Here is a 47698-nt window from a genome sequence, read left to right as displayed (position 1 = left end):
GGGTCGGTCCGGCTGAACCTGTGGTTCTCTCCCCGTGCTTTTCTTTCGCACGGGGGCCACGGGTGCCAGTCGGCACCCGGCCTTCCCTGCGCCCTCTGTTTCAAGAGAGGGCCACATCGATCAGCACAGCTCGGACAGATCCTGTCGCGAGGCCGTTGATGCTTGCCCGCCTGATGAACGCGAACCTTGCCTCACTCCGGCATCATCTCGCCGGAGCCGCCGAACTCGGCCGGAAAATCCTTCAGCTTCGGCAGGCCGTCCTTGATCGGCAGAACGCTCTCCGCGTAGTTCACGTGGACGCCGGGCGTGAACTTCAAGGTCGGAATCGTCGCGGCATAGACGTCGATCATGCCGAGCGGCGGATGATCGGTCATCAGATGCCCGCCGCACTTGGTGCAGTATTTGCGGTGGCTCATGTCGGTCTTGTGATAGGTGCCGATCGCCTCCGCGCCCTTGGTGACGCGGACATTCGTAGGCTTCCACAAGGTGAAGGCATTGACGGGCCCGGCCGACCACGAGCGGCAGGACGAGCAGTGGCAATAGCCCATCGCCTCCGGCTCGCCATCGGCCTCGAGCTCGACCGTGCCGCAGAAGCATTTGCCCTGATAGAGCGTCATGGCGGTGTTCTCCCTAGGTGGTGTTTTTGGATGTTGGATGGACATGCTGACACAGCTAGGCGGCGAAAGGGAATCCCTCAAATGCGGCTCGCTGCAGGGAACATCTGGTGCAACGCAGCGGTCCCGTCCATGATCCGCGGCACGGAATGTTGCGCAATCGCAAATTGGATGCATGGCCCCATACGTGCCGCGCCGCTTGCTCCGGAACCCGCTGTGCCGTTAGCTCAGGCCATAACAACGATCGAGGGAGCTGACGCCGCGATGGGACCGCTTGCGGGCATCAAGGTCATCGACATGACCACCGTGCTGATGGGGCCGTATGCCGCCCAGACGCTCGGCGACTACGGCGCCGATGTCATCAAGGTGGAATCGCCGGACGGCGACGTCACCCGCAAGATCGGCCCGTGGCGCCATCCCGGCATGGGGCCGGTGACCCTCAACACCAATCGCAGCAAGCGCGTGATCTGCCTCGACCTCAAGAAGCCGGCCGGCCGCGATGCCGTGCTGCGCATGGTCAAGGATGCCGACGTCCTGCTCTACAACATCCGCCCGCAGGCGATGACGCGGCTGAACCTGAGCTATGAGGTCGTCTCGGCGCTCAATCCACGACTGGTCTATGCCGGCGTCTATGGCTTCGGCCAGGGCGGACCCTATGCGGCGAAACCGGCCTATGACGATTTGATCCAGGGCGGGGCGGCGCTGTCGCATTTGATGGCGGTGGCCGGCGACGGCACGCCGCGCTATGTGCCGAACGCCCTGGTCGACCGCATCGTCGGCCTGACGGCTGTCGGCGCGATCTGCGCCAGCCTCGTGCATCGCGACCGCACCGGCCGCGGCCAGCGGCTGGACGTGCCGATGTTCGAGACCATGTCGGCTTTCATCATGGGTGATCACATGGGCGGGCTCACCTATGAGCCGCCGCTGGACAAAGGTGGCTACGCGCGGCACCTGTCGCAGGACCGCAGGCCCTATAAGACGGCTGATGGCTACATCTGCGTCATCGTCTACAACGACAAGCAATGGGACGCGTTCTTCGAGGCGTCCGGCCGCACCGACCTGCGCGCCGATGACCGCTTCAACAGCTTTGCGCGTCGCGCCACCAACATCGATGTCGTCTATGCCGAGCTGGCGCGCATCTTTCAGACCCGCACCACCGCCGAGTGGACCGAGCTGCTGAACGAAGCCGATATCCCGGTCATGCCGATGCACGATCTCGAAAGCCTGCTGCACGATCCGCATCTCGTCGCGACCGATTTCTTTCCCATCGTCGAGCATCCGACCGAAGGCCCGATCCGCACCACGCGCGTGTCCGCGACGTGGTCCGAGACCAAGGCCGAGCCGCAGCTTCTGGCGGGACGGCCGAACGAGCATGGTGACGAGATCCTGCGCGAGCTCGGTTTCTCTGCCGACGAGATCGCCGCGATGATCCGCGACGGCGCGACCACGCCGTCGCCTGCCAAGGAGTGAGCGCATGGATTTCGCACTCTCGGCCAATCAGGAATCGATCCGCGATGCGGTAGCGAAAATCTGCGCGCGCTTCGACGACGCGTATTGGCTGAAGAAGGACAAGGAGGGCGGCTTCCCGGCCGACTTCCACAAGGCGCTGGCCGACGCCGGCTGGCTCGGCATCTGCATTCCGGAGGAGTATAGCGGCTCCGGTCTCGGCATCCTCGATGCCGCGATCATGATGCGCACGATCGCGGAATCGGGCGCGGGCATGTCCGGCGCCTCGGCGATCCACATGAACGTGTTCGGGCTCAACCCAGTCGTCGTGTTCGGCACCAAGGAGCAGTGCGCGCGAATGCTGCCGGGCATCGTCGATGGCCGCGAGAAGGCGTGCTTCGCGGTGACCGAGCCGAACACGGGGCTGAACACCACGCAGCTGAAGACCCGCGCGGTGCGGAAGGGGGACCGCTATATCGTCAACGGCCAGAAGGTGTGGATCTCGACCGCCCAGGTCGCCGAAAAAATCCTGCTGCTGGCGCGGACCACGCCGCTGGAGGAGGTGAAGCGCCCGACCCATGGGCTCAGCCTGTTCTACACGGATTTCGATCGCAGCCGTATCAAGGTGCACGAGATCGACAAGATGGGCCGCAAGCCGGTCGACTCCAACGAGCTGTTCTTCGAGGATTTCGAGATTCCGGTGGACGATCGCCTGGGCGAGGAGGGGCGGGGCTTCGACTACATCCTGCACGGCATGAATCCCGAGCGCATCCTGATCGCGGCGGAGGCCGTCGGACTCGGGCACTTGGCGCTGTCGCGCGCCTCGGCCTATGCGCGGACGCGCAACGTGTTCAATCGGCCGATCGGCCAGAACCAGGGCATCCAGCACCCCCTCGCCAAGAACTGGATGGAGTTGGAGGCGGCCTGGCTGATGGTGCTGCAGGCCGGTTGGCAATACGACCAGGGCATGGCCTGCGGTCCCGCCGCCAACGCCGCGAAATATCTCGCGGCGGAAGCAGGCTTCCACGCCTGTGAGCAGGCGGTGATGACCCATGGCGGCTTCGGCTACGCGCGCGAATATCACGTCGAACGCTACCTGCGCGAATCCCTGATCCCGCGCATCGCGCCGATCAGTCCGCAATTGATCTTGTCGTTTGTCGCCGAGAAAGTCCTCGGCATGCCGAAATCGTATTGAGATGAATTGCACTGAGATGACGAAGTTGTTTGTAAGGCACCTACAACGCCGGCATTCCCTCCCTCCTTGTGGGGGCAGGGCTATCGCATATGAAGACGCGGGGCTGTCGCCACGAACAACCCTGGCAGAGAGTTTCTCCGTCATGCCCGGGCTTGTCCCGGGCATCCACGTGGTTCTCAGCGTGCTGAACGACGTGGATGGCCGGGACAAGCCCGGCCATGACGACTTGGAGGCAGACGAGCGCATCTCTTGGAGAGCCATATGCGATAGCCCCCCTTGTGGCGGAGGGGCAGGGAGGGGGGTACCCCACGAAGACTATTTGTGTGGCCACCCCCACCCCCGACCCCTCCCCGCAAGGGGGAGGGGAGCGCAGCGGCGCTCGCGGCTGGCTGCGCGATGCGCCGGAATGACGGCGGAGTGAGCCGACGATGACCTACATCACCGGCACCGGCCTCACCTCGTTCGGCCGTCACGACGGCCGCTCGTCGCTCGACCTGATGAGCATGGCGGCGCAGCTCGCGCTGGACGATGCCGAGCTGACGCGGCGCGAAATCGACGGCATCCTGTGCGGCTATTCGACGGTGTCGCCGCACATCATGCTCGCCACCGTGTTCGCCGAGCATTTCGGCCTCACGCCGTCCTATGCCCATGCCGTGCAGGTCGGAGGTGCGACGGGGATGGCGATGGTGATGCTGGCGCATCATCTCGTCGAGGCCGGCGTCGTCAGGAACATGCTCGTCGTCGCCGGCGAGAACCGCCTCACTGGCCAAAGCCGCGACGCCTCGATCCAGGCGCTGGCGCAGGTCGGCCATCCCGACTACGAGCTGCCGCTGGGCCCGACGATCCCCGCCTATTATGGCCTGGTCGCCTCGCGCTACATGCACGAATACGGCGTCACCGAGCAGGACCTCGCCGAGTTCGCCGTGCTGATGCGCAGGCACGCGCTCGATCATCCCGGCGCGCAATTCCATGAGTCGATCACCACAGCCGACGTCATGGCGTCGAAGCCGGTGGCAAAACCGCTGAAGCTGCTCGACTGCTGCCCTGTCTCCGACGGCGGTGCAGCCGTCATCGTCAGCCGCGAGCCGACCGGCACGACGGCGGTGCGCGTGCGCGGCTGCGCCCAGGCGCACACGCATCAACACGTCACCGCTGCGCCGGCTCTGAGCGAACTCGGCGCCGAGATCGCGATCAAGAAAGCCAGGGCGGTCGCAGGCGTTGCGATCGCCGACGTCGACTATGCCGCCGTCTATGACAGCTTCACCATCACGCTCTGCATGCTGCTCGAAGATCTCGGACTTGCCGGCCGCGGCGAGGCTGCGGCGCGGGTGCGGGGCGGCCATTTCAGCCGTGACGGTGCCGTGCCGCTCAACACCCATGGTGGCCTCCTGAGCTACGGCCATTGCGGCGTCGGCGGCGCCATGGCGCATCTCAACGAGGCGCATCTGCAGATGACGGGGCGGGCGGGCCGGCGCCAGGTGCGCAACGCCGCGCTGACCTTGCTGCACGGCGACGGCGGCGTGCTGTCGTCGCATGTCAGCATGTTCTGGGAGCGGGAGCGATGAGCGAATCAGCCGACTGGACCAAGGGCGTGGCCGCGATCAGCTACCAGCGCTGCGCGTGTTGCGCTCATGTGCAGTATTTCCGCCGCGACTTCTGCGCGGCCTGCGGCTCGCTTGCGCTGACCGACCACGCTGCGGGCGGGGAGGGCACCGTCTACGCGACATCATTGGTCTGTCGCGCGGCGACGCCGGAGACGCGCGCGCATGTGCCCTACAACATCGTGCTGGTGGATATGCGCGAAGGCTTTCGGATGATGGCCCATGGCGACCATGATCTCGCGATCGGCGACACGGTCAACGCGCGCTTCGTCAGCTTCGCCGGCGTAACGGTGCCTTATTTCGGAAAAGCGCCATGACGGCGGATCGCACGTCAGGACTCACAAAGGCCGACCGCGGGCGGCCGAGGCGGGACGATACGCACAACACATTCGTCCCGACCCGGATCGCCGCGCGATTGACGCAATACTCTACGCTACGCTTACTAACTCAAACGCAACTCAACTCGGTCGTTCGCATGAGCAATCGAGCTCACATTCCCACCTACGGGCGATGAAGAAACTGCGACGCAGAACCTCCAGACAGCCCTTCATCGCCCGTAGAACAGGACGCTGGCGATGACGATCATCGACGTCACGGCCAGCATGTGCGCGAGTGCCTCCGATGTTGCCCTCTTAGTGGCTTCCTTCATGCCGTTTCCTCCCTGGACTGGACACGACTTTCCGTTGCGCAAATACACACGCGACGGCGGCTGGAATTTTACTCGGAACACCCCATTGCGATGTCCGCTTCGCGAGTCCCCACTCGGCGTTCATCGACGGTTCAGAACATCGTCGGGTAATGCGGCGCGAATTGGGCTCGCTTATGGTTGTCCTGCGACCGACTCCCGGTAACGTTTAGGCGAGCCCGTACAATTACGAGTGATGAGAAATATCGACTGAAGGCTATTAGCTGCTGTGAATTGCAACCTTAAGTATTTCAGCGCGCCGGCGACATGCAACAGCCCGATGACGGTCTCAATCGGCTGCGAGCAGATTGAGCCGCGCGTTGGCGATCGTCAGACGCTCCGCAAGCAGCTGTGCGAGATTGCGCATGATGCGCTCGCCCGCATGCGGATGCCGCGTACGGAAGCGCTCGAAATCGTCGAGCGCGATCTCGAAGGCGGTGGCCGAGAAATCGGCTGTCACGTCTGCGGATCGCACGGGCTCGAGCAGCGCCATCTCACCGAAGCATTGGCCGGCCGTCAGCGTCGCCAGACGGATGCCGTCCCGCAGGGTGACGTGAACGACGCCGGAGCGCAGGAAGAACAGCGACTGTGCCGCATCTCCCGCAGCGAGGATACGCTCGCTCTGCTGATAGTGGCGGATCGTCGCCAGCGCCGCGAGCTCGCGGCGCTCGTCGCCGGAGAGGCCGGCGAGCAGCGGCTGCTCGGCGAGCTCCGTGGTCTCGAGAAAGTCGATCGCGCCGCCGTAGCGATAGACGATCTGGTCTTCGGCCCATTCGATGGCGGTGTCCAAAAGATAGAAGTCACGCACGTTCCGGATGTCGCCGGTGCGCGCGGTGATCTCCTGCCAGTCCGAAGAGGTCCTGCGGATGCCGGAGAGCACCACGGTGACGTGGAAGTCCGCCAGTTCGTGAAACAGCTCGGCCAGCAGGCGCAGTCCCGCCGGCGTCATCGCAGTGACGCGGTGGAGGTCGAAGATCACGAATTGCGGGCGCTCGCTCGCCGCAAGTTGGCGCGAGACGTAGTCGACATTGGAGAGCGACAGCGTGCCGACCAGCTCGAGCACGCGGACGGCGTTCGGATGCGCCGCCAGGATGTCGCGCTCCTGCGCGCGGCGGCTGCGCCGCGAGGGATTGGCGCCGATGTCGTAGTCGGCGATGATCGTGGTGCGCGCGTCGTCGGAGCGGTTCAGCATGTGCAGGCCGTAATGCGCCGACAGTGCCTCGCACACCTTGATGCCGCGCACGCTGTTGCCGTGTCCGTCGAGCCGCGGCGAGTAGCTGCCGAGGCCGAGCCGGGCCGGCAGGCTCGCCAGGATGCCGCCGCCGACGCCGCTCTTGGCGGGGATGCCGACGCGGTAGATCCATTCGCCGGCGAAGTCATACATGCCCGAGGACGTCATCACCGACAGCGTGCGCGACACCGCATAGGGCGTCACGACCTGCTCGCCGGTCACGGGATTGACGCCGCGATTGGCCAGGGTCGCCGCCATGACCGCGCAATCGCGCGCGGTGACCAGCACGGCGCATTGCCGGAAGTAGACGGCGAGCACGTCGTCGACAGGCTCGCTGATGACGTTGGACGTGCGCAGCAGATAAGCGATGGCGCGGTTGCGATCGCCGGTCGCGGCTTCCGAGGCGAACACGGCGTCATCGACGTCGAGCTTGCGGCCGGCGAAGCGGCCGAGCGCGTCGCGGATGGCCTCGAACGCGTCGGCATGCCGGGCCTTGCGCACCAGGCCGCTGCAGGCGATCGCGCCGGCGTTGACCATCGCATTGAACGGATGATTCTCGGCATTGAGCCGGATCGAGTTGAAGGGATCGCCGGACGGCTCGACGCCGATGACCCGCTCAACCTCGTCGGAGCCGAGGATGTCCAGCGCCAGCGCGAACACGAAGGGCTTCGACATCGACTGGATCGTGAACGGCACGCGGCTGTCGCCGACCTCGTAGACATGGCCGTCGAGCGTGGCGAGGCTGATGCCGAAACGCGCCGGATCCGCCTTGCCCAACTCGGGGATGTAGTTGGCGACCGCGCCGTCATGATCAGGCCAGAAGTCGGCGTGGCACGCCGAGAGGAAGCGCTGCAACGGCGGCATCGCGGCGGACGCCCAATGCTGCGGATTGCGGTGGGGGCGCGGAGTGTCGGTGGTCATGAGGGGCTCGGCGGGGACACGGTTGGCGTGCCGGTTATGTCGCAGCGGCGTTGGGGCAGCCAGCCCACACTTGGGGCAGCGCTGGTCAAATGTTGCCGTTGCCCAGCGATTGAGCGGCGTGGCGGGAGGACCGGGAGCGACTTGCGGCCATGTCTGCGGCAGGCCGCCGTGGGTCCATGCGGTGCCGCAACACCGTCCCCGAGCGCGCCATCTGGCATGCCATTCCGAATTGCGCTGAGAGGTCGAGTCTTGTGCCAACACGCTGAAGAACGGTGGGTTTTAGAAACGCTCTTGTGTTGTGGGGGCAAAAGGCCTGGGTTAGCTTGTTCTGTAAGCGGAATTTAATTCCGCATCATGGAATTGAGTGGAACGCGCATGGGACGACGGTCTGAGCGATTGAGCAGGGTGGGCATGCTGCCCGGGGATCTCGCCGGTGAGGGCGAGGTCATTCAGGTGGTGTCGCGGGCGTTCGATGTGCTTCGCTGTTTCGAGGGGCACGATTCGCGGCTCGGCAATCTCGAGATTTCCAACCGCTGCGGCCTGCCGCGGTCGACGGTGTCGCGGCTGACGCACACGCTGACGCGGATGGGCCAGCTGGTCTATCTGCCGCGCGATCAGAAGTACCGCATCGGTCCGAGCGCCGTCGCGATGAGCACGTCGATGACGCGGGGCTTGCAGCTGCGCAACCTGATCCGCCAGCGCCTGCAGGATGTCGCCGAGCAATTGCCGGGCACGGTCGGCTTCGTCATCCCCGATCAGTTTCATCTGGTCTATCTGGAGTTCGGCCGCGCCGCGAACGCGCTGGGCCTGCATGAGACCACCGGCAGCCGCATCTCGATGGCCTCGACGGCCGCGGGGCACGCCTATGTCGCGGCGCTCGAGCCGGAGGTCGGCGACGCGCTGCTCGCCGAGATGGAGCGCGAGATGCCGGATGCGGCGAATCTCTTGCGGCCGCGGCTGGAGCACAACAGGCAGTTTCTGAAGGAGCACGGCTACGTGGTCGCCTGTGGCCTGTGGAGCCCGCATATCAACGGCCTCGCGCTGCCGGTGTGGTCGCCGCAGTACCAGACCAATGTCGTGCTCACGATCGGCCTGTTGTCGGCGATGTATGACGAGCAACGGCTGCACGACGAGGTGGCGCAGCCGATGCGCGAGCTCGGCCGCAACATCGCAGCCCTGCTGCAGGGCGCGGAAGCCGATGTCTTCAACAGCCGGATGGAGAGGAAGCCGCTCCCTGTGACCGCGAAGACCAATCATAAGAACAAGACCATCACCGGGGCAGGGGGAACGAATGAGTTGGCAGCCGGAGCTCGAGGAATTGGCCCGGCGCGAGGCCTTCGCGCGGGAGATGGGCGGGCCTGACAAGGTCAAGCGTCAGCACGACCACGGCCGCCTCACCGTTCGCGAGCGCATCGACGGCGTCGTCGATCCCGGCAGCTTTCACGAGATCGGCGCCGTCGCCGGTCTCGGCGAGTATGACGAGCAGGGCGAGCTCACCCATGTGACGCCCGCGAACTGCGTGTTCGGCCGCGCGCGCGTCGACGGCCGCACCGTCGTGGTTGTCGGCGACGATTTCACCGTTCGCGGCGGCTCGGCCGATGCGTCGATCGCGGCCAAGCCGCTGATGGCGGAGGAGATGGCGCACGACTTCCGTCTGCCCATCATCCGCATCATCGAGGGCTCCGGCGGCGGCGGCTCGGTCAAGACCATCGAGACCAAGGGCGCGGCGAATCTGCCCGGCGGCATCGGCGGCAATCGCTGGTACCGCTACACGACGGAGAACATGTCGCTGGTGCCGGTCGTCGGCCTCGGGCTCGGCTCGGTCGCGGGGCTCGGTGCGGCGCGGCTCGCGGCGAGCCACTATTCGGTGATGACACGGCAGTCGGCGATGTTCGTCGCCGGACCGCCGGTGGTGAAGCGGCTCGGCCAGGACCTCGGCAAGATGGAGCTCGGCGGCGCCGATATCCAGACCAAGGCCGGCGGCGTCGACCATGCCGTCGACACCGAGGCCGAGGCGTTCGCCTGCGCGCGGCGCTTCCTCTCCTACCTTCCATCGTCGGTCTATGAGCTGCCGCCGACCTTGCCCTGCACCGACGATCCGCAGCGCAGCGACGAGCAGCTGATCAGCGCCGTGCCGCGGGATCGCCGTCGCGTCTACAAGATGCGCCCGATCATCGAGTCCGTCGTCGACAGCGGCTCGTTCTTCGAAGTCGCGCAGAACTACGGCCGTCCGCTCATCGTCGGCTTGGCGCGGCTTGAGGGCCGCGCTGTGATGGTGCTGGCGAGCGATCCCTATCACTTCGGTGGCTCGTGGACCGCGGATGCCTGCCAGAAGGTGATCCGCTGGGTCGACTTCGCCGAGACCTTCCATCTGCCGATCGTCTATCTGATGGACTGCCCCGGCTTCATGGTCGGGCTGGACGCGGAGAAGGCTGCGACCATCCGTCACGGCGTGCGCGCGATGGCGGCGGTCAACCAGTCGACGGTGCCGTGGTGCACGGTGATCGTGCGCAACAATTTCGGCGTCGCCGGCGTCGTGCATCAGCCGGCGGACCGGTTCTCGATGCGCTACGCCTGGCCGTCCGCCCATTGGGGCTCGCTGCCGCTCGAAGGCGGCATCGAGGCGGCGTATCGCGCCGAGATCGATGCCGCGCCGGATCCGAAGGCCAAGCTGAAGGAGATCGAGGAGCGGCTGACCAAGCTGCGCTCGCCGTTCCGCTCGGCCGAGAAGTTCTGGGTCGAGGAGATCATCGACCCGCGCAAGACGCGTTCGCTGTTGTGCGAATTCGCCCGTCTGGCCGAGCCGTTGCGCACGCCGGGCCCACCGACCGCGATGACGACGCGGCCGTGACGAATGTTACGCAGCGGCAGGCTTGGCCTGCCGCGAGATCGCCAGCGCGAGCAGCGCGGCGATGATGCAGAGCGCGCCGGCCATGAAGAACGCCGGCAGATAGCTCTGCAACAACGTGCGCGACAGTCCCGCGCCGAACGCCGCGGTGCCGGCGCCGAGCTGGTGTCCGGCGAACACCCAGCCGAATACCAAATTGGCGCGCTCCGGCCCGAACCGCTGCGCCGTCAGCCGCACCGTCGGCGGCACGGTCGCGATCCAGTCGAGGCCGTAGAACATCGCGAACAGCGACAGGCCATAGAACGAGAAGTCGGTGAACGGGAGGAACAGCAGCGAGAGACCACGCAGGCCGTAGTACCAGAACAACAGCCAGCGATTGTCGTAGCGGTCCGACAGCCACCCCGACACGATCGTGCCGACGAAGTCGAACATGCCCATGGCGGCGAGCAGGCTCGCGGCCTGCACCTGAGGGATGCCGAAGTCGAGGCACATCGGAATCAGATGCACCTGGACGAGGCCATTGGTCGAGGCGCCGCAGATGAAGAAGGTCGCGAACAGCATCCAGAACACCGGCACCCGCACCGCATCGTGCAACGTCCCGAGCGCGGCAGTGAGGATTGACGTGGTGACCGGCGGCGGGGCCGCGATCGGCTCGGCGCCGGTGTCGCCGAAGGGACGCAGGCCGAGGTCGCTCGGCCGGTCGCGCATCAAGAGCAGCACGGCCGTCGCTGAGACGCCGAGCGCGATGCAGACGAGCGCGAGCGCCGTGCGCCAGCCGAGCCGCTCGGTGAGGCTCGCCAGTAGCGGCAGGAACACGAGCTGTCCGGTGGCGACGCTGGCGGTGAGAATACCGACGACGAGGCCTCGGCGCGCCACGAACCAGCGCGTGGCGATGGTCGCGCCGAGCACCAGCGCGGTCATGCCGGTGCCGAGGCCGATCACGACGCCCCACAGCAGCACGAGGTGCCAGACCTGGCTCATCGCGAGCGAAGCAAGGAGCGCCGAGACCACGATCAGCTGAGCCAGCAGCGTGATGTTGCGCAGGCCATAGCGGTTGAGCAGCGCGGCGGCGAACGGCGCCATCAGCCCGAACAGCACGAACCGGATCGACAGCGCCGACGAAATCTCTGCGGTGCTCCAGCCGAATTCCTGCTGCAACGGCACGATGAATACGCCGGGCGCCCCGACAGTGCCGGCGGAGACCAGCGCCGTGAAGAACGTCACGGCGACCATCACCCAGCCATAGTGGATGTTGCGCTGTGCGAGCGCTGCTGCGAGCTGATTGGAGATCATGCTGGTCCCGTGAGGTTAGGAAGCGGCGCCATTCTGGCAGACTGCGCGGATGACATAAATGGCAAAGGTCCCTCGTTTCCGGACATCACGGCCGCTCGACCGCAATCGCCGTCGCCTCGCCGCCGCCGATGCACAGCGCGGCGACGCCGCGCTTCAGGCCGCGGGCCTGCATCGCATGCAGCAGCGTCACGATCAGCCGCGCGCCGGTGGCGCCGATGGGGTGGCCGAGCGCACAGGCGCCGCCATTGACGTTCAGCCTGTCACGGGGAATGCCGAGGTCGCGTTGCGCGGCCATGGCGACGACGGCGAAGGCCTCGTTGATCTCGAACAGGTCGACGTCCTCGACCCGCCAGCCGACCTTGTCGAGCAGCTTCCGGATCGCCGGAATCGGCGCTGTCGTGAACCACTGCGGCTCCTGGCTGTGTGTCGCGTGTCCCTTGATCTCGGCCATGATCGGCAGCTCGTCGCGCTCGGCGCGTGATCGCCTCGCAAGCACGAGGGCGGCAGCGCCGTCGGCATTGGCGGAGGAGGCCGCTGGCGTGATGGTGCCGTCTTTGCGGAACGCAGGCTTCAGCGCGGGGATCTTGGCCGGATCGACCTTCAGCGGATGCTCGTCCCTGGTGATCACGCGAGGCCCCGACTTTTCAGTCAGCGGGATTGGCGCGATCTCTGCTTCGAATGCGCCGCTCTCGACCGACTGGCGGGCGCGAGTCAGCGTTTCCACCGCATAGGCGTCCTGGTCGGCGCGAGTGAACTGATACGCTTCCGCCGTGGCCTCGCCGAAATCGCCCATCGAGCGCCCGGTATCGTACGCATCCTCCAGCCCGTCCAGCATCATGTGGTCGAGGATACGATCGTGCCCGGCGCGGTAGCCGCCGCGCGCCTTGACGAGCAGATAGGGAGCATTGCTCATGCTCTCCATGCCGCCGGACACCACGATGTCGGCGGAGCCGGCCCGGATGATGTCGTGCGCCAGCATCGTCGCCTTCATCCCGGAGCCGCAGACCTTGTTGATCGTGGTGGCGCCGGTCGCATCAGGCAGACCCGCGCCGCGCGCGGCCTGTCGAGCCGGGGCCTGGCCCTGACCGGCCGGCAGCACATTGCCCATGAATACTTCCCCGACCGTATCAGGCGACACGGCCGCCCGTTCGAGCGCCGACTTGATGACGTGAGCGCCAAGCTCATGCGCGCGGAGTGGCGACAATTCGCCCATGAAGCGGCCGAGCGGGGTGCGGGCGGCGGACAGGATCACGACGGAATCTGACGAGGCCATGACGGACTCCCTGAATGAATATGATGCTCATCATATAATGGCGGCCCGAAAATGCAAATCGGCGATCCCGCGGAACTTGTGGTGAATACGTCGGCGAGATTTGCCGGAGGCTGCAGTCGGAAACTTGGCGAAAATTGCGCTCTAGCGCTTGCGATCGATGAAGTGCTGCATCAGCCGCTTGGGCTCGTCGGTCAGGAACGATCGCCCGAAGGCGCCGATCGACACCTCGATCGACTCCTTCAGCGGCAGGTCCTCCCATTGCCGCAGCAGGCCCTTCTGCGCCCGCAGTGCTTCGGGTCCGCAGGCGAGCAGCGATGCAATGACCGTCTCGACCGCGTTATCGAGTTCTCCTTCGGCCGCAACCGAATCGACGAGGCCCCAGGCGAGCGCGGTCGGGGCGTCGATCGTCTCGGCCGTCATCAGCAGCCAGCGCGTGCGGCCCCAGCCGATCAGTCGCGGCAGCAGCGCGGCATGAATGACCGAGGGAATGCCGACGCGCACCTCCGGCATGCCGAACTTCGCGTCATGCGCGGCGACGCGGATGTCACAGGCTGCCGCGACTTCCAGGCCACCGCCGAGGCACCAACCAGGCATCCGCGCAATCACGGGCACCGGGAAATTCCGTACCGCTTCACACAGTCCGGCCAGCCTCGCGATGAACGTCTCCGCGGAGGCTTGATCGAGCTTCGCCATCTCCTTGATGTCCGCGCCGCCGATCATGCTCTTCTCACTTTCGCCAGCCAGGACGAGCGCACGAATGCTGTCGTCAGATGCGAGCGATTGCAGTCCGGCTTGTATGCCAAGGATGGCCGCTGAGCCGATAATGTTCAGCGAGCCGGCATTGCAGATCGTGAGCCGGACCACGCTGCGGGCGTCGCGACTCACGCCGCAGTGAAAATTGAGCATATCCATGGCCGGCCTCGTCTGGGGTGTGGGGCGTGACAGTCGCGGGAATAAATCAGGCCAGCGAAGTTGATTTAGATCAACTCGAATTCATCAAATAGCTGCAGCGACGAGGGCGCAGAGCTGCTATTGTATGACCTCGGACATTCAATAGGACGGCAATGCGCTACTCTCCGGAACACAAGGCGGAAACCCACGCGCGAATCGTGCGCAAGGCGTCGGTGCGGCTGCGGGAGAAGGGCGCTCACGGCGTCGGTGTCGCCGACCTGATGAAGGAGGCCGGGCTCACGCATGGCGGCTTCTACGCCCACTTTGAATCGCGCGACGCGCTGGTCGTCGAGGCGTTCGGCTATGCGATCGATCGTTCGGTGGAGCGCTGGCGCAAGCTCTTGGACGAATTGCCGCCGCAAAAGCGGCTCGCCGCGATCGTCGACGGCTATCTGTCGACCGAACATCGGGATGATCCCGGCCATGGCTGCGCGGTTCCCGCTCTCGGGGCGGAAATCGCGCGCGAGAGCGCCAAGACTCGCAAAGCCTTCGCAGCGAAGCTGGAAGAGCTGATCGACCTGTTCGCCGATTACATCGCCGATGTGCCGCGCAAGACCGCACGCAAGCGGGCCTCCGCGATGCTCGCCACCCTGATGGGGACCATCGTCATGGCCCGCATCACCGGCAGCGGCGAACTGTCCGAGGAGATCCTGAACTCCGGTCGCGAGGTGGCGCTGGCGGTTGCCCATGGTGACGGGCCGGCGGGGAAGACCTCGGCGCGGGCGCCCGTCAAAAGGCCGGTGAAAAAGGTGGCCGGCGCCAAGCGCTGAGCCTTCGGACGACGAGCGCGATGGACGGCCTGCCGCGGGAGCGAAGGGGCGGCAATTTCGCAGCGCCGGTCAGCGCTTAGACCCTTCCCAAACGCCGCAAAGACTGCAAGATGCCGGCCAAATCGGCACTGCTTACCCCTGCGGAGGATACCCCATGCGTTCGATCGGTCATTTCATTGGCGGCAAAGAGGTCAAAGGTACGTCCGGACGGACGGCCGATGTCTTCGAGCCGATGACCGGTGATGTCCAGGCCAAGGTCGCGCTGGCCTCGCGCGCCGAGCTTCGCGCGGCTGTTGAGAACGCCAAGGCCGCGCAGCCGGCCTGGGCCGCGACGAATCCGCAGCGCCGCGCGCGCGTCATGATGAAGTTTTTGGAACTCGCCCAGCGCGACTACGACCAGCTGGCGGAGCTGCTCGCCCGCGAGCACGGCAAGACCGTCCCGGATGCCAAGGGCGACATCCAGCGCGGCCTCGAAGTGGTCGAGTTCGCCTGCGGCATTCCGCATCTGATGAAGGGCGAATACACGGAAGGCGCCGGCCCCGGTATCGACATCTATTCGATGCGCCAGCCGCTCGGTGTCGTTGCCGGCATCACGCCGTTCAATTTCCCGGCGATGATTCCGATGTGGAAGTTCGCGCCGGCCATTGCTTGCGGCAACGCCTTCATCCTGAAGCCCAGCGAGCGCGATCCGGGCGTGCCGATGAAGCTCGCCGAGCTGATGATCGAGGCCGGCCTGCCGGCGGGCATTCTCAACGTCGTCAACGGCGACAAGGAGGCGGTCGACGCCATCCTCGAGGATCCCGATATCATGGCGGTGGGCTTTGTCGGTTCGTCGCCGATCGCGCAGTATATCTATGAGCGCGCGGCCGCGCACGGCAAGCGCTGCCAGTGCTTCGGCGGCGCCAAGAACCACGCCATCATAATGCCCGACGCCGATCTCGACCAGGCGGTCGACGCGCTGATCGGCGCCGGCTACGGTTCGGCCGGCGAGCGGTGCATGGCTGTCTCGGTCGCGGTGCCCGTCGGCAAGACCACGGCGGACCGGCTAATGGAGAAGCTGATCCCGCGAGTCGAGTCCCTGAAGATCGGCACCTCGGTCGATCCGGCGGCCGATTTCGGCCCGTTGGTGACCCGTGAAGCGGTCGAGCGCGTGAAAAACTACGTCGACATCGGCGTCAAGGAAGGCGCGACGCTCGCCGTCGACGGCCGCGGCTTCAAGATGCAGGGCTACGAGAACGGCTTCTACATGGGCGGCTGTCTGTTCGACAACGTCACCAAGGACATGCGGATCTACAAGGAAGAGATCTTCGGTCCCGTTCTGTCGGTCGTTCGGGCCAAGGATTACGCCGAGGCGCTGGCGCTGCCGTCGGATCATGACTACGGCAACGGCGTTGCGATCTTCACCCGCGACGGCGACGCCGCGCGTGACTTCGCCGCCAAGGTCAATGTCGGCATGGTCGGCATCAACGTGCCGATCCCGGTGCCGATCGCCTACTACACCTTCGGCGGCTGGAAGAAGTCCGGCTTCGGCGATCTCAATCAGCACGGCCCGGATTCGATCCGCTTCTACACCAAGACCAAGACCGTCACCTCGCGCTGGCCGTCCGGCGTCAAGGAAGGCGCGGAATTCTCGATCCCGCTCATGAAGTAAGACTCGACGGGAGCCCGGAAAGGCTCCCGTTTCGTCATTGCGAGCGAAGCGAAGCAATCCAGGGCTGCGCGCGTGACTCTGGATTGCGTCGTCGCTTCGCTCCTCGCAATGACGGAGGTTGAGGACACGCCGAACACCAACGAACAAAAATCAGGAAACGCGGAGAACGAATGCAGTTCGCTCTCGATGAGGATCAGATCGCGGTGCGCGAGATGGCGCGCGCCTTCGCAGCCGAGAAGATCGCCCCGCATGCGCTGCGCTGGGACGAGGAGAAGCATTTCCCTGTCGACGTGATGCGCGAGGCCGCAAGCCTCGGCATGGGCGGCATCTACATCCGCGACGACGTCGGCGGCTCGGGTCTGTCCCGCCTCGATGCCGCGCTGATTTTCGAGGCGTTGGCGACGGGGTGCCCGACGGTTTCGGCCTTCATCTCCATCCACAACATGGCGTCGTGGATGATCGACACCTTCGGTACCGAGGCGCAGCGGCAAGCCTATCTGCCGAAGCTCTGCACCATGGATATCATCGCGAGCTACTGTCTGACCGAGCCGGGCGCCGGCTCGGATGCGGCGGCGCTGCGCACCCGCGCGGTGCGCGATGGCGACGACTACGTGCTCAACGGCCAGAAGCAGTTCATCTCCGGCGCCGGCGCCACCGACATTCTCGTCGCCATGGTGCGGACGGGCGCCGATGGTCCCGGCGGCATCTCCACGCTCGTGATCGACGCCAAGACGCCCGGCGTGTCGTTCGGCGCCAATGAGCGCAAGATGGGCTGGAATGCGCAGCCGACCCGCGCCGTGATCTTCGAGAATGCGCGCGTGCCCGTGGCCAACCGCTTGGGCGAAGAGGGTATCGGCTTCAAGATCGCGATGGCCGGGCTCGACGGAGGCCGTCTCAACATCGCGGCGTGCTCGCTCGGCGGCGCGCAAGCCGCACTCGACAAGACGCTGGCCTATACGAAAGAGCGCAAGGCGTTCGGCAAGCGGCTGGACGAATTCCAGGCGCTGCAATTCCGGATCGCCGACATGGCGATCGAGCTGGAGGCCGCGCGCACCTTCCTGTGGCGCGCGGCGGCGGCGCTGGATCGCAAGGATCCGGATGCCACGATGCTGTGCGCGATGGCCAAGCGCTTCGGCACCGATGTGGGCTTCGAGGTCGCCAACCAGGCGCTGCAGCTGCATGGCGGCTATGGCTACCTCAGCGAATACGGCATCGAGAAGATCGTGCGCGATCTGCGCGTGCACCAGATCCTCGAAGGCACCAACGAGATCATGCGCCTGATCGTGTCGCGCAAGCTGATCGAGGGCGCGCGATGAGCGACGTCGAAGGTGACCTGATCGTTCGCCGCGAGGGCTCGGCCGGCATCATCCGGCTGAATCGGCCCAAGGCGATCAATGCGATGACCTTGGAGATGTCGATGGGCATCGACGCGGCGCTCGATCAGTTCGAGGCGGATCCCGCCGTCGCGGTGGTCGTGCTCGAAGGCGCGGGCGAGCGCGGGCTCTGTGCCGGCGGCGACATTCGCGGGCTTTATGAGAGCTCAAAGGTGAATGGCGACCTGGGAAAAGTGTTCTGGCGCCAGGAATACATCATGAATGCGCGCATTGCCGCATTCCCCAAGCCTTACGTCGCCTACATGGACGGCCTGGTGATGGGCGGCGGTGTCGGCCTGTCGGCGCATGGGCGGCACCGCATCGTCACCGAGAAGACCAAGCTCGCGATGCCCGAGGTCGGCCTTGGATTCTTTCCTGATGTCGGCGGCACCTGGCTGCTGTCGCGCGCGCCGGGCGAACTCGGCGCCTATTTCGGCTTGACCGGGCAGACGATGAACGGGCCGGATGCGATCCACGCGCGCTTTGCGGACGCCGTGGTGCCGACCGAAAAGTGGCCGGCGCTGCGCGAGGTCCTGACCAAGGTCAGGCCGGGGACACTGTCGGTCGAGATCGACAGCCTCATCGCAGGCTTCGCCACTGGGGAGACCGCCGGGCCGGTGGCCGCGCAGCAGGCCAAGATCGACGCTTGGTTCGCTCACGACAGCATGCACGACATCTTTGCTTCGCTGGACGCCGATGGCTCCGAGGCGGCGCTCGCGACCCTGAAGACGCTGAAGGAGAAGTCACCGCGCGGCATGGTGGTGACCCTGAAGCTGCTGCGGCTGGCGCGCGGTTCGACGTCGTTGGAGGACTGCCTGGTGCGCGAGTATCGCGCAGCCCTGGAAGTGTTCCGGAGCGATGATTTCCGCGAGGGTGTCCGCGCCGCGATCATCGACAAGGATCGTAACCCGAAATGGTCGCCGCCGGATGTCGATCAGGTGACGCCGGAGATATTGGCGCCGTATCTCGCGGAGATCGGTGCCGACGAGCTGACATTTCCGCAAGCGAGATAATCATCAGGTCGAGGGAGAGAACGAACCATGGCTACGATCGCATTCATCGGCCTCGGCAACATGGGTGGTCCGATGGCCGCCAACCTCGTCAAGGCCGGCCACACGGTGGTCGCGTTCGATCTGGTGGAGGCCTCGCGCACGCAGGCCAAGGCTGATGGCGCGGAGATCGCGGACAGCGCCGTTGCGGCGGTCAAGGGCGCCGACGCGGTCGTCACCATGCTGCCGGCCGGCAAGCATGTGCTGGCGGTCTGGAATGAGATCGTGCCTGTGATGAGCAAGGGCACGTTGGTCATCGACTCCTCCACCATCGACGTCGAGAGCGCACGATCAGCGCATGCGCTCGCCGCCAAGCACGGCATCAACGCCGTCGACGCACCCGTGTCGGGCGGCACGGGCGGCGCGAAGGCCGCGACGCTCACCTTCATGTGCGGCGGCGAGGAGGGGGCGTTCGCGGCGGCCAAGCCGATCCTGGAAAAGATGGGCAAGAAGATCGTCCATTGCGGCGGGGCAGGCGCCGGGCAGGCGGCCAAGATCTGCAACAACATGATCCTGGGCATTTCGATGATCGCGGTCGGCGAGGCCTTTGCGTTGGGCGAGAAGCTCGGCCTGTCGCATCAGGCGCTGTTCGACGTCGCCTCGACCTCGTCGGGGCAGTGCTGGTCGCTGACGTCGTATTGCCCGGTGCCCGGGCCGGTGCCGGCCTCGCCTGCCAACAACGACTACAAGCCGGGCTTTGCGACCGCGCTGATGCTGAAGGATCTCACGCTGTCGCAGGACGCGGCCAAGGCGGCCGGCGCCGCGACGCCGCTCGGCCAGCACGCGCAGGAAATCTATAAGGCGTTCGAGGCGGCCGGCCATGGCGGCGTCGACTTTTCGGGGATCATTCAGCACGTCCGCAAGCTCGCCGGGACCACCTGATGACGACATTCAAGGACGCACGCGCGTTTCTGCTGGCGCATCGCACCGACTACGATGCCGCGGTGAAGGGCTTTCGCTGGCCCGATCCGGTGCCGTTCAACTGGGCGCTCGACTGGTTCGATGCCGAGCTCGCGTCCGATCCGGACAGCCGCGAGCGCACCGCGCTGTGGATCTTCGATGCGGCGCAGGATCGCCAGACGAAACTGTCCTTTGCCGCGCTGTCGCGGCGCTCGAACCAGGTCGCCAACTTCCTGCGCGCGCAGGGACTGAAGCGCGGCGATCATCTGCTGCTGCTGCTCGGCAATGTCGTGCCGCTGTGGGAGACGATGCTGGCGGCGATGAAGCTCGGGGTCGTGGTGATCCCCGCGACGACGTTGCTGACCATCGACGAACTGCGTGACCGGCTGGAGCGCGGCCGCGCGAAGGCCGTCGTCGCCGCGCAGGATCAGGTGGCGAAGTTCGCCGACCTCGGCGCGGATGATCTGGTCCGCATCGTCGTGGGGACGACGACATCAGCCGGTTGGCTGCCGTTCGAGCAGGCCGCCGACGCTGCCGAGGCGTTCACGCCGGATGGTCCGACGCAGCCTGATGATCCGATGCTGCTGTATTTCACGTCCGGCACGACGGCCAAGCCGAAGCTGGTGCGGCACAGCCATCGCAGCTACCCGGTCGGTCATCTCTCGACGATGTACTGGCTCGGCCTGCAGCCGGGCGACGTGCATCTCAACATCTCCTCGCCGGGCTGGGCCAAGCACGCCTGGAGCTGCTTCTTCTCACCGTGGAATGCGGGCGCCACCGTCTTCGTCGTCAACCAGCCGCGCTTCGACGCCAAGGGGCTGCTCGCGATCGTCAAGCGGTGTGGCGTGACGACATTGTGCGCGCCGCCGACCGTGTGGCGGCTGTTCATCCAGGAGCATCTCGCCGACTTCAAGGTGTCCTTGCGCGAGGCATGCGGCGCCGGCGAGCCGTTGAATCCCGAGGTGATCGATCAGGTCCGTGCCGCCTGGGGGCTCACCATTCGCGATGGCTACGGCCAGACGGAGACCGCTGCGATCTGCGGCAACTCGCCGGGGCAGAAACTGAAGATCGGCTCGATGGGCCGGCCGTTGCCGGGCTATCGCGTCGAGGTCGCCGACATCGATGGCAATCCGGCGAGCGAGGGTGAGATCACGCTGGCGCTGTCGGGCGAGCGTCCCGCCGGTCTGATGCAGGGTTATCAGGGCGACGACGGCAAGCTGTCCGGCGCCGATGGCGCGCGCTATCGCACCGGCGACGTCGTGTTCCAGGACGAAGAGGGCTATCTCACTTTCGTCGGCCGCTCCGACGATGTGTTCAAGTCGTCAGACTATCGCATTTCGCCGTTCGAGTTGGAGAGCGTGCTGCTGGAGCACGAGGCCGTGGCCGAGGCCGCGGTGGTGCCGAGCCCCGATCCGATCCGGCTTGCGATCCCCAAAGCCTATGTTTTGCTGACATCGGGCGCGGAGCGCTCGCGCGCGACCGCGTTGTCGATCTTCGAGCATCTCGCCGCGCGACTCGCGCCGTTCAAGCGCATCCGCCGGCTCGAGCTGGTCAGCGAGCTGCCGAAGACGATCTCCGGCAAGATCCGCCGCGTGCAGCTGCGCCGGCTGGAGCATGACGACAACCGCACGGATCATCTGCGCGGCACGGAGTTCAAGGAAGAGGATTTTCCGGAGCTGAAGATCAGACCGTCCGGGCACGAGGTGTAGGGAACGCATGAACAAGATCTGGAAGAAGCCGCCGATATCGCTGGAAGCCTATCAGGCCATGGTCGGCCAGGAGATCGGCGTATCGTCATGGCACGTGCTCGATCAGCAGCGGATCGATACCTATGCCGATGTGATCGAGGATCATCAGTTCATCCATGTCGATCCCGAGCAGGCCAAGGCGACGCCGTTCGGCACCACGATCGCGCACGGCTTTCTCACCATGTCGCTGCTGTCGGTGATGTCCTACGAGGTCATGCCCGCGATCGAGGGCACGGCGATGGGCGTCAATTACGGCTTCGACAAGCTGCGCTTCATCTCGCCGGTGAAATCCGGCAAGCGCGTGCGCGGCCGCTTCGTGCTGGCGGAAGCCACGCTGCGCAAGCCGAAGGAGTTGCAGTCGCGCACCCATGTCACGGTCGAGATCGAGGGCGAGGACAAGCCCGCTTTGGTCGCCGACTGGATCGGGCTGATTTATCTGAGCTAACCGCACCTCATCCTCCTCTCGTCATCACCGGGCTTGACCCGGCGATCCATCCCACTGATCGAAAGTGATGGATGCCCGGGTCAAGCCCGGGCATGACGACCTAACTGATAGGACAAACATCATGGCAATCAGATTCGACGGACGCGTCGCCATCGTCACCGGCGCAGGCAATGGTCTCGGGCGTGCGCATGCGCTGGGGCTGGCAAGCCGCGGCGCCAAGGTCGTCGTCAACGATTTCGGCGGCGCGCGCGACGGCACCGGCGGCTCGATGACCGCGGCGGAGACCGTGGTCGAGGAAATCCGGAAAGCCGGCGGCACCGCGATGGCTGACGGTGCCGACGTATCGAACTTCGAGCAGATCACCGCGATGGTCGAGCGCGCCACCAAGGAGTGGGGCAGCGTCGACATCATGTGCGCCAATGCCGGCATCCTCAGAGACAAGTCGTTCGGCAAGATGGAAGTGGCCGATTTCGCCAAGGTGCTCGACGTGCATCTGGTCGGCAGCTTCTACTGCTGCAAGGCGGTGTGGAACGGCATGCGCGAGCGCAACTACGGCCGCATCGTGCTGACGACGTCGTCCTCCGGCCTGTTCGGCAATTTCGGCCAGGCCAATTACGGCGCGGCGAAAACCGGCATGGTCGGCCTGATGAACGTGCTGGCGGAGGAGGGCCGCAAGACCAACATCCGCGTCAACATCATCTCGCCGACCGCGGCCACCCGCATGACCGAGGAACTGCTGCCGCCGCAGGCGCTGCAGCTGATGAAGCCGGAATCGATTACGCCCGCGGTCGAGTATCTGCTGAGCGAGGACGCGCCGACCCGCACCATCATGGGCGCCGGCGCGGGCTCGTTCGCGGTGATCAGGATCCTCGAGAGCGAGGGCATCAACCTGCCGCCGGAGGAGTGGACGCCGGACGCGATCGCGGCGCATTTCGCCGAGATCAGCGACATGTCCAAGGCACGCGCGCTGCAGGGCGCGTTCGAGCAGACGCAGAAATATGTCGGTCAGGCCGCGGCGCGCTTGGGGATCAAGCTGTAAAGCACAGTCGGCATCCCACCCTCCGCCGTCATGGCCGGGCTTGACCCGGCCATCCACGCCTTTGGCACCACCGGCGTGGACAGGCGTGGATGCCCGGGTCAAGCCCGGGCATGACGACCTTTGGTTTGGTGGGCCGGGCGGCCTAAACTGACAACATGTCTTCTAAACGCATTGCAGTTATTGGAGCAGGCCCGGCCGGGCTGATGGCCGCGGAGGTGCTGGCCGAAGGCGGAGCCGCGGTCACCGTCTACGACGCGATGCCATCGGCAGCGCGCAAGTTTCTGATGGCTGGACGCGGCGGGCTCAATCTGACGCATAGCGAGGAGTTGCCGGCGTTCCTCGCGCGCTATCGCGAAGCCGCACCGTGGCTGGCACCAGCCGTCACCGCGTTCTCACCGCAACACCTGCGCGACTGGTGCGAGGCGTTGGGCGAGCCGACCTTCGTTGGCTCTTCCGGCCGGGTGTTTCCGGTCGCGATGAAAGCCTCGCCGCTGCTGCGGGCCTGGCTGCGCCGGCTCGATGGGCAGGGTGTCCGCGTCGAGCCGCGGCATCGCTGGACCGGCTGGGACGATCAGGGCCATCTCATCTTTGCAACGCCAAACGGTACGCACACCGTGGTAACCGATGCTACCGTCCTCGCGCTTGGCGGCGCCAGCTGGCCGCGGCTCGGCTCCGACGGCGGCTGGGTGCCGATTCTCGCAGCAAAAGGCATCGCGATCGCGCCGCTGCGGCCCGCCAATTGCGGCTTCATTGTCGGCTGGTCGGACCTCTTCCGCGACCGCTTCGAGGGCCAGCCGCTGAAAGGCATCGCGCTGTCCTTCGGCGAGCGCAGCGTGCGCGGTGAAGCCGTGATCACGCGCGACGGCATCGAGGGAGGCGCGGTCTACGCGCTGTCGGCCGAATTGCGCGAGGCCATCGCGCTGAATGGCGAGGCGACGCTGCACGTCGCGCTGCGGCCCGATGTCGATGCCGCTGATCTGGTCAGGAGGCTATCGGCTCCGCGTGGAAAACAGTCGTTCTCGAATGTGTTGCGCAAGGCGCTGCAACTCTCTCCGGTCGCAATCGGACTCTTGCAGGAGGTCGCAAAGACGCAAGGGCAGTCGTTGTCTTCGCTGCCGCCCGATCGTCTCGCTGCGCTCGTCAACGCCGTCCCGATCAAGCTGACGGGCACCGCCGGGCTGGCGCGCGCCATTTCCAGCGCCGGCGGCATCGCGCGCGACGAGCTCGATTCCAATTTCATGCTGCGCCGACTGGCCGGCGTATTCGCTGCGGGCGAAATGCTGGATTGGGAGGCCCCGACCGGCGGCTATCTGCTGCAAGCGTCGTTTGCGACCGGTGTGGCTGCGGGGAAGGGCGTGTTGAAGTGGCTGAAGGGGACCGGGCCGTCATGACCGATCTGCTGCTCGAGTCCTGGTTTGTGGTCACCGAAGATCATGTGCGGACGAGATTCGAGGCCGAGCTGGCCCGCGAAATTGCTCGCGGTCATGCACTGGCAAATCTATCCGGTAGCATCATCGCAAAGCGTGACGATTGCGATGATGTCCTCGTTGCATTGAGCGACGGCCGCGTGGCCGTGGTGCACCTCTCGTGGTCCGGCCGTCGTGAAGCCGACCCTCGGTGGCCGAGAACCGTGATCTACGACTCGCTCGACGATTGGCGTATGTCTCTCGACCGACTGTGATTTCGGAAGGAGCCAGCCTCGAATTCCGCCGTCATTGCGAGCGAAGCGAAGCAATCCAGGGCGACGCGTGCCGCTCTGGATTGCTTCGTCGCTTCGCTCCTCGCAATGACGACGGAGAGAGAGGGGCCTACCGCAGCTTGCCTCGTGCCGCGACCGGCAGCGTGCCCAGGATCTCCTCCCCGCGGACCATCACGACCTCGTCCATCATGTTGACGACGACGCAGACGTGGTTCGGGACGATGCGGACGACGTCGCCGACATTGGGGCGGGTGTTGCTGCGGGAGAGGTCGAGGAAGCCGTGCTCCTCGGCGAAGCGGGCGATCTTGGCTTCCGGATGCTCCAGGATCAGGCCGTGGCCGTCGAGGCCGCCGGTGTCGGTGGTCAATGTCTTGGAGCCGGCGTCGAGGATGCCGCGTTCGGGCGCGGCGCGGCTGACGACGGTGGAGTAGATGTGCAGCGCGCAGTCGTCCCAGCCGGCGACGCCGGCGGCGACCTGCATGCGGTCGTTGTAGATGTAGGTGCCCGGGCGATGCTCGGTGGCGCCCTTGAGCTTGCCCAGGTTCTTCAGGTTCGGCGAGCCGCCGGTCGAGACGATGCTGGCCTCCAGCCCCTCCGCGCGGACGCCTGCCAGCGCCTCGTCGTAGAAGCGCTGTGCGTCCTCCCAGCCGGACTCGGTCGGGTACAGCATGAAGCCCGCGAAGCGCAGGCCTTCGCTGGCCTTGATCTGGCGCGCGAGCTGGATCGCCTGGGCAGGTGTCTCGACGCCGGCGCGCTTGCGCCCCGTGTCGCATTCGACCACGACCGAGAGCGTGCGGCCCGACTGCTTCGCCGCCTGCGGCAGGCCGGCGATGACGGTCGCGTTATCGGCGGCGACGGTCATGTCGGCCTTCGCCTGCAGCGCGGCGAGGCGGGCCATCTTCTCCTCGCCGATCAGATTGTAGCTGATCAGGATGTCGGCGATGCCCGCGTCCGCCATGATCTCGGCCTCGCCGATCTTCTGGCAGGTGATGCCCTGTGCGCCCGCCTCGATCTGCAGCTTGGCCAGAACAGGACTCTTGTGCGTCTTGATGTGCGGCCGGTTGGCGACGCCCGCCGCGGCGCATTGCGCCTGGATACGCGCGATGTTGCGCTCGACCTTGTCCATGTCGATGACGGCGCAGGGCGTGCCGTACTCCCGGGCGATCTTGGCGGCGAGCGGGGTGGTCATGTCGTAGGCTCCATCATCGACGGTGGGAAAGCTTGTCCCATCAAACGTAGGGTGGGCAAAGCGAAGCGTGCCCACCGTCTTCTGTTGCGCAAGGATTCGGTGGGCACGGCGCTTGCGCGCCTTTGCCCACCCTACGGCAGCGTCACGCGCCCTCGATCTCCTCGCGCAGGACTTCGAGCTCGAGCCAGCGGTCTTCGGCGGCGGTGAGCTCGGCCTGCGCGGTGGCGAGTGCGAGAGAGGCGGCGTCGAATTTTTTGCGATCCTTCGAATAGAGCGCGGGGTCGTCGAGCAGCTTCTGCTGTTTCGCGATCTCGGACTGCAGCTTCTTGATCGTCTTCGGCAACGTCTCCAGCGCGTGCTTCTCGTTGAAGGACATCTTGCGCTTCGGCGTGCTCGAAGGCGCCGCAGCAGGCTTCGCTGCCTTCTTGTCATCAGCCGCTGCCGCGGCCGCAGCCGCATGCTCGCGCTTCAGGTCGGCGCCACGCTGGACCAGCATGTCGCTATAGCCGCCGGCATATTCCTGCCATTTGCCGTTGCCCTCGGGCACGATCACCGAGGTGACGACGCGGTCGAGGAAGTCGCGGTCGTGGCTGATCAGGATGACCGTGCCCTCGTAGTCGCCGAGCATGTCCTCGAGCACGTCCAAGGTCTCCAGGTCGAGATCGTTGGTCGGCTCGTCCAGCACCAGCAGGTTCGACGGCTTGGCCAGCGCGCGCGCCAGCATCAGCCGGCCGCGCTCGCCGCCGGAGAGCACTTCGAGCGGCGTCCGCATCTGCTCACGCGAAAACAGGAAGTCCTCCATGTAGCCGACGACGTGCTTCGGCTTGCCGGCCACCATGACGTGATCGCCGCGGCCGCCGGTCAGCGCCTCCGCGAGCGTGGTGCGGGGATCGAGACTCTCGCGATGCTGGTCGAGCGTCGCGGTCTCCAGATTGACACCGAGGCGGATGCTGCCGCTGTCAGGCTCGCTGCCGCCGGTGAGCAGGTTGACCAGCGTGGTCTTGCCGGCGCCGTTGGGGCCGACGATGCCGATACGGTCGCCACGCTGGATGCGGATGGAGAAATTGTCGACGATCTTGCGATCGCCGTAGCTCTTCGTCGCACCCTTGGCCTCGATCACCAGCTTACCGGACTTGTCAGCCTCGGCGGCGGCAAGATTGGCGCTGCCCGCCGTGCCGCGATAGTCGCGGCGCTGCTGGCGCAGCGCATGCAGATTGGCGAGCCGCTTGACGTTGCGCTTGCGCCGCCCCGACACGCCGTGGCGCAGCCAGTGTTCCTCGTTGACGATCTTGCGGTTGAGCTTGTGCTGCTCGCGCTCTTCCTCGGCCAGAACCTCGTCGCGCCACGCCTCGAAGCCGGCGAAGCCGCGGTCGATCTGCTTGATCTGGCCGCGGTCGAGCCAGGCGGTGGCGCGCGACAGGTTGGTCAGGAAGCGGCGGTCATGGCTGATCAGCACCAGCGCGCAGCGGCGGCCGTCGAGCTCGTTCTCCAGCCACTCGATGGTGGTGAGATCGAGATGGTTGGTCGGCTCGTCCAGCAGCAGGATATCGGGATTGGGTGCGAGCACGCGCGCCAGCGCCGCACGGCGTGCCTCGCCGCCGGAGACATGTGCGGGATCCTCCTCGCCAGACAGCCCGAGCTGCTCGACCAGATAGCGCGCCTGATAGTGATCGTCGCCCGGTCCAAGCCCAGCCTCGACGTAGGACAGGGTCGTGGCATGGCCGGAGAAATCCGGCTCCTGCGGCAGATAGCGCACGGTGGCGCCCGGCTGCACGAAGCGCGTGCCGCTGTCGCAATCGACGAGGCCGGCGGCGATCTTGAGCAGCGTCGACTTGCCGGAGCCGTTGCGGCCGATCAGGCAGACGCGCTCGCCGGGCGAGACGGAGAGCTCCACGCCTTGCAGCAGGGCCGTGCCGCCGAAGGTCAGGCGGATGTCTTTCAATTGGATGAGAGGCGGCGCCATAATGCTAACTCTGTTGCTGGACCCGCGCGGCGCGTTGGCGCTGCACGCGGCGGATCGTGGTGTCGAGGGTGGAGAGGAAGGTGGAGCGGTCGCGCGGCGTAAACGAGCGCGGGCCGCCGGTGACTTCGCCGGACGAGCGCAGGTCCGTCATCAGGTTGCGCACCGCGAGCGTCATGCCGATCGACTCCTCCGTGAACGGCTTGCCGTTCGGCGCGATCACGGCGCTGCCCGCCTTGACGCAGCGGCTCGCCAGCGGAATGTCCGCGGTGATGACGATGTCGTCTGCGGTGGTGCGTTCGGCGATCCAGTCGTCCGCGGCATCCATGCCGCTGCCGGCCGCGATGCGCGTGATCAGCGGATCGTCCGGCACGCGGATGAAGCCGCCGGCGACGACGACCACCGGCAGGCCGTGCCGGATCGCGACGCGGTAGATCTCGTCCTTCACCGGGCAGGCGTCGGCGTCGACATAGATGGTGGTCGGGGCGGTTTGGAGCGTCATCGGGCCTTCATTCGGGATGGCCGGTTGGTACTCCATCACGGTGCGAATTGCGAGCCAAACGCGGACCTTGCCAGGGGCTTTCCGGCCGGTACCATCGCCGGAAAAGGGTCAAAGGGAGGCAAGGATGACGGGCGACATTGCGCCTTATGCGGTCGAGGCGTTCAACACGGCCAAGCAGTCCGAGAACAAGATGCACGACGACAGCGTTGCCCGCCGCTTCGGCTTCGCCGGCGGGCTCGTGCCGGGTGTCGAGGTGCTGGCCTATATGCTGCACCAGCCGGTCGCGCGCTGGGGGCGGGCGTTCCTGGAGCGTGGGCTGATCGAGGCGCGGTTCATCAAGCCGGTCTATGACGGGGAGATCGCGGAGGTCAGGGCGAACGGGGAGGGCGATGGCCTTGCGCTGGAGGTGCTGAGCCAGGGGCAACTCTGCGCCACGGGTTCCGCATCATTGCCGACGACGGTCCCCAATGTGCTTCTGTCCGAGTACCGCGACGTTCCGCTGGCGGCCGTGCGACCGCCGGTCGGCGCAGACTCGTTCGCGCTCGGCAGCTGGCTCGGCACGGCGCCGCGCGCCTGGCCGGGGCAGGCGGCCACGATGTACCTCGATGAGATCCGCGAGCGCGATCCACGCTATGCCGCCGAACGGCTCGGCCATCCCGGCATGCTGCAGCGGGTGATGAACCGGCTGCTGGTCGACAATGTCGTGCTCGGCCCGTGGATTCACGTCGGCAGCCGGATGCAACTTCTGGCGGTGATCGCCGATACCGACGAGATCACGGCGCGAGGCCGCGTGGTTGCCAACTACGAGAAGAAGGGCCACCGCTTCGTCGAGATCGATGCGCTGGTGGTCGCAAACGGTACGCGGCCGCTCGCGCACTGCCACCACGTCGCGATCTATCAACCGCGCGCGCAGGCGGCGGTGTAGCGCTTGAAGGCGAAAGAGGTAGGCTGTCCCCAATCAGTCAGTCGTCATGGCCGGGCTTGTCCCGGGCATCCACGTCGCGGGTCACCTGCTGCTCGTGGATGGCCGGGTCAAGCCCGGCCATGACGGAGGAGAGAGCGGGGCACTAACTCATCGTAGCGCTAACGCGCTTCTCATGCCGCCGTCTTCGCCTTGCCGTCCTGGATCGCGCGCCAGATCTTCTCCGCCGTCAGCGGCATGTCCAGATGCTTCACGCCGTAGTCCGACAGCGCGTCGATGACAGCGTTGATCACACTCGCCATCGAGCCCGCGCAGCCGGCTTCGCCGCAGCCCTTGGTGCCCAGCGGATTGCTCTTGGCCGGCACCGGGTGGTTGTCGACCGTCATCATCGGCACGTCGGAGGCACGCGGCAGCGCGTAGTCCATCAGCGAGCCGGTGATCGGCTGGCCGCTCTCGTCGTAGCGCAGGTGCTCCATCATCGCCTGGCCGATGCCCTGGGCGACGCCGCCGTGCAGCTGGCCGGCGACGATCATCGGGTTGATCACGGTGCCGAAGTCGTTGATCGCGGTGTAGCCGACGATCTGCGCGACGCCGGTGTCCGGCTCGATCTCGACCTCGCAGACATGGCAGCCGTTCGGGAAGGTCGACTCCGTCGCCGTCGAATTGTGATCCACGTCGAGCGAGGCCGGCACACCGTCGGGCATCTTGCCCTCGCGCATGCGCCGCGCCAGCTCCATGATGTCGATGCTGCGGTCGGTGCCGGCGATGGTGAACTGGCCGGCTGAGAACTCGATGTCGGCCTCGGACGCCTCCAGCAGATGGGCAGCCGCCTGCTTGCCCTTGGCGATGACGAGCTGCGAGGACTCGACGATCGCCTGCCCAGTCGCGGTGATCGAGCGCGAGCCGCCGGTGCCGTTGCCGAAGCGGACGAGATCGGAATCGCTCTGCTCCAGCCGGATCTTGTCGAAGGGCACGCCGAGCTGCTCCGACAGCACCTGTGAGAACGGCGTCGCATGGCCCTGGCCGTAGTCGAGCGTGCCGGTCGTGAGCGTCACGCCGCCGTCGGCATCGAAAGTGATTTTGCCCAGCTCTCCGCTCGGCGGCGCGGTCACTTCCAGATACGAGCCGACGGCGATGCCGCGCAGCTTGCCGGCCTTGCGGCTCTCGCGCTTGCGCTTGGCGAAGCCCGCATAGTCGGAAACCTCCAGCGCCTTCTCGAACACCGCGGCGAAGTCGCCGGAATCATAGGTGACGCCGGAGGCCGCCGGGAACGGCATCTGGCTCGGCTTGATGAAGTTGCGCTTGCGGATGGTGAGGCGATCGATCCCCATCTCGCGTGCGGCGGTGTCGATCAGCCGCTCCATGAAGTAGTTGGCCTCGGGCCGGCCGGCGCCGCGATAAGCGCCCATCAGGGTGACGTTGGTCAGCACGGTCTTGATGTCGACGCCGAGCAGCGGCGTCTTGTAGACGCTGGCGAGGTTCTTGCCGGTGTTGAGCGACAGCGGCAGCGGCGCCACGCCCATGATGTAGGCGCCGAGATTGCCGTAGCCGGAGAGTCTCACCGCAAGGAACTTGCCGTCGGCGTCGAGCGCCAGCTCGCCATGGATGATCTGGTCGCGGCCCTGGCTGTCGGAAAGAAAGGCGGTGGTGCGCTCGTCGCGCCACTTCACCGGCTTCCCCAGCGCCTTGGCGGCGTGCAGGATGCAGACATATTCGGGATAGGAGACGTTCTTCATCCCGAAGGACCCACCGACATTGGTGGTGACGATGCGGACCTTCTCCGGCGCGACGTTGAGGATCTTGGCCAGCGTCGCCTTGTTGCCGGACACGCCCTGCGTCGGCACCTGCAGGGTGAAGCGCTCGGTCTTGCCGTCAAAGGCGGCCAGCGCCACGCGCGGCTCCATCGACACCACGGCGACGCGGGTGTTCACGATGTCGAGCTTGGTCACGTGCGCGGCCTTGGCGAAGGCCTCGTCGATCTTGGCCGTGTCGCCGTAATGGTAATCGAGCGCGACGTTGTTCGGGATGTGGTCGTAGAGCTGCGGCGCGCCGGGCTTGGTCGCGTCTTCGGCGTTGGTGACAGCGGGCAGGGGCTCAATGTCGACCTCCACCGCCTCGGCCGCATCGCGGGCCTGGGCGGCGGTCTCGGCCACCACGAAGGCGACGGGATCGCCGACGAAGCGCACCTTGTCCGTGACCAGCGCCGGGCGGTTGGTCTGCAGCAGCGGCGAGCCGTCCCGGCCCTTCAGCGGCAGGCCGCAGGTGAACGGGCCATAGGCGGCCGCAGCGAGGTCGGCGCCGGTCCACACGCCGAGCACGCCCGGCATCGCCTTGGCGGCTGACGTGTCGATGCCCTTGATGATGCCGTGGGCGTGGCTGGAGCGGACGATCCAGGCATGCGCCTGGCCGGGCAGGTTGAAATCGTCGGTATATTTGCCGTGGCCGCGCACCAGCGTGTCGTCCTCCTTGCGCCGGACCGGCTGCCCGACGCCGAATTTCTGCAGCGCGATCGCGTTTTCGAGGGAGGCCGGGGCGGTGTGATCTTGCATGGAAGGGGATCCGGAGAGCTGGATGGAGCGCAAAAACGGGCTGTTCCCAGATAGTGCAGGGCCCGCGGCCGGACAACGGTTGATTAGGAATGGTGCATCACGCCTGACGGAGGGGCTGTTGCGCCGGCGCTATGCACTGATAAAGTCTCGGGAAAGAGAACTTCCATCTGGGCCGGTTCGGCCAGCGGAAAGACATTTGAATGATCAATGACACGCGGCTGCGGGAGAGTCCGACGCCGCGCGGGAACCTGGAGCCCGGCTTGCATCCGGGTCTGGACGTCGCGACACCGGCCTGCGCCAGCCATGGCAGCAGCGTGTATGCGGCGCTGGACCTCGGAACCAACAATTGCCGGCTCCTGATCGCCTGTCCGTCAGGCGACAGTTTTCGCGTGGTCGACTCGTTCTCGCGCATTGTCCGGCTGGGCGAGGGCATCTCGACCACCGGCTGCATCAGCGACGCGGCGATGGATCGGGCCATCGCGGCGCTCTCCATCTGCCGGGACAAGATCCAGTCGAAGAAGGCGCGCCGTTTGCGCCTGATCGCGACCGAGGCCTGCCGCGCGGCAGCCAATGCCGAGGGGTTCCGGACCCGGGTTGCGGCCGAGACCGGCATCCAGCTCGAGGTGATCGACCGCGAGACCGAGGCGGCGCTCGCCGTGAAGGGCTGCGCGCCGCTGCTCGACCCAGGCGGCCGCGGGGCGATCCTGTTCGACATCGGCGGCGGCTCCAGCGAGCTGGTGCGGATCGAGCGTGATCCGTCCGACCGCAATGCCGAGCCGCGGATCAAGGCCTGGATGTCGATCCCGCTCGGGGTCGTGACCTTGGCGGAGCGCTTCGGCGGCCGCGACGTGACGCCGGAGATCTATGCCGCCATGGTCGAGGCCGTGGCCGAGCATGTCGGACCTTTTGCAGCCGATAACGGCGGCGACCTCTCCGGCATGCATCTGCTCGGCACCTCCGGCACCGTGACGACGCTGGCGGGCATTCATCTCAATCTCGCGCGTTACGATCGCCGACGGGTCGACGGCATCTGGATCAACGATGCCGACATCACGACGACGATCGGCAAGCTGCTGGCGATGAGCTACCAGGAGCGCGCCGAGAACAACTGCATCAGCATCGACCGCGCCGATCTCGTGCTGGCCGGCTGCGCCATTCTCGACGCCATCCGTGACGCCTTCCCGCTGCCTCGGCTGCGCGTGGCCGATCGCGGCCTGCGTGAAGGCATGCTGGTCGAGATGATGCGCGAGGACGGCGCGCTGAGGACGGCGTAGCAAAGTAACAAGGGACGTCATTCCGGGGCGCGCCAGACGAAACAGCGAAGCTGTTGCGGCTGGTGCGAACCCGGAATCTCGTTCCGTAACTTCTGGATTCCGGGTCCCGCCCTGACGGGCGGTCCCGGAACGACTTCCGAGATCAAGATGGCAAAAGACACCACCGGCCGCATGCATGTGCAGGTCAAGACCGGGGGCAAGCGCAAGCTGTCCTCGAAACTCTGGCTGGAGCGGCAGCTCAACGATCCCTATGTGGCGCAGGCCAAGCGCGACGGCTATCGCTCGCGCGCGACCTACAAGCTGCTCGAGATCGACGACAAATATCACATGCTCAAGCCCGGCATGACCGTGGTCGATCTCGGCGCCGCGCCCGGCGGCTGGAGCCAAATCGCGGCGCGGCGGGTCGGCGCCGAGGCCGGGAAGGGCAAGGTGATCGCGATCGACCTGCTGGAGATGGGCGAGATCCCGGGGGTCACCTTCACCCAGCTCGATTTCCACGCCGAGGATGCCCCGGAGAAGCTGCGCGCGATGATCGGCGGTCGCGCCGACGTCGTGATGTCGGACATGGCCGCCAACACCACCGGCCATCGCAAGACCGATCAGCTCCGCATCGTCGGCCTCGTGGAGCTCGCGGCGCATTTCGCCGGCGAGGTGCTTAAGCCCGGCGGCAGCTTCCTCGCCAAGACGTTCCAGAGCGGCGCCGATGCCGAGCTGCTGGCGCAGCTGAAGCGCGATTACGCCACCGTCCGTCACGTCAAGCCGGCCGCGAGCCGGCAGGATTCCTCGGAGCGCTACGTGCTGGCGATGGGCTTCCGCGGCGGAGAGCAGGCCGACCTGTTGTAATGGCGTCATTGCGAGGGACGGGCCCCGGCGATACAGAGCAGGTGCAATCAAAGTCTCGGGAATCGGCGTGGGGCCGGCGAGATCAAGACCGGAGGTCCTGCATGCGTGTTCTGACCTGGAGCGCCCTCGTGCTCGCTTTGACGGCGGGCTCGGCCATGACAAGCCCGGCTCACGCCCAGGCCTACGATCCGCGCTATCCCGTGTGCATGAAGGTGTATGAAGGCGGCCGGTTCGGCGGCGGCGAATGGATCGATTGCAGCTATACGTCGCTGCCGCAATGCCGCGCGACCGCATCCGGACGGTCAGCGACGTGCGACCTCAATCCGTTCTATGCGCCGCCGTCGCCTCCGCCGCGTCGCGTGCGTCGGCATCATCACTGAAACATGTCGTGACGCGACGGCCATTGCCGTGCCGCACAACCACGCGCAAGATTAGAATCGTCCCGTCAGCCTGGTCACCGCAATGCCGCATCGCCTCATCGTTTCGATCGTGACGCTCCTGCTGCTGCTGCCGGCGATCGTGACAGCCGCTCCGTCGCACAAGCGCAAGGCGCATCGCTGGCAGGGCTATGGCTTCCTGCCCGGCTACAAGCAGCCGCCGAACAACAGCCTGCCGCTCTATGCGGACAAGGAAGCAATGCGCAACGGGCCGCCGCGCGGCAGCCGCCGGCACTGGTACATCGACGGTACGCCGAAATACATGCTGTACAACGGCGAGTGGCACTATTTCGGCCAGCCCGGCTTCTATCGCGGCCATTACAATGGCGGCAGCTTCGGCCCGTGCTGGACCCGCACGCCGGTCGGCATGGTCTGGACCTGCGGCTAAGCTTCCCAGGCTGCCGAGGAGCGACGCGCCTCGGGTAAAGGGGTGCGCTATCCTGTCGCAGGGCGGCGCCTTGAATGCCCCCTTTGCGGCTGTAAGCTTTTGCTGCGTCTTGAGAATCCGAGAGACGGCCTGAACGGTCCGTGCGTCGTGGATTGTGCGACCGCGCGCGTCCTGGTGCCGCATGATCGCGTTTGAGACGCGGATAAAGAAACGTGAGCCGCCGGGGCGGCCGTGGAGGGGTCCTTGAAGTCATTCTGTGCGCGCTTGTTCGGCGCAGCTGTTGCGTTGACAGTCCTGGCCGGTGCGCCGGCCTCTGCCCAGCAATTGGAGCTGAAGGTCATGGCGCCCGCGGCGCCCGGCGGCGGCTGGGACCAGACCGCACGGGCGATGCAGCAGGCGTTCGTCGCCTCGGGCGTGGCGCGCAGCGTGCAGGTCACCAATGTCGCCGGCGCCGGCGGCACCGTCGGCATCGCGCAGTTCGTCAACGGCGCCAAGGGCGACGGCAACCAGCTGATGGTCAACGGCTTCGTCATGGTCGGCGCGCTCGCCATGAACAAGTCGCCGGTGACCCTGGAGCAGGTGACGCCGATCGCGCGGCTGACCGAGGAGATCCAGGTCATCGTCGTGCCGGCTGCGTCTCCGATCAAGACAGCGCAGGATCTCGCAGCCGCATTGAAGGCCGATATCGCCAAGGTGACTTTCGCCGGCGGCTCGGCCGGTGGCGTCGATCACGTCATGGCGGCGCTGTTCGCCGGCGCGGTCGGGGCCGACGCGAAGAAGGTCAACTACATCCCGTTCTCGGGCGGCGGCGAGTCGCTCGCGGCCATCCTCGGCGGCAAGGTGACGGCGGGCATCTCCGGTCTCTCCGAGTATGACGGGCAGATCAAGAGCGGCAAGCTGCGCGCGATCGGCGTGTCCTCCGAGAACCGCATTCCCGGCGTCGACATCCCGACCTTCAAGGAGCAGGGCATCGACCTCGTGCTCGCCAATTGGCGTTCGGTCGTCGCCGCGCCCGGCATCACGCCGGAGCAGAAGAAGACGCTGAGCGAGGCCGTCGAGAAGATGGTGAAGTCGGATGCCTGGAAGGACATCCTGAAGCAGAAGGGCTGGGACGACGCCTATCTCGCGGGCGATGCCTTTGCCGATTTCCTGAAGAAGGAGAACGTGCGCGTGACCGACGTGCTGAAGTCGGTCGGTCTCGTCAAGTCATGACCGATAGCGCCGGCACGCAAGCTCCCGGCCGAGGCGTCGACAAGGCCGGCATCGTCATTGCGGCGCTGCTGGCCGCCGTCGCGCTGGTTCTGGTCTATGACGCGAACCAGATCCCGGCCACTACCATGTACGGCATGGGCCCGCAGGTCATGCCGGTGGTGATCGCGATCGGGCTTGGGATTCTGGCATTGGCCAATCTGATCGACGCGGTCAGGGGCAACCTGCCGCCGCGCGAGAGCTCCGATCCCGTGGCCGTGCTGCTGATCCTGGTCGGCCTCGCGCTGCTGATCGCTATCATCGGCTTCGGCGGCGGCTTCATTCTGGCGACGACGGCACTGTTCGTGACGACCTCGGCGGCGTTCGGCCGCCGCGCCTTCGCAACCGACCTCATCATCGGCGCGCTGCTGACGACGCTGATCTACATGGCCTTCGACCGTCTCCTCACCCTGAGCCTTCCCGCCGGTCCGCTCGAAAGACTGCTTTGATGGACACCTTCGCCGCGCTCGCGCATGGGATGGCGATCGCCGCCCAGCCGATGAACCTGCTCTATGCGCTGATCGGCGTGTTCCTCGGCACCGCCGTGGGCGTGCTGCCGGGCATCGGGCCGGCGCTGACTGTGGCGCTGCTGTTGCCGGTCACCTACAAGCTCGATCCCGGCGGCTCGCTGATCATGTTCGCCGGCATCTATTACGGCGGCATGTATGGCGGCTCGACCACCGCGATCCTGATCAACACGCCCGGCGAGAGCGCCTCGATGGCGACCGCGCTGGAAGGCAACAAGATGGCCAAGGCTGGCCGCGGCGGCCCGGCGCTGGCGACCTCGGCGATCGGCTCCTTCGTCGCCGGCACCATCGCCACCATCGGCCTGGCATTCCTTTCGCCTTACCTCGTCGACATCGCGGTGCGCTTCGGCCCCGAGGATTACTTCGCGCTGATGTGCGTCGCCTTCATCACGGTGTCCGCGACCTTCGGCGACTCGCCGATCCGCGGCCTCACAAGCCTGTTCATCGGGCTGGTGCTCGGCCTTGTCGGCATCGACAAGCTGACGGGGCAGGCGCGGCTCGCCTTCGGCGTGCCCGAGCTGCTCGATGGTGTCGAGGTGACGACGCTCGCGGTCGGCCTGTTCGCCGTCGGCGAGGCGCTCTACGTCGCCTCGCGCCGGCATCACACCGAGGAGAAGATCGAGGCGGTCAAGGGCTCGCTATGGATGACGCGCGAGGACTGGAAGCGCTCGTGGAAGCCGTGGCTGCGCGGCACCCTATTCGGCTTCCCGATCGGCGCGCTGCCGGCCGGCGGCGCGGAGATTCCGACCTTCTTGTCCTATTCGACCGAACGCAGGCTGACGAAATATCCGGATGAGTTCGGCAAGGGCGCGATCGAGGGCGTCGCCGGACCGGAGGCGGCCAACAATGCGTCGGCGGCGGGCACGCTGGTGCCGCTGCTGACGCTGGGACTACCAACCTCCGCAACCGCGGCGATGATGCTCGCGGGCTTTCAGCAATATGGTCTCAATCCCGGACCGCTGCTGTTCGCCGAACGGCCCGATCTCGTCTGGGGCCTGATCGCGAGCCTGTTCATCGCCAACACGATGTTGCTGGTGCTGAATCTGCCGCTGGTCGGCCTGTGGGTGCGATTGCTGAAGATCCCGACGCCCTGGCTCTACGCCGGCATTCTCGTGTTCGCCACGATGGGCACGATTGCGGCCAAGCCGTCGGTGGTGGAGTTGTCGATGCTCGCCGGCTTCGGCGTGCTCGGCTTCCTGATGCGCCGCTTCGATTTCCCGATCGCGCCTGTTGTCGTCGGGCTGATCCTCGGCCCGATCGCCGAGAGCCAGCTGCGCCGCGCGTTGGCGATCAGCCTCGGTGATCCCATGACGTTGCTGCAATCTCCGATCTCCGCGACGTTATTAGTTGTCGCGCTGATTGCGCTGGTCGCGCCGTTCATCTTGAAGGGACTCGGGCGCTTCAAGGCGAATGAGGATTGAGTGTGGCGCGGATGGCGGAAACCCTGCCATCGCACTGCAACATAAGGTGACCGGCAGAAGGGGCGAAGATCGGACTCGGCTTGAAACGATGTCCGCGTGATCTGGTTTGCGCTTCAACCATCGAGACCGGGGCCTGGAACCTCGGATCATCAGAGGAAGCGTCTTTCGGGGCGTATCACCCCAAACCGAAAGAGACCCGATGACCGATCGCTTCGATGACGGTTTCAAGCCATCCGCCGCACCGCGTTCCGCCGCTCCGAAAGCTCCGGCGCGGCCGCGCCATCCCGTGATCCTGCGCGTCTCCGCCGTGGGCGTCGCCGGCATCCTGTCGGCGCTGATGCTGACCGCGGTGGTGCCGCCGATCATCGCCGATCAGTCCGACCGCGCCGTCGTCGATGCTCCCGTGATGCTGTTGACCTCGCCGATCGCGGGACAGGTCGAAACCCTCAATGCAACGCCGGCCGGCGAGGTGAAGGCCGGGGATCGCCTCGCGCAGATCACGAATTCGCGGCTCGATCGCACCACGCTGATCTCCTTGGAGGAAAAAGCGGGCGATGCGCGACAGAAGCTCGACGCCACCCGCGCCAAACATCAATCCGACATCACCTATGTCTCTTCGCTCGATGAGGAGATCAAAAGCCAGGCCGAGCAGTTGAAGGCGCAGCTGCAGTCGCAGATCGAGGAGCTGCGCGCCCGCGTCGCGCAATCCAACGCGATGAGCAGCGAGAAGAAGGCCATCGTCGACCGCCAGAACCGCATGGTCGCGCGCGATGCCGCCAGCGTCGAGATGCTGAAGCCGACCGAGCAGCAATATGCAGCGGCGCTGCACGACACCGATGCGCAGACCGCCAAGCTGAACCAGAAGCTGACGCAATTGAAGGCGCTGAACGCCGGCGTCTATGTCGGCGAGGATCTCGTTGCGCTCAACATGCTCGGCCAGAAGCGCCGCGACATCGATCTCGACGCCAGACGGATGGAGATCGAGGAGAAGCAGCAACAGGCGATGCTCGACGATCTCGAGGGCCTGATCAAGTCCGAGCGCGCGCGACTGGCGCGGCTTGCCGCCGCGGACGTGCTTTCGCCGGGGCCAGGCAAGGTGCTTGCGGTCGGCGCCGACACCGGACGCCACGTCAGCGCCGGCGATACGATCGCCTCGGTGGTCGATTGCGACAAGCGCTTCGTGGTCGCGATCTTTTCCTACCGCCAGGGTGAAGCGATGAAGCCGGGCACCAAGGTCCGCATCGAGGGCGGCGGCTTTCACACCGGCGTCGTCAGTGCCGTTCTGCCAAAGACCAGCGACAAGGTCGACGAGCGTTTCGCCGTGCCGTTTCCGCAGACCGAGCGGCGCGAACTCTATGTCATGATTACGCCGGATGCGGCCGACGCGAAGCCTGCTGCGCAGCCGGCCTCGGTGGCGACGCCGGCCTGTACGGTCGGGCAGTGGGTCACCGTCACCCGCGACAACGGCATCGTGCCGTCGATGTCCGTGACCTGGCGGCGGCTCGGGCATCTGGTCGCCTCCCTCGCCGATCTCGACTCCTCGGAGCCTGATGAGGCGACGCGGCGCGCCGGTGTTGCCAAGCTCGACTCCGCGCTGCGGTCGCAGTCTGCGGCGCAGCACGGCGAGCTGTCCAATCCCTGGCTGCCGGCGACCGGGAGGGTGGCGGCGCAATGAGGCTCGTCATCATGATGCTGTCGATGGCGCTGCTCGGTGCCGTCATGCCGGCGCACGCCGAGGGCTCCTTCTGCCCAGGCCTGATCAAGGCCGTCGAGCCGAAGCTCGCCGGGCATGAGGCCGCGTTCATTCGCAGCTACGAGCCGGGCGGGGACGAGGAGGGGCTGCCGCTCGGTCTTTCCACCACCGCGTTCACCTATGACAACGCACTGGCCGTGATCGCGCTCGTCGCATGCGGCCGCATCAACGAGGGACGCGTGATCGGCAATGCGCTGGTGCATGCGGCCAGCAATGATCGCAGCTTTGAGGATGGCCGCCTGCGCAATGCTTATCGCGCAGGTCCGGTCGGTTCGGGGGCTGCGCTGCTGCCGGGCTGGTGGGATCACCAGAAGAACATCTGGGGCGAGGATCCCGCGCAGGATGGGACCGCGACCGGCAACGTCGCCTGGGCGGCGCTCGCGCTGCTCACGCTGCATGAGGCGACGGGGGATGCGGCCTATCTCGCGAACGCGCGCCGGCTGATGGATTGGATCATCGTCAATGCGAGCGACGGGACAGACGGGTTCAGCGGCGGCTTCCACGGCTACGATCCGCAGCAGGTGCGGCTCACCTGGATGTCGACCGAGCACAATGCCGACGTCTACGCCGTGGCGTCATGGCTCCATCGTCTCACGTCGGAGCCGCGCTACCAGGACGCCGCGCAGACGGCACGACGGCTGCTCGATCGCACCTTCCGCGGCGATCACTTCCTGCTCGGCACCAAGCCGGACGGCAGTGATGCGGAGAGCAATCTGCTGGCGCTCGATGTGCAGCTGTGGCCGTGGATGGCGGTGCCGGATGCACCCGCCTGGCGCAAGGCGCTCGGCTTCGCCGAGAGCAAGCTCGCGGTGGATGGCGGTTTCGACTTCAACGGCGATCGCGATGGCGTCTGGGTCGAGGGCACCGCGCAGGCGGCGTTGGCTTATCAGATTGTCGGCGATGCCGCTGCGAGCCGGCGCCTGCTGGCCGGCATGGGGGCCGACCGCACTTCCTCCGGGTTGCTGAACGCGACACGCAGCGCGCGTCTCACCACTGGGCTTTCGATTGATCCGACTGGCGCGACCACCATTCAGGACTTCTTCTACTACAAGCGGCCGCATCTCGGCGCCACGGCCTGGGCCGTGCTCGCCGAGACCGGCTGGAACCCGTTCACCGGCGCGAGGGTGCCCTGATGTTTCCGACCGCCAGCAATGCTCCATCGGTGCTGACGACCGATCTCGGCGTCCTGCTCGGACTGCTCGTCATGGCCCGGCTGCTCGACCCGACGCGCCCGCGCGATCGCGTGCTGTTCGGCGCCACCGCTGCATCGTTCCTGCTCATCTACACGCTGTGGCGCTGGAACGACACGCTGCCTCCGTTCGATCTCACCTTGCAGGCGCTGTGGCCGCGGCTGTTCATCACGCTCGAGATCGTCGCGATCACCTACACGCTGATGTCGATCCTGATCCTGACCCGCAGCATCGACCGCTCGGCGCAAGCCGATGCCGCACGGCGCGCGCTGGTCGAGCGGGGCCAGCAGCCGGCTGTCGACATCTTCATCTGCACCTATGACGAACCGATGGAGATCGTCGAGCGCTCGATCCTCGCCGCGCTCGCGCTCGACTACGCCAACAAGACGGTCTGGGTGCTCGACGACACCCGCCGCGACTGGCTGTGCGCGTTCTGCGACGAGGTCGGCGCGCGCCATCTGACACGGCCGGACAACAAGGGCGCCAAGGCCGGCAATCTCAACAATGCGCTCGCCGCGACCGCGCGCCAGTCGAACGCACCGGTTATCTTGGTGCTCGATGCGGACTTCGCGCCACGGCGTGATTTCCTGCAGCGCACTGTCGGCCTGCTGCTGTCCGAACCCGATATCGCCGTCGTGCAGACCCCGCAATTCTACTACAACCCGGATCCGATCCAGCACAATCTGCTGGCGTCCCGTCATTGGGTCGACGACCAGCGCTTCTTCTTCGACGTGTTCCAGCCGGCCAAGGATGCCTGGGGCTGCGCCTTCTGCGTCGGAACCTCCTTCGTGGTGCGGCGCGAGCGGCTGGTGGAGATCGGCGGCTTCCCGCATGCGGCGATCTCCGAGGATCTCAACCTCACCTACACGCTGCTCAAGCGCGGCTTCCGCACCGTCTGGCTCAACGAGCCGCTTAGCTTCGGCCTCTCCGCCGAGGGCGTCCCGGAATACATCACCCAGCGCGCGCGCTGGTGCCTCGGCACGATCCAGGTCGCACTGCTGCGCGACGGTCCGATGCGCAGCCGCGGCTACAGCTTGACCCAGCGCTGGCATTTCCTGCATGGGGTGCTGAACTGGGTCTGCAAGCCGTTCATGGTGCTGCTGTTGATCGCGCCGCCGATCTATTGGTTCGCAGGTCTCCCGGCGTTCGAGGCCGACTATCTGTCCTTCCTTCGCTATGGCGTTCCGGCGCTGCTCGGCACCATCATCTACATGGGATGGATCTCGCGCGCGAAGACCTTGCCGCTGTTCATGGAGGCGACGCATGCGGTGACCTGCTTTGCGGTCACGGCGACGTTGCTCAGTTCTCTCGTGAGGCCGTTCGGCCGCCCGTTCAAGGTCACCGACAAGGGCGGCGACCGCTCGCAGCCGCGCGTTCACGGCAAGCTCGCCGCGATCTTCGGCCTGATCGCCGCGAGCTCGGCGGCGGCCATCGCCTGGGCGTTCGTGTCGCCGAATGCAGCCAGCGAGATCTCTTCGATCGACTATTTCAACCTGCTATGGGCCGGCATCGCGATGCTGATCTCCTTCATCGCGTTCCTCGTCTGCTTCGAGCTGCCACGGGCGGAGGACCTGTTTCCCAGCAACGAGGCCGGGTGGCTGGCGCATCAGGGGGAGGTCGTGCCGTGCCGCATCGAGGCGCTGTCGCTATCGTCCGCGCGCGTGGCGGGCTTTCGCCAGGGCATGACGCGTCCGGGAAGCGCCATGCCTGTTCATCTCGACGGTCTCGGCTGGATCGATGCCTCTGTCGACGCGGTCTCGAAGAAGACCATGCATCTGCGCCTGCAGCCGACCGAAGCGCAGCGGCGTCAGCTCGTGGTCCGCCTGTTCAGCTCCTCCTGCGGCGTCATCACCAACCGCGCCCGCCTGCGCGGCGCCCTCGCAGGCCTCGCCCGCCGCGGCTTCGTCGGGCGGTGATGCGCGAGCGCGTAGCCCGGGTTCTCCGACGCAGCTCGTGTGACCCCGTACCAACGATCATCTTGGACCCCGCTCGCCATGGGCAAGCTGATGCGGTGCCTATGAATGGGCCCTCTCCCCTTGCGGGAGAGGGCATGTACGGCCCGTCCACGCGTCCACGCATACGGTTGGGTGAGGGGTATCTGTCCGCAGTCACTGCTCGCCGAGGCATACCCCTCACCCTACCGCATTTGCGGCGCTGTCCTAAATGCCCTCTCCCGCAAGGGGAGAGGGCGCTGTATTGCGCAGCGGTGATCGTTGCGATCAAAGTTCAGCTTCGGTGAGCCCGCCCTCATCACCTCTGCGCCTCCTCGATCTTGTCGAGCACGCGCTCCGGCGCGATGTCCTTTGATGCGTCGCGCAGCTCGGGCTTGGCGTCCGGCTCGATGCCCATCTGTTTCGCCATCTGGTTCAGCAGCGTCACCACCTGCGTCAGCTCGTGCTCTGTGAGCAGGCTGATCTGCAGATCGAGGTCGGCGCGCTTGTCGGCTTCGCCGGCCATGCGGTTCTGCGAGATCAGCACGAAGGTCGAGAGGAAGATCGCCTCGACCGAGGCGATCATCGCCAGCACGACGAAGCTCTCATCCCAGGCGGGGACGCCGGGGATGAGGTGCAGATTGGCGATGATCCAGAAGCCGAACATGGCCAGATGCAGATAGACGAAGGTCATCGAGCCCGTGAAGCCGGTAATTGCGTCGGCGACCTTCTGCTGCGTGGTCGCCTCGCTCTGCTCACGCTTGCGGCGGTCGACCAGCGCCTGGATGTTGCGTTCGAGGGCAGGGGTGAGGCCCGGACTCGGGGTCGGATGCGGTGCCAGCTCTTCGGTCATGCGATCAGAACGAAACCTTGCGGCCAAGCGTTCCTGCGTCCGCGCGCAAACCAGCGTCGCCCGCAGCTGTGGCGGCGAGGCCACGCAGGCTCAATCTTGGTCGGTCTCCATCGGACACGCGAGACGTTTTTCGCTCGCGTGTCGAGACAATCCGAGGTTCTTCTGCAGCCGAGCGGTCACAGCTTCTGATCCCGCGCATCATGCGTGGTTTCGCTGGCCTGTTTCGTCGCGGCCTTCTCGGCGCCTTTCTCGGCGCCCTTGCGGCTCGCGATCGCGGCGACCTTGCGCCCTGAGATCTCGCTGCCGGCATCGTCGGGCATCTGCCAGAAGAAGAGCGACGACAGCGCCGAGGTGATGGCGACGACGATGAAGGCCGGCGCGAACGACGAAGCGGTGAGCTGGCTCGCGCCATGGGCCCACATCGTCGTCTCCACGGAGAAGGCGCCGACGGCGACGCCCGCTGATATCGCGAGCTGCTGGTTGACGCTGGTCAGCGTGGTGGCGCGGCTCATCTGTGCGGTCTCGACCTCGGCATAGGCCACCGTGTTGATCGCGGTGAACTGCAGCGAGCGGAAGAAGCCGCCGACGAACAGGATAATGACGATCAGGAGCAGCGGCGTCGCCGGTGTGAACAGCGCGCAGGCGGCAAGGAAGACCGAGCTGACGACGGCGTTGACCGTCATCAGATGGCGGAAGCCGAAGGCCTTGATCAGCCGTGCGGCCAGCGCCTTCATGCCCATGGCGCCGGCCGAGGAGCCGAAGGTGACGAGGCCGGACTGGAACGGCGACAGGCCGAAGCCGAGCTGCATCAGCAGCGGCAGCAGGAAGGGCAGGGCGCCGATGCCGAGCCGGAACATGAAGCCGCCGACGATCGAGGCCCGCAACGTCGGCAGCCGCAGCAGCGAGAAGTCCAGCACCGGCGAATTGGTGCGCCAGGAGTGCCGCACATAGAGCGTCATCGAGATCGCTCCGATCGCAATCAGGCTGCCGACCACCGACCACGGCAGCAGGTTGAGGCCGGCGACGGAAAGGCCGAAGGCGAGGCCGGCGAGGCCAATGCCGGCGAGCACCATGCCGTAGAGATCGAACGGCTCGGGATTGTCGCTCTTGATCGGATCGATGAAGCGCAGCGCCATGATGATGCCGACGATGCCGATCGGGATGTTGATCAGGAAGATCCAGTGCCAGGAGAAATAGGTGGTGATGAAGCCGCCGACCGGCGGCCCGATGACCGGGCCGATCAGCGCGGGGATCGTGACCCAGGCCATGGCCCCGACGAGGGCGCTCTTGTCGACCGACCGCAGCAGCACGAGGCGGCCGACCGGCGTCATCATCGCGCCGCCCATGCCTTGCAGGATGCGCGCGAACACGAAGTTCTCGACCGAGTTGGCGAGCGCGCAGCCGATCGAGCCGATCATGAACACCGCGACGGCGCTGGAGAATACCCGTCGTGCGCCGAACCGGTCGGCGGTCCAGCCGCTCGCCGGGATGAACACCGCGAGCGACAACAGATACGAGGTGATCGCGAGCTTCAGCGTCAGCGGGCTGGTGCCGATATCCTTGGCGATCGCCGGCAGCGAGGTCGCGATCACCGTGGAGTCCATGTTCTCCATGAACAGCGCGGTGGCGACGATCAGCGGAATGACGCGTTGCTTGTTCATCGAATCCTGGGAGGAAGGAGGCAGGCCGGCGGCGCGGCTTTAACACCCTGCGACGAACAGGGCCATTGCGCTGCTGGCATGGCCCCCCAAATGCAGCGTGACGCTGTCGCGTCGCTGATGGAGATGTGCCGATGATCTATCTGCTCGCCGCCGTGGTGCCGCCGCTGGGTCTCTTGCTTAACGGGCAGCCGTTCGCGGCGATCTTCAACCTGCTGCTGTGTCTGGTCTGCCTGGTGCTCGGCCTGTTCTTCCATGTGCTGCTGCTGGTCCCCTCGGCCCACGCCCTGGTCGCGGTCCATATGCGGCGGGAGGACCGGCGGCATCGCGAGGTGGTCGACGCCATCCGCCGCTACGGGCCGCCGCCGGGCGCCTGGCGCTGAGCTGCGGAACTTCTGCCCCGAAATCGGGGCTCCGGCGACCTTTTGTTGCGCGTCAGGGCCGATCCGGGCCGTCTTTCGCAATCGCGGGAGGACGGCGGATCGGCTCTTTGATTCGTCACAGGCCCATGCTATCGACCCGCGTCAACCCCACCGATGGGCTCCGATTCGACGGCGAGGCATGGTCTCGACGGCGGCGCCGCTCATCCTTAAATCCCATCGCGGCCGTTATGGCCGCAGACAAGGAGTTGACGATGGCGACCGTGCAGACACTTCGCGAAGCCTTCACCTTCGACGACGTGCTCTTGAAGCCGGGCCTCTCCGATGTGCTGCCCTCCGAGGTCGACATCCGCTCGCGCGTGACGCGCGAGATCGCGCTGAACATTCCGATCATGGCCTCCGCCATGGATACCGTCACCGAGGCGCGCATGGCGATCGCGATGGCGCAGGCCGGCGGTGTCGGGGTGATCCACCGCAATTTCGATCCCGAGGGCCAGGCCGCCCAGGTGCGCCAGGTCAAGAAGTTCGAATCCGGCATGGTGGTGAACCCGCTGACGATCTCCCCGGACGCGACGCTGGCCGACGCGCTGGCGCTGATGAAGGATTACGGCTTCTCCGGCATCCCCGTGGTGACCGGCGGCGCCAAGGGCATCCCCGGCAAGCTGGTCGGCATCCTGACCAACCGCGACGTGCGCTTCGCCACCGATCCGCGGCAGAAGATCTCCGAGCTGATGACGCATGAGAACCTCGTCACCGTGCGCGAGGGCGTCGGCCAGGACGAGGCCAAGAAGATCCTGCACAAGCACCGCATCGAGAAGCTGCTCGTCGTCGACGATCAGTACCGCTGCGTCGGCCTGATCACCGTCAAGGACATGGAGAAGGCGGTCGCGCATCCCTTGGCCTGCAAGGACGCGCAGGGGCGCCTCCGCGTCGCCGCGGCAACGACTGTGGGCGAGGGCGGTTTCGAGCGCACCGAGAAGCTGATCGAGGCCGGCGTCGACCTCGTCGTGGTCGACACCGCGCACGGCCATTCCTCGCGCGTGCTGGAGGCGGTCAACCGCATCAAGCGCATCTCGAATGCGGTGCAGGTGATCGCCGGCAACATCGCCACCCGCGACGGCGCGCAGGCGCTGATCGACGCCGGCGCCGACGCCGTCAAGGTCGGCATCGGCCCGGGCTCGATCTGCACCACCCGCATCGTTGCCGGCGTCGGCGTGCCGCAGCTCACCGCGATCATGGATGCGGTGGAAGCGGCCAAGAAGGCCGACGTGCCCGTCATCGCCGACGGCGGCATCAAGTTCTCCGGCGACCTCGCCAAGGCGCTCGCCGCCGGCGCCGATGTCGCCATGGTCGGCTCGCTGCTGGCGGGCACCGACGAGACGCCCGGCGAAGTGTTCCTTTGGCAGGGCCGCTCCTACAAGGCCTATCGCGGCATGGGCTCGGTCGGCGCGATGGCCCGCGGCTCGGCCGACCGCTACTTCCAGCAGGACATCAAGGACACCCTGAAGCTCGTGCCGGAGGGCATCGAGGGCCAGGTGCCGTACAAGGGCCCGGTCGGCAACGTCATGCACCAGCTCGCCGGCGGCCTGCGCGCCGCCATGGGCTATGTCGGCGCCAAGACGCTGGAAGACTTCCACAGCAAGGCCGAGTTCGTCCGCATCACCGGCGCCGGCCTGCGCGAAAGCCACGTCCACGACGTGACGATTACGCGGGAGAGCCCGAACTATCCGGGCGGGGCGTAACAGCCTCCGCTCTCTCCGTCATTGCGAGCGAAGCGAAGCAATCCAGGGGCGGCGCGTGCAGCCCTGGATTGCTTCGTCGCTTCGCTCCTCGCAATGACGGTGCCCGTGGGTGCATAAAGGCATCACAACCAACAACAAGAGGAAACACCATGTCTCAAGCCAAGCGCATCGTGCTCGCCGCGCGTCCCGTCGGCGAGCC

41 protein-coding genes (1 of these 41 cut by a window edge) are annotated in these 47698 nt (G+C 66.3%); 30 read left to right on the top strand and 11 right to left on the bottom strand.

Features of this window, described 5'->3' with window-relative positions; translation table 11 throughout:
- Positions 1-191: 191 nt before the first annotated feature.
- Positions 192-617: a GFA family protein gene (locus tag NLR35_RS19915; RefSeq protein ID WP_006610848.1), complete on the bottom strand. Its 426-nt coding sequence runs from the start codon at positions 615-617 to the stop codon at positions 192-194.
- Positions 618-878: 261 nt separating this feature from the next.
- Between NLR35_RS19915 and NLR35_RS19910 the strand changes: the two genes are divergently transcribed.
- The 4 genes from NLR35_RS19910 to NLR35_RS19895 all read left to right on the top strand — a co-directional run bounded on the left by NLR35_RS19910 (position 879) and on the right by NLR35_RS19895 (position 5173).
- Entirely contained in the window at positions 879-2084 is a 1206-nt protein-coding gene (locus NLR35_RS19910; RefSeq protein WP_257168221.1) for a CaiB/BaiF CoA-transferase family protein, read from the top strand.
- A gap of 4 nt (positions 2085-2088) precedes the next feature.
- Entirely contained in the window at positions 2089-3255 is a 1167-nt protein-coding gene (locus NLR35_RS19905) for an acyl-CoA dehydrogenase family protein (protein ID WP_257168220.1), read from the top strand.
- Positions 3256-3683: 428 nt separating this feature from the next.
- Entirely contained in the window at positions 3684-4820 is a 1137-nt protein-coding gene (locus NLR35_RS19900) for a thiolase family protein (RefSeq protein ID WP_257168219.1), read from the top strand.
- Positions 4817-5173 carry a Zn-ribbon domain-containing OB-fold protein gene (locus NLR35_RS19895; protein ID WP_257168218.1) on the top strand — a complete coding sequence of 119 codons (357 nt, stop codon included), beginning with the start codon at positions 4817-4819 and terminating at the stop codon, positions 5171-5173. Before NLR35_RS19900 ends, NLR35_RS19895 begins: the two co-directional genes overlap by 4 nt.
- Positions 5174-5830: 657 nt before the next feature.
- Here the strand turns inward: NLR35_RS19895 and glsA are convergent.
- The gene (gene glsA, locus NLR35_RS19890) at positions 5831-7693 is read right to left on the bottom strand and encodes a glutaminase A (RefSeq protein ID WP_257168217.1); all 1863 of its coding nucleotides are present in this window, start codon (positions 7691-7693) and stop codon (positions 5831-5833) included.
- A gap of 375 nt (positions 7694-8068) precedes the next feature.
- On the opposite strand from glsA, the gene NLR35_RS19885 reads away from it, so the two are divergent.
- Both NLR35_RS19885 and NLR35_RS19880 read left to right on the top strand, forming a co-directional pair.
- The gene (locus NLR35_RS19885; RefSeq protein ID WP_257168216.1) at positions 8069-9055 is read left to right on the top strand and encodes an IclR family transcriptional regulator; all 987 of its coding nucleotides are present in this window, start codon (positions 8069-8071) and stop codon (positions 9053-9055) included.
- Positions 8985-10544: an acyl-CoA carboxylase subunit beta gene (locus NLR35_RS19880; RefSeq protein WP_257168215.1), complete on the top strand. Its 1560-nt coding sequence runs from the start codon at positions 8985-8987 to the stop codon at positions 10542-10544. Before NLR35_RS19885 ends, NLR35_RS19880 begins: the two co-directional genes overlap by 71 nt.
- 6 nt (positions 10545-10550) lie before the next feature.
- Here NLR35_RS19880 and NLR35_RS19875 read toward each other — a convergent pair whose 3' ends face one another.
- The 3 genes from NLR35_RS19875 to NLR35_RS19865 form a co-directional block, all read right to left on the bottom strand.
- Positions 10551-11834 carry an MFS transporter gene (locus NLR35_RS19875; RefSeq protein WP_257168214.1) on the bottom strand — a complete coding sequence of 428 codons (1284 nt, stop codon included), beginning with the start codon at positions 11832-11834 and terminating at the stop codon, positions 10551-10553.
- 85 nt (positions 11835-11919) lie between these two features.
- Positions 11920-13107 (bottom strand): acetyl-CoA C-acyltransferase, encoded by a 1188-nt coding sequence (locus NLR35_RS19870; protein ID WP_257168213.1) that lies wholly within the window; start codon positions 13105-13107, stop codon positions 11920-11922.
- A gap of 141 nt (positions 13108-13248) precedes the next feature.
- Positions 13249-14019, bottom strand: a complete 771-nt coding sequence (locus NLR35_RS19865; RefSeq protein WP_257168212.1) for an enoyl-CoA hydratase — start codon at positions 14017-14019, stop codon at positions 13249-13251.
- A 152-nt stretch (positions 14020-14171) separates the two neighbouring features.
- Between NLR35_RS19865 and NLR35_RS19860 the strand changes: the two genes are divergently transcribed.
- The 10 genes from NLR35_RS19860 (at position 14172) to NLR35_RS19815 (ending at position 24714) form a co-directional block, all read left to right on the top strand.
- Positions 14172-14828 carry a TetR/AcrR family transcriptional regulator gene (locus NLR35_RS19860; protein ID WP_257168211.1) on the top strand — a complete coding sequence of 219 codons (657 nt, stop codon included), beginning with the start codon at positions 14172-14174 and terminating at the stop codon, positions 14826-14828.
- Positions 14829-14982: 154 nt separating this feature from the next.
- Complete coding sequence (locus tag NLR35_RS19855; RefSeq protein WP_257168210.1) at positions 14983-16479, top strand: CoA-acylating methylmalonate-semialdehyde dehydrogenase; 1497 nt, start codon at positions 14983-14985, stop codon at positions 16477-16479.
- Positions 16480-16649: 170 nt separating this feature from the next.
- Positions 16650-17795 (top strand): isobutyryl-CoA dehydrogenase, encoded by a 1146-nt coding sequence (locus NLR35_RS19850; protein ID WP_257168209.1) that lies wholly within the window; start codon positions 16650-16652, stop codon positions 17793-17795.
- The gene (locus NLR35_RS19845) at positions 17792-18865 is read left to right on the top strand and encodes an enoyl-CoA hydratase/isomerase family protein (RefSeq protein WP_257168208.1); all 1074 of its coding nucleotides are present in this window, start codon (positions 17792-17794) and stop codon (positions 18863-18865) included. Before NLR35_RS19850 ends, NLR35_RS19845 begins: the two co-directional genes overlap by 4 nt.
- Positions 18866-18892: 27 nt before the next feature.
- Positions 18893-19783: a 3-hydroxyisobutyrate dehydrogenase gene (gene mmsB / locus NLR35_RS19840; protein ID WP_257168207.1), complete on the top strand. Its 891-nt coding sequence runs from the start codon at positions 18893-18895 to the stop codon at positions 19781-19783.
- Positions 19783-21510 carry an AMP-binding protein gene (locus NLR35_RS19835; RefSeq protein WP_257168206.1) on the top strand — a complete coding sequence of 576 codons (1728 nt, stop codon included), beginning with the start codon at positions 19783-19785 and terminating at the stop codon, positions 21508-21510. The genes mmsB and NLR35_RS19835 overlap by 1 nt, the downstream gene beginning before the upstream one ends.
- Positions 21511-21517: 7 nt before the next feature.
- Positions 21518-21994 carry a MaoC family dehydratase gene (locus tag NLR35_RS19830; RefSeq protein WP_257168205.1) on the top strand — a complete coding sequence of 159 codons (477 nt, stop codon included), beginning with the start codon at positions 21518-21520 and terminating at the stop codon, positions 21992-21994.
- Positions 21995-22115: 121 nt separating this feature from the next.
- Positions 22116-23033, top strand: a complete 918-nt coding sequence (locus NLR35_RS19825; protein WP_257168204.1) for an SDR family NAD(P)-dependent oxidoreductase — start codon at positions 22116-22118, stop codon at positions 23031-23033.
- A gap of 155 nt (positions 23034-23188) precedes the next feature.
- Positions 23189-24424 (top strand): TIGR03862 family flavoprotein, encoded by a 1236-nt coding sequence (locus tag NLR35_RS19820; protein ID WP_257168203.1) that lies wholly within the window; start codon positions 23189-23191, stop codon positions 24422-24424.
- Complete coding sequence (locus NLR35_RS19815) at positions 24421-24714, top strand: hypothetical protein (protein WP_257168202.1); 294 nt, start codon at positions 24421-24423, stop codon at positions 24712-24714. The genes NLR35_RS19820 and NLR35_RS19815 overlap by 4 nt, the downstream gene beginning before the upstream one ends.
- Before the next feature lie 127 nt (positions 24715-24841).
- Here the strand turns inward: NLR35_RS19815 and NLR35_RS19810 are convergent, their stop codons facing one another.
- The 3 genes from NLR35_RS19810 to NLR35_RS19800 all read right to left on the bottom strand — a co-directional run bounded on the left by NLR35_RS19810 (position 24842) and on the right by NLR35_RS19800 (position 28383).
- Positions 24842-25921 (bottom strand): D-TA family PLP-dependent enzyme, encoded by a 1080-nt coding sequence (locus tag NLR35_RS19810; protein ID WP_257168201.1) that lies wholly within the window; start codon positions 25919-25921, stop codon positions 24842-24844.
- Positions 25922-26063: 142 nt separating this feature from the next.
- Positions 26064-27884, bottom strand: coding sequence for an ABC-F family ATP-binding cassette domain-containing protein (locus NLR35_RS19805; RefSeq protein ID WP_257168200.1), 1821 nt, complete (start codon positions 27882-27884; stop codon positions 26064-26066).
- 4 nt (positions 27885-27888) lie between these two features.
- Positions 27889-28383 carry a YaiI/YqxD family protein gene (locus tag NLR35_RS19800; RefSeq protein WP_257168199.1) on the bottom strand — a complete coding sequence of 165 codons (495 nt, stop codon included), beginning with the start codon at positions 28381-28383 and terminating at the stop codon, positions 27889-27891.
- A 124-nt stretch (positions 28384-28507) separates the two neighbouring features.
- On the opposite strand from NLR35_RS19800, the gene NLR35_RS19795 reads away from it, so the two are divergent.
- Entirely contained in the window at positions 28508-29308 is an 801-nt protein-coding gene (locus tag NLR35_RS19795) for a hypothetical protein (protein WP_257168198.1), read from the top strand.
- A 170-nt stretch (positions 29309-29478) separates the two neighbouring features.
- On the opposite strand, the gene NLR35_RS19790 is transcribed toward NLR35_RS19795, so the two are convergent.
- Entirely contained in the window at positions 29479-31854 is a 2376-nt protein-coding gene (locus NLR35_RS19790) for a xanthine dehydrogenase family protein molybdopterin-binding subunit (RefSeq protein WP_257168197.1), read from the bottom strand.
- Between the two features lie 200 nt (positions 31855-32054).
- On the opposite strand from NLR35_RS19790, the gene NLR35_RS19785 reads away from it, so the two are divergent.
- From NLR35_RS19785 to NLR35_RS19740, 10 genes are all read left to right on the top strand, one after another.
- The gene (locus NLR35_RS19785; protein ID WP_257168196.1) at positions 32055-33128 is read left to right on the top strand and encodes a Ppx/GppA phosphatase family protein; all 1074 of its coding nucleotides are present in this window, start codon (positions 32055-32057) and stop codon (positions 33126-33128) included.
- Between the two features lie 147 nt (positions 33129-33275).
- Complete coding sequence (locus tag NLR35_RS19780; protein WP_257168195.1) at positions 33276-33971, top strand: RlmE family RNA methyltransferase; 696 nt, start codon at positions 33276-33278, stop codon at positions 33969-33971.
- Between the two features lie 101 nt (positions 33972-34072).
- Positions 34073-34351, top strand: coding sequence for a DUF3551 domain-containing protein (locus tag NLR35_RS19775; RefSeq protein WP_257168194.1), 279 nt, complete (start codon positions 34073-34075; stop codon positions 34349-34351).
- Between the two features lie 82 nt (positions 34352-34433).
- A complete protein-coding gene (locus tag NLR35_RS19770; protein ID WP_257168193.1) occupies positions 34434-34796 on the top strand; it encodes a hypothetical protein in 363 nt (120 codons plus the stop codon).
- A 243-nt stretch (positions 34797-35039) separates the two neighbouring features.
- Positions 35040-36008: a tripartite tricarboxylate transporter substrate binding protein gene (locus NLR35_RS19765; protein WP_257168192.1), complete on the top strand. Its 969-nt coding sequence runs from the start codon at positions 35040-35042 to the stop codon at positions 36006-36008.
- Positions 36005-36493: a tripartite tricarboxylate transporter TctB family protein gene (locus tag NLR35_RS19760; RefSeq protein WP_257168191.1), complete on the top strand. Its 489-nt coding sequence runs from the start codon at positions 36005-36007 to the stop codon at positions 36491-36493. Before NLR35_RS19765 ends, NLR35_RS19760 begins: the two co-directional genes overlap by 4 nt.
- Entirely contained in the window at positions 36493-37992 is a 1500-nt protein-coding gene (locus NLR35_RS19755) for a tripartite tricarboxylate transporter permease (protein ID WP_035646905.1), read from the top strand. The genes NLR35_RS19760 and NLR35_RS19755 overlap by 1 nt, the downstream gene beginning before the upstream one ends.
- 199 nt (positions 37993-38191) lie before the next feature.
- Positions 38192-39667: an HlyD family secretion protein gene (locus tag NLR35_RS19750; protein WP_257168190.1), complete on the top strand. Its 1476-nt coding sequence runs from the start codon at positions 38192-38194 to the stop codon at positions 39665-39667.
- On the top strand, positions 39664-40878 hold the full coding sequence (locus NLR35_RS19745; RefSeq protein ID WP_257168189.1) for a hypothetical protein: 1215 nt from the start codon (positions 39664-39666) through the stop codon (positions 40876-40878). Before NLR35_RS19750 ends, NLR35_RS19745 begins: the two co-directional genes overlap by 4 nt.
- Positions 40878-42851: a cellulose synthase catalytic subunit gene (locus NLR35_RS19740; RefSeq protein WP_257168188.1), complete on the top strand. Its 1974-nt coding sequence runs from the start codon at positions 40878-40880 to the stop codon at positions 42849-42851. The genes NLR35_RS19745 and NLR35_RS19740 overlap by 1 nt, the downstream gene beginning before the upstream one ends.
- Before the next feature lie 334 nt (positions 42852-43185).
- Here the strand turns inward: NLR35_RS19740 and NLR35_RS19735 are convergent, their stop codons facing one another.
- Together NLR35_RS19735 and NLR35_RS19730 are read right to left on the bottom strand one after the other, a co-directional pair.
- A complete protein-coding gene (locus NLR35_RS19735) occupies positions 43186-43719 on the bottom strand; it encodes a DUF1003 domain-containing protein (RefSeq protein ID WP_257168187.1) in 534 nt (177 codons plus the stop codon).
- Positions 43720-43895: 176 nt separating this feature from the next.
- Entirely contained in the window at positions 43896-45380 is a 1485-nt protein-coding gene (locus tag NLR35_RS19730) for a DHA2 family efflux MFS transporter permease subunit (protein ID WP_257168186.1), read from the bottom strand.
- Between the two features lie 131 nt (positions 45381-45511).
- Between NLR35_RS19730 and NLR35_RS19725 the strand changes: the two genes are divergently transcribed.
- The 3 genes from NLR35_RS19725 to NLR35_RS19715 form a co-directional block, all read left to right on the top strand.
- A complete protein-coding gene (locus NLR35_RS19725; RefSeq protein ID WP_257168185.1) occupies positions 45512-45760 on the top strand; it encodes a hypothetical protein in 249 nt (82 codons plus the stop codon).
- A gap of 251 nt (positions 45761-46011) precedes the next feature.
- Entirely contained in the window at positions 46012-47499 is a 1488-nt protein-coding gene (gene guaB, locus NLR35_RS19720; protein ID WP_257168184.1) for an IMP dehydrogenase, read from the top strand.
- A 149-nt stretch (positions 47500-47648) separates the two neighbouring features.
- Positions 47649-47698, top strand: partial view of an NADP-dependent oxidoreductase gene (locus NLR35_RS19715; protein WP_257168183.1) — the beginning only. The gene runs 973 nt beyond the window's last position; 50 of the gene's 1023 nt are visible here — the first part of the coding sequence; its start codon is at positions 47649-47651; the stop codon falls past the right edge of the window.

The sequence above is a fragment of the Bradyrhizobium sp. SRS-191 genome (assembly GCF_024586915.1).
Lineage (GTDB): Bacteria > Pseudomonadota > Alphaproteobacteria > Rhizobiales > Xanthobacteraceae > Bradyrhizobium.
This window is presented reverse-complemented; position numbering and strand designations above follow the sequence as displayed.

What these genes read in the sequence shown, in the direction of transcription:
- NLR35_RS19915 (WP_006610848.1), bottom strand. Translation starts at nt 617, where the DNA reads ATGACGCTCTATCAGGGCAAATGCTTCTGCGGCACGGTCGAGCTCGAG.
- NLR35_RS19910 (WP_257168221.1), top strand. Translation starts at nt 879, where the DNA reads ATGGGACCGCTTGCGGGCATCAAGGTCATCGACATGACCACCGTGCTG.
- NLR35_RS19905 (WP_257168220.1), top strand. Translation starts at nt 2,089, where the DNA reads ATGGATTTCGCACTCTCGGCCAATCAGGAATCGATCCGCGATGCGGTA.
- NLR35_RS19900 (WP_257168219.1), top strand. Translation starts at nt 3,684, where the DNA reads ATGACCTACATCACCGGCACCGGCCTCACCTCGTTCGGCCGTCACGAC.
- NLR35_RS19895 (WP_257168218.1), top strand. Translation starts at nt 4,817, where the DNA reads ATGAGCGAATCAGCCGACTGGACCAAGGGCGTGGCCGCGATCAGCTAC.
- glsA (WP_257168217.1), bottom strand. Translation starts at nt 7,693, where the DNA reads ATGACCACCGACACTCCGCGCCCCCACCGCAATCCGCAGCATTGGGCG.
- NLR35_RS19885 (WP_257168216.1), top strand. Translation starts at nt 8,069, where the DNA reads ATGGGACGACGGTCTGAGCGATTGAGCAGGGTGGGCATGCTGCCCGGG.
- NLR35_RS19880 (WP_257168215.1), top strand. Translation starts at nt 8,985, where the DNA reads ATGAGTTGGCAGCCGGAGCTCGAGGAATTGGCCCGGCGCGAGGCCTTC.
- NLR35_RS19875 (WP_257168214.1), bottom strand. Translation starts at nt 11,834, where the DNA reads ATGATCTCCAATCAGCTCGCAGCAGCGCTCGCACAGCGCAACATCCAC.
- NLR35_RS19870 (WP_257168213.1), bottom strand. Translation starts at nt 13,107, where the DNA reads ATGGCCTCGTCAGATTCCGTCGTGATCCTGTCCGCCGCCCGCACCCCG.
- NLR35_RS19865 (WP_257168212.1), bottom strand. Translation starts at nt 14,019, where the DNA reads ATGGATATGCTCAATTTTCACTGCGGCGTGAGTCGCGACGCCCGCAGC.
- NLR35_RS19860 (WP_257168211.1), top strand. Translation starts at nt 14,172, where the DNA reads ATGCGCTACTCTCCGGAACACAAGGCGGAAACCCACGCGCGAATCGTG.
- NLR35_RS19855 (WP_257168210.1), top strand. Translation starts at nt 14,983, where the DNA reads ATGCGTTCGATCGGTCATTTCATTGGCGGCAAAGAGGTCAAAGGTACG.
- NLR35_RS19850 (WP_257168209.1), top strand. Translation starts at nt 16,650, where the DNA reads ATGCAGTTCGCTCTCGATGAGGATCAGATCGCGGTGCGCGAGATGGCG.
- NLR35_RS19845 (WP_257168208.1), top strand. Translation starts at nt 17,792, where the DNA reads ATGAGCGACGTCGAAGGTGACCTGATCGTTCGCCGCGAGGGCTCGGCC.
- mmsB (WP_257168207.1), top strand. Translation starts at nt 18,893, where the DNA reads ATGGCTACGATCGCATTCATCGGCCTCGGCAACATGGGTGGTCCGATG.
- NLR35_RS19835 (WP_257168206.1), top strand. Translation starts at nt 19,783, where the DNA reads ATGACGACATTCAAGGACGCACGCGCGTTTCTGCTGGCGCATCGCACC.
- NLR35_RS19830 (WP_257168205.1), top strand. Translation starts at nt 21,518, where the DNA reads ATGAACAAGATCTGGAAGAAGCCGCCGATATCGCTGGAAGCCTATCAG.
- NLR35_RS19825 (WP_257168204.1), top strand. Translation starts at nt 22,116, where the DNA reads ATGGCAATCAGATTCGACGGACGCGTCGCCATCGTCACCGGCGCAGGC.
- NLR35_RS19820 (WP_257168203.1), top strand. Translation starts at nt 23,189, where the DNA reads ATGTCTTCTAAACGCATTGCAGTTATTGGAGCAGGCCCGGCCGGGCTG.
- NLR35_RS19815 (WP_257168202.1), top strand. Translation starts at nt 24,421, where the DNA reads ATGACCGATCTGCTGCTCGAGTCCTGGTTTGTGGTCACCGAAGATCAT.
- NLR35_RS19810 (WP_257168201.1), bottom strand. Translation starts at nt 25,921, where the DNA reads ATGACCACCCCGCTCGCCGCCAAGATCGCCCGGGAGTACGGCACGCCC.
- NLR35_RS19805 (WP_257168200.1), bottom strand. Translation starts at nt 27,884, where the DNA reads ATGGCGCCGCCTCTCATCCAATTGAAAGACATCCGCCTGACCTTCGGC.
- NLR35_RS19800 (WP_257168199.1), bottom strand. Translation starts at nt 28,383, where the DNA reads ATGACGCTCCAAACCGCCCCGACCACCATCTATGTCGACGCCGACGCC.
- NLR35_RS19795 (WP_257168198.1), top strand. Translation starts at nt 28,508, where the DNA reads ATGACGGGCGACATTGCGCCTTATGCGGTCGAGGCGTTCAACACGGCC.
- NLR35_RS19790 (WP_257168197.1), bottom strand. Translation starts at nt 31,854, where the DNA reads ATGCAAGATCACACCGCCCCGGCCTCCCTCGAAAACGCGATCGCGCTG.
- NLR35_RS19785 (WP_257168196.1), top strand. Translation starts at nt 32,055, where the DNA reads ATGATCAATGACACGCGGCTGCGGGAGAGTCCGACGCCGCGCGGGAAC.
- NLR35_RS19780 (WP_257168195.1), top strand. Translation starts at nt 33,276, where the DNA reads ATGGCAAAAGACACCACCGGCCGCATGCATGTGCAGGTCAAGACCGGG.
- NLR35_RS19775 (WP_257168194.1), top strand. Translation starts at nt 34,073, where the DNA reads ATGCGTGTTCTGACCTGGAGCGCCCTCGTGCTCGCTTTGACGGCGGGC.
- NLR35_RS19770 (WP_257168193.1), top strand. Translation starts at nt 34,434, where the DNA reads ATGCCGCATCGCCTCATCGTTTCGATCGTGACGCTCCTGCTGCTGCTG.
- NLR35_RS19760 (WP_257168191.1), top strand. Translation starts at nt 36,005, where the DNA reads ATGACCGATAGCGCCGGCACGCAAGCTCCCGGCCGAGGCGTCGACAAG.
- NLR35_RS19755 (WP_035646905.1), top strand. Translation starts at nt 36,493, where the DNA reads ATGGACACCTTCGCCGCGCTCGCGCATGGGATGGCGATCGCCGCCCAG.
- NLR35_RS19750 (WP_257168190.1), top strand. Translation starts at nt 38,192, where the DNA reads ATGACCGATCGCTTCGATGACGGTTTCAAGCCATCCGCCGCACCGCGT.
- NLR35_RS19745 (WP_257168189.1), top strand. Translation starts at nt 39,664, where the DNA reads ATGAGGCTCGTCATCATGATGCTGTCGATGGCGCTGCTCGGTGCCGTC.
- NLR35_RS19740 (WP_257168188.1), top strand. Translation starts at nt 40,878, where the DNA reads ATGTTTCCGACCGCCAGCAATGCTCCATCGGTGCTGACGACCGATCTC.
- NLR35_RS19735 (WP_257168187.1), bottom strand. Translation starts at nt 43,719, where the DNA reads ATGACCGAAGAGCTGGCACCGCATCCGACCCCGAGTCCGGGCCTCACC.
- NLR35_RS19730 (WP_257168186.1), bottom strand. Translation starts at nt 45,380, where the DNA reads ATGAACAAGCAACGCGTCATTCCGCTGATCGTCGCCACCGCGCTGTTC.
- NLR35_RS19725 (WP_257168185.1), top strand. Translation starts at nt 45,512, where the DNA reads ATGATCTATCTGCTCGCCGCCGTGGTGCCGCCGCTGGGTCTCTTGCTT.
- guaB (WP_257168184.1), top strand. Translation starts at nt 46,012, where the DNA reads ATGGCGACCGTGCAGACACTTCGCGAAGCCTTCACCTTCGACGACGTG.